Annotated in this window: 53 protein-coding genes and 5 tRNA genes (2 of these 58 running past the window's edge); 24 read left to right on the forward strand and 34 right to left on the reverse strand. The window is 64.9% G+C overall.

Features of this window, described 5'->3' with window-relative positions; translation table 11 throughout:
- Window positions 1-2,179: the 5' portion of a TonB-dependent receptor gene (locus tag ACYVGS_RS00825; protein ID WP_460586730.1), read on the reverse strand. It extends 44 nt beyond the left edge of the window; 2,179 of the gene's 2,223 nt are visible here — the first part of the coding sequence; its start codon is at window positions 2,177-2,179; the stop codon falls past the left edge of the window.
- Window positions 2,180-2,238: 59 nt separating this feature from the next.
- Window positions 2,239-3,099: an LLM class oxidoreductase gene (locus tag ACYVGS_RS00830; RefSeq protein WP_460586731.1), complete on the reverse strand. Its 861-nt coding sequence runs from the start codon at window positions 3,097-3,099 to the stop codon at window positions 2,239-2,241.
- A 275-nt stretch (window positions 3,100-3,374) separates the two neighbouring features.
- Between ACYVGS_RS00830 and ACYVGS_RS00835 the strand changes: the two genes are divergently transcribed.
- Both ACYVGS_RS00835 and ACYVGS_RS00840 read left to right on the forward strand, forming a co-directional pair.
- Window positions 3,375-4,706, forward strand: coding sequence for a cytochrome P450 (locus tag ACYVGS_RS00835; RefSeq protein WP_460586732.1), 1,332 nt, complete (start codon window positions 3,375-3,377; stop codon window positions 4,704-4,706).
- Window positions 4,706-4,933, forward strand: coding sequence for a ferredoxin (locus tag ACYVGS_RS00840; RefSeq protein ID WP_460586733.1), 228 nt, complete (start codon window positions 4,706-4,708; stop codon window positions 4,931-4,933). Before ACYVGS_RS00835 ends, ACYVGS_RS00840 begins: the two co-directional genes overlap by 1 nt.
- A 55-nt stretch (window positions 4,934-4,988) precedes the next feature.
- Here the strand turns inward: ACYVGS_RS00840 and ACYVGS_RS00845 are convergent, their stop codons facing one another.
- From ACYVGS_RS00845 to ACYVGS_RS00855, 3 genes are all read right to left on the reverse strand, one after another.
- The gene (locus ACYVGS_RS00845; protein WP_460586734.1) at window positions 4,989-5,282 is read right to left on the reverse strand and encodes a Dabb family protein; all 294 of its coding nucleotides are present in this window, start codon (window positions 5,280-5,282) and stop codon (window positions 4,989-4,991) included.
- The gene (locus tag ACYVGS_RS00850) at window positions 5,279-6,481 is read right to left on the reverse strand and encodes an LLM class flavin-dependent oxidoreductase (protein WP_460586735.1); all 1,203 of its coding nucleotides are present in this window, start codon (window positions 6,479-6,481) and stop codon (window positions 5,279-5,281) included. Before ACYVGS_RS00850 ends, ACYVGS_RS00845 begins: the two co-directional genes overlap by 4 nt.
- Window positions 6,482-6,573: 92 nt before the next feature.
- Window positions 6,574-8,256: an FAD-dependent oxidoreductase gene (locus ACYVGS_RS00855; RefSeq protein ID WP_460586736.1), complete on the reverse strand. Its 1,683-nt coding sequence runs from the start codon at window positions 8,254-8,256 to the stop codon at window positions 6,574-6,576.
- 100 nt (window positions 8,257-8,356) lie between these two features.
- On the opposite strand from ACYVGS_RS00855, the gene ACYVGS_RS00860 reads away from it, so the two are divergent.
- Window positions 8,357-10,342 carry a pyrroloquinoline quinone-dependent dehydrogenase gene (locus tag ACYVGS_RS00860; protein ID WP_460586737.1) on the forward strand — a complete coding sequence of 662 codons (1,986 nt, stop codon included), beginning with the start codon at window positions 8,357-8,359 and terminating at the stop codon, window positions 10,340-10,342.
- An 83-nt stretch (window positions 10,343-10,425) separates the two neighbouring features.
- Here the strand turns inward: ACYVGS_RS00860 and ACYVGS_RS00865 are convergent, their stop codons facing one another.
- The 4 genes from ACYVGS_RS00865 to ACYVGS_RS00880 all read right to left on the reverse strand — a co-directional run bounded on the left by ACYVGS_RS00865 (window position 10,426) and on the right by ACYVGS_RS00880 (window position 14,349).
- Window positions 10,426-11,172 carry a Rossmann-fold NAD(P)-binding domain-containing protein gene (locus ACYVGS_RS00865; protein ID WP_460586738.1) on the reverse strand — a complete coding sequence of 249 codons (747 nt, stop codon included), beginning with the start codon at window positions 11,170-11,172 and terminating at the stop codon, window positions 10,426-10,428.
- 92 nt (window positions 11,173-11,264) lie between these two features.
- Complete coding sequence (locus ACYVGS_RS00870) at window positions 11,265-12,017, reverse strand: SDR family oxidoreductase (RefSeq protein WP_460586739.1); 753 nt, start codon at window positions 12,015-12,017, stop codon at window positions 11,265-11,267.
- Window positions 12,014-13,483 carry an aldehyde dehydrogenase family protein gene (locus ACYVGS_RS00875; RefSeq protein WP_460586740.1) on the reverse strand — a complete coding sequence of 490 codons (1,470 nt, stop codon included), beginning with the start codon at window positions 13,481-13,483 and terminating at the stop codon, window positions 12,014-12,016. The genes ACYVGS_RS00870 and ACYVGS_RS00875 overlap by 4 nt, the downstream gene beginning before the upstream one ends.
- An 8-nt stretch (window positions 13,484-13,491) precedes the next feature.
- Window positions 13,492-14,349: an NAD(P)-dependent oxidoreductase gene (locus tag ACYVGS_RS00880; protein ID WP_460586741.1), complete on the reverse strand. Its 858-nt coding sequence runs from the start codon at window positions 14,347-14,349 to the stop codon at window positions 13,492-13,494.
- A 136-nt stretch (window positions 14,350-14,485) separates the two neighbouring features.
- Here ACYVGS_RS00880 and ACYVGS_RS00885 point away from each other — a divergent pair, with 136 nt between their 5' ends.
- From ACYVGS_RS00885 to ACYVGS_RS00895, 3 genes are read left to right on the forward strand one after another with little or no spacing between them, the layout of a single operon-like run.
- Window positions 14,486-15,583, forward strand: coding sequence for a MarR family winged helix-turn-helix transcriptional regulator (locus tag ACYVGS_RS00885; protein ID WP_460586742.1), 1,098 nt, complete (start codon window positions 14,486-14,488; stop codon window positions 15,581-15,583).
- Window positions 15,568-16,293: a sterol desaturase family protein gene (locus ACYVGS_RS00890; protein WP_460586743.1), complete on the forward strand. Its 726-nt coding sequence runs from the start codon at window positions 15,568-15,570 to the stop codon at window positions 16,291-16,293. The genes ACYVGS_RS00885 and ACYVGS_RS00890 overlap by 16 nt, the downstream gene beginning before the upstream one ends.
- 18 nt (window positions 16,294-16,311) lie before the next feature.
- Window positions 16,312-16,689 (forward strand): carboxymuconolactone decarboxylase family protein, encoded by a 378-nt coding sequence (locus tag ACYVGS_RS00895; RefSeq protein ID WP_460586744.1) that lies wholly within the window; start codon window positions 16,312-16,314, stop codon window positions 16,687-16,689.
- Between the two features lie 114 nt (window positions 16,690-16,803).
- Here the strand turns inward: ACYVGS_RS00895 and ACYVGS_RS00900 are convergent.
- From ACYVGS_RS00900 to ACYVGS_RS00915, 4 genes are all read right to left on the reverse strand, one after another.
- Window positions 16,804-16,880, reverse strand: a tRNA-Asp gene (locus ACYVGS_RS00900).
- A gap of 17 nt (window positions 16,881-16,897) precedes the next feature.
- Window positions 16,898-16,973, reverse strand: a tRNA-Val gene (locus ACYVGS_RS00905).
- 52 nt (window positions 16,974-17,025) lie between these two features.
- Window positions 17,026-17,102 (reverse strand) — tRNA-Asp (locus ACYVGS_RS00910).
- A 17-nt stretch (window positions 17,103-17,119) separates the two neighbouring features.
- Window positions 17,120-17,195: transfer RNA gene (locus tag ACYVGS_RS00915), tRNA-Val, on the reverse strand.
- Window positions 17,196-17,349: 154 nt separating this feature from the next.
- On the opposite strand from ACYVGS_RS00915, the gene queD reads away from it, so the two are divergent.
- Both queD and ACYVGS_RS00925 read left to right on the forward strand, forming a co-directional pair.
- A complete protein-coding gene (gene queD, locus ACYVGS_RS00920) occupies window positions 17,350-17,706 on the forward strand; it encodes a 6-pyruvoyl trahydropterin synthase family protein (RefSeq protein WP_460586745.1) in 357 nt (118 codons plus the stop codon).
- 336 nt (window positions 17,707-18,042) lie between these two features.
- Window positions 18,043-18,666, forward strand: coding sequence for a LysE family translocator (locus ACYVGS_RS00925; RefSeq protein WP_460586746.1), 624 nt, complete (start codon window positions 18,043-18,045; stop codon window positions 18,664-18,666).
- A gap of 37 nt (window positions 18,667-18,703) precedes the next feature.
- Here the strand turns inward: ACYVGS_RS00925 and ACYVGS_RS00930 are convergent, their stop codons facing one another.
- The gene (locus ACYVGS_RS00930) at window positions 18,704-19,030 is read right to left on the reverse strand and encodes a DUF3301 domain-containing protein (protein ID WP_460586747.1); all 327 of its coding nucleotides are present in this window, start codon (window positions 19,028-19,030) and stop codon (window positions 18,704-18,706) included.
- 30 nt (window positions 19,031-19,060) lie between these two features.
- The gene (locus ACYVGS_RS00935; protein WP_460586748.1) at window positions 19,061-19,831 is read right to left on the reverse strand and encodes an alpha/beta fold hydrolase; all 771 of its coding nucleotides are present in this window, start codon (window positions 19,829-19,831) and stop codon (window positions 19,061-19,063) included.
- A 63-nt stretch (window positions 19,832-19,894) separates the two neighbouring features.
- Between ACYVGS_RS00935 and ACYVGS_RS00940 the strand changes: the two genes are divergently transcribed.
- Window positions 19,895-20,686, forward strand: coding sequence for a hypothetical protein (locus tag ACYVGS_RS00940; protein ID WP_460586749.1), 792 nt, complete (start codon window positions 19,895-19,897; stop codon window positions 20,684-20,686).
- A 45-nt stretch (window positions 20,687-20,731) separates the two neighbouring features.
- Here the strand turns inward: ACYVGS_RS00940 and ACYVGS_RS00945 are convergent, their stop codons facing one another.
- The 4 genes from ACYVGS_RS00945 to ACYVGS_RS00960 all read right to left on the reverse strand — a co-directional run bounded on the left by ACYVGS_RS00945 (window position 20,732) and on the right by ACYVGS_RS00960 (window position 24,147).
- Window positions 20,732-21,742 (reverse strand): HupE/UreJ family protein, encoded by a 1,011-nt coding sequence (locus ACYVGS_RS00945; protein ID WP_460586750.1) that lies wholly within the window; start codon window positions 21,740-21,742, stop codon window positions 20,732-20,734.
- 14 nt (window positions 21,743-21,756) lie between these two features.
- On the reverse strand, window positions 21,757-22,695 hold the full coding sequence (locus ACYVGS_RS00950) for a peptidylprolyl isomerase (RefSeq protein ID WP_460586751.1): 939 nt from the start codon (window positions 22,693-22,695) through the stop codon (window positions 21,757-21,759).
- Window positions 22,696-22,699: 4 nt separating this feature from the next.
- Window positions 22,700-23,515: a Clp protease/crotonase-like domain-containing protein gene (locus tag ACYVGS_RS00955; RefSeq protein WP_460586752.1), complete on the reverse strand. Its 816-nt coding sequence runs from the start codon at window positions 23,513-23,515 to the stop codon at window positions 22,700-22,702.
- A 65-nt stretch (window positions 23,516-23,580) separates the two neighbouring features.
- On the reverse strand, window positions 23,581-24,147 hold the full coding sequence (locus ACYVGS_RS00960) for a nitroreductase family protein (protein WP_460586753.1): 567 nt from the start codon (window positions 24,145-24,147) through the stop codon (window positions 23,581-23,583).
- A gap of 268 nt (window positions 24,148-24,415) precedes the next feature.
- On the opposite strand from ACYVGS_RS00960, the gene ACYVGS_RS00965 reads away from it, so the two are divergent.
- Window positions 24,416-26,734: a TonB-dependent receptor gene (locus ACYVGS_RS00965; protein WP_460586754.1), complete on the forward strand. Its 2,319-nt coding sequence runs from the start codon at window positions 24,416-24,418 to the stop codon at window positions 26,732-26,734.
- A gap of 71 nt (window positions 26,735-26,805) precedes the next feature.
- On the opposite strand, the gene ACYVGS_RS00970 is transcribed toward ACYVGS_RS00965, so the two are convergent.
- Window positions 26,806-28,668: a beta-ketoacyl synthase gene (locus ACYVGS_RS00970; protein WP_460586755.1), complete on the reverse strand. Its 1,863-nt coding sequence runs from the start codon at window positions 28,666-28,668 to the stop codon at window positions 26,806-26,808.
- Window positions 28,669-28,820: 152 nt separating this feature from the next.
- On the opposite strand from ACYVGS_RS00970, the gene ACYVGS_RS00975 reads away from it, so the two are divergent.
- The 3 genes from ACYVGS_RS00975 (at window position 28,821) to ribB (ending at window position 32,226) form a co-directional block, all read left to right on the forward strand.
- The gene (locus ACYVGS_RS00975; protein WP_460586756.1) at window positions 28,821-29,813 is read left to right on the forward strand and encodes a GlxA family transcriptional regulator; all 993 of its coding nucleotides are present in this window, start codon (window positions 28,821-28,823) and stop codon (window positions 29,811-29,813) included.
- Between the two features lie 82 nt (window positions 29,814-29,895).
- A complete protein-coding gene (locus ACYVGS_RS00980; RefSeq protein WP_460586757.1) occupies window positions 29,896-31,077 on the forward strand; it encodes a thiolase family protein in 1,182 nt (393 codons plus the stop codon).
- A 36-nt stretch (window positions 31,078-31,113) separates the two neighbouring features.
- Window positions 31,114-32,226 (forward strand): bifunctional 3,4-dihydroxy-2-butanone-4-phosphate synthase/GTP cyclohydrolase II, encoded by a 1,113-nt coding sequence (gene ribB / locus ACYVGS_RS00985; RefSeq protein WP_460586758.1) that lies wholly within the window; start codon window positions 31,114-31,116, stop codon window positions 32,224-32,226.
- On the opposite strand, the gene ACYVGS_RS00990 is transcribed toward ribB, so the two are convergent.
- The 8 genes from ACYVGS_RS00990 to ACYVGS_RS01025 all read right to left on the reverse strand — a co-directional run bounded on the left by ACYVGS_RS00990 (window position 32,214) and on the right by ACYVGS_RS01025 (window position 39,825).
- The gene (locus ACYVGS_RS00990; RefSeq protein ID WP_460586759.1) at window positions 32,214-32,990 is read right to left on the reverse strand and encodes a Clp protease/crotonase-like domain-containing protein; all 777 of its coding nucleotides are present in this window, start codon (window positions 32,988-32,990) and stop codon (window positions 32,214-32,216) included. The genes ribB and ACYVGS_RS00990 overlap by 13 nt on opposite strands.
- A complete protein-coding gene (locus tag ACYVGS_RS00995) occupies window positions 32,987-33,697 on the reverse strand; it encodes a nitroreductase (RefSeq protein ID WP_460586760.1) in 711 nt (236 codons plus the stop codon). Before ACYVGS_RS00995 ends, ACYVGS_RS00990 begins: the two co-directional genes overlap by 4 nt.
- 55 nt (window positions 33,698-33,752) lie before the next feature.
- Window positions 33,753-34,571: a Clp protease/crotonase-like domain-containing protein gene (locus tag ACYVGS_RS01000; protein WP_460586761.1), complete on the reverse strand. Its 819-nt coding sequence runs from the start codon at window positions 34,569-34,571 to the stop codon at window positions 33,753-33,755.
- 424 nt (window positions 34,572-34,995) lie between these two features.
- A complete protein-coding gene (locus tag ACYVGS_RS01005) occupies window positions 34,996-36,624 on the reverse strand; it encodes an acyl-CoA synthetase (protein WP_460586762.1) in 1,629 nt (542 codons plus the stop codon).
- A 29-nt stretch (window positions 36,625-36,653) separates the two neighbouring features.
- Window positions 36,654-37,814 carry a thiolase domain-containing protein gene (locus ACYVGS_RS01010; RefSeq protein WP_460586763.1) on the reverse strand — a complete coding sequence of 387 codons (1,161 nt, stop codon included), beginning with the start codon at window positions 37,812-37,814 and terminating at the stop codon, window positions 36,654-36,656.
- Window positions 37,814-38,872 (reverse strand): lipid-transfer protein, encoded by a 1,059-nt coding sequence (locus ACYVGS_RS01015; protein WP_460586764.1) that lies wholly within the window; start codon window positions 38,870-38,872, stop codon window positions 37,814-37,816. The genes ACYVGS_RS01010 and ACYVGS_RS01015 overlap by 1 nt, the downstream gene beginning before the upstream one ends.
- 3 nt (window positions 38,873-38,875) lie before the next feature.
- Window positions 38,876-39,382 carry a Zn-ribbon domain-containing OB-fold protein gene (locus ACYVGS_RS01020; RefSeq protein ID WP_460586765.1) on the reverse strand — a complete coding sequence of 169 codons (507 nt, stop codon included), beginning with the start codon at window positions 39,380-39,382 and terminating at the stop codon, window positions 38,876-38,878.
- Complete coding sequence (locus tag ACYVGS_RS01025; protein WP_460587576.1) at window positions 39,379-39,825, reverse strand: Zn-ribbon domain-containing OB-fold protein; 447 nt, start codon at window positions 39,823-39,825, stop codon at window positions 39,379-39,381. The genes ACYVGS_RS01020 and ACYVGS_RS01025 overlap by 4 nt, the downstream gene beginning before the upstream one ends.
- Window positions 39,826-40,063: 238 nt before the next feature.
- Here ACYVGS_RS01025 and ACYVGS_RS01030 point away from each other — a divergent pair, with 238 nt between their 5' ends.
- A complete protein-coding gene (locus ACYVGS_RS01030) occupies window positions 40,064-40,975 on the forward strand; it encodes a VOC family protein (RefSeq protein ID WP_460586766.1) in 912 nt (303 codons plus the stop codon).
- Between the two features lie 10 nt (window positions 40,976-40,985).
- Here ACYVGS_RS01030 and ACYVGS_RS01035 read toward each other — a convergent pair whose 3' ends face one another.
- Entirely contained in the window at window positions 40,986-42,314 is a 1,329-nt protein-coding gene (locus tag ACYVGS_RS01035; RefSeq protein WP_460586767.1) for an MFS transporter, read from the reverse strand.
- A 158-nt stretch (window positions 42,315-42,472) separates the two neighbouring features.
- Here ACYVGS_RS01035 and ACYVGS_RS01040 point away from each other — a divergent pair, with 158 nt between their 5' ends.
- The 10 genes from ACYVGS_RS01040 (at window position 42,473) to ACYVGS_RS01085 (ending at window position 50,487) form a co-directional block, all read left to right on the forward strand.
- Window positions 42,473-42,952: a Na+/H+ antiporter subunit E gene (locus ACYVGS_RS01040; RefSeq protein WP_460586768.1), complete on the forward strand. Its 480-nt coding sequence runs from the start codon at window positions 42,473-42,475 to the stop codon at window positions 42,950-42,952.
- The gene (locus tag ACYVGS_RS01045; RefSeq protein WP_460586769.1) at window positions 42,952-43,371 is read left to right on the forward strand and encodes a monovalent cation/H+ antiporter complex subunit F; all 420 of its coding nucleotides are present in this window, start codon (window positions 42,952-42,954) and stop codon (window positions 43,369-43,371) included. The genes ACYVGS_RS01040 and ACYVGS_RS01045 overlap by 1 nt, the downstream gene beginning before the upstream one ends.
- Window positions 43,368-43,712, forward strand: coding sequence for a cation:proton antiporter (mnhG, locus tag ACYVGS_RS01050; protein WP_460586770.1), 345 nt, complete (start codon window positions 43,368-43,370; stop codon window positions 43,710-43,712). The genes ACYVGS_RS01045 and mnhG overlap by 4 nt, the downstream gene beginning before the upstream one ends.
- Window positions 43,709-44,689, forward strand: coding sequence for a DUF4040 domain-containing protein (locus tag ACYVGS_RS01055; RefSeq protein ID WP_460586771.1), 981 nt, complete (start codon window positions 43,709-43,711; stop codon window positions 44,687-44,689). Before mnhG ends, ACYVGS_RS01055 begins: the two co-directional genes overlap by 4 nt.
- Window positions 44,690-44,695: 6 nt before the next feature.
- On the forward strand, window positions 44,696-45,055 hold the full coding sequence (locus tag ACYVGS_RS01060; RefSeq protein ID WP_460586772.1) for a sodium:proton antiporter: 360 nt from the start codon (window positions 44,696-44,698) through the stop codon (window positions 45,053-45,055).
- On the forward strand, window positions 45,052-46,545 hold the full coding sequence (locus tag ACYVGS_RS01065; protein ID WP_460586773.1) for a monovalent cation/H+ antiporter subunit D family protein: 1,494 nt from the start codon (window positions 45,052-45,054) through the stop codon (window positions 46,543-46,545). The genes ACYVGS_RS01060 and ACYVGS_RS01065 overlap by 4 nt, the downstream gene beginning before the upstream one ends.
- Window positions 46,545-48,023, forward strand: coding sequence for a monovalent cation/H+ antiporter subunit D family protein (locus ACYVGS_RS01070; protein WP_460586774.1), 1,479 nt, complete (start codon window positions 46,545-46,547; stop codon window positions 48,021-48,023). Before ACYVGS_RS01065 ends, ACYVGS_RS01070 begins: the two co-directional genes overlap by 1 nt.
- Window positions 48,020-48,268 (forward strand): hypothetical protein, encoded by a 249-nt coding sequence (locus tag ACYVGS_RS01075; RefSeq protein ID WP_460586775.1) that lies wholly within the window; start codon window positions 48,020-48,022, stop codon window positions 48,266-48,268. The genes ACYVGS_RS01070 and ACYVGS_RS01075 overlap by 4 nt, the downstream gene beginning before the upstream one ends.
- Window positions 48,261-49,949 (forward strand): monovalent cation/H+ antiporter subunit D, encoded by a 1,689-nt coding sequence (locus tag ACYVGS_RS01080; protein ID WP_460586776.1) that lies wholly within the window; start codon window positions 48,261-48,263, stop codon window positions 49,947-49,949. Before ACYVGS_RS01075 ends, ACYVGS_RS01080 begins: the two co-directional genes overlap by 8 nt.
- Before the next feature lie 115 nt (window positions 49,950-50,064).
- On the forward strand, window positions 50,065-50,487 hold the full coding sequence (locus ACYVGS_RS01085; protein ID WP_460586777.1) for a hypothetical protein: 423 nt from the start codon (window positions 50,065-50,067) through the stop codon (window positions 50,485-50,487).
- On the opposite strand, the gene ACYVGS_RS01090 is transcribed toward ACYVGS_RS01085, so the two are convergent.
- From ACYVGS_RS01090 to gltX, 5 genes are all read right to left on the reverse strand, one after another.
- Window positions 50,474-53,371 (reverse strand): M16 family metallopeptidase, encoded by a 2,898-nt coding sequence (locus tag ACYVGS_RS01090; RefSeq protein ID WP_460586778.1) that lies wholly within the window; start codon window positions 53,369-53,371, stop codon window positions 50,474-50,476. The genes ACYVGS_RS01085 and ACYVGS_RS01090 overlap by 14 nt on opposite strands.
- 83 nt (window positions 53,372-53,454) lie before the next feature.
- Window positions 53,455-53,865 carry a diacylglycerol kinase gene (locus ACYVGS_RS01095; RefSeq protein WP_460586779.1) on the reverse strand — a complete coding sequence of 137 codons (411 nt, stop codon included), beginning with the start codon at window positions 53,863-53,865 and terminating at the stop codon, window positions 53,455-53,457.
- Window positions 53,866-53,904: 39 nt separating this feature from the next.
- Window positions 53,905-53,980: transfer RNA gene (locus ACYVGS_RS01100), tRNA-Ala, on the reverse strand.
- 57 nt (window positions 53,981-54,037) lie between these two features.
- Window positions 54,038-54,835: a sulfotransferase family protein gene (locus ACYVGS_RS01105; RefSeq protein WP_460586780.1), complete on the reverse strand. Its 798-nt coding sequence runs from the start codon at window positions 54,833-54,835 to the stop codon at window positions 54,038-54,040.
- A 2-nt stretch (window positions 54,836-54,837) separates the two neighbouring features.
- Window positions 54,838-55,118, reverse strand: the final stretch of a protein-coding gene (gltX, locus tag ACYVGS_RS01110) for a glutamate--tRNA ligase (protein ID WP_460586781.1). 1,213 nt of this gene lie beyond the right edge of the window; only the last 281 of its 1,494 coding nucleotides appear in the window; the start codon falls outside the window, past its right edge — the gene reads right to left on this strand; it ends in the stop codon at window positions 54,838-54,840.

Raw genomic sequence — 55,118 nt, forward strand, 5'->3', positions numbered from 1 at the left:
CGTAGGTACCGGCGATGATCGGACCGAGCACGTTCATGTTGGCGGGCAGGTCGCTGTCGGTGAGATTGCGCCCCCACAGGGCGACGCGGAACTCGGCATCCCCCAGACGCAGGCCCTCGAGGGCGAACTGCGCATTCAGGCGCCAGGTTTCATCATTGACCTCGTCATCGGAATACTCGGCGTCCCGGGTTGCCGCCCACTCCTCGGAGCGATAGGAGGCATCCAGGTGCAGGCGGAGGTTCGCGCCCGCCAGCACTGGCTCGGTCACATAGTCGGCCCGGAACACACCACTCCACTCCGGCCGCAGGTGCGGCGAAGGCGCCACGCCCAAGAGATCCAGGTCGAGGGTATCAAAGCTGAAATCCAGATAGCCCAGATCCATGCCCAGGGTCAGGCCACCCAGTGGCAGCCAGCTGAGTTCCAGCTCCATGCCGTCGGCGCTGGTATCTCCGGCGTTGACGATCACCTGCGAGGTGGGCACTGGAGGGTCCACCAGATTGCCGGCGGTTCCAAACTGCTGGTCTTCGTAATCGGTGGAAAACAGCGAGAGGTTCACTTGCAGGGTGTTGTCCCGCCAGCTGGACTTGAGGCCCGCTTCCAGTGACGTCGCCGTTTCCGGATCGTAGATCAGGCCGGACACGATGCCGCCCGAGATATACCCGGTTGAATACTTGGCATACAACAGCAGATCGGCGCTGGGCTTGTAATTGAAACCCACCAGGTAGGTGGTCTCGTCCTCATCGAAGGATTCTTCCAGAACCTCGCCGGTCATCAGGGTACGGTCGATGTAGTCCTTCTTGTCGTTGGTAAAACGCCCGCCCAGGAGCAGGTCCCACTCCGGCGTGATGTGGTATTCCCACTGCCCGTAGAGTGCGAGGGAATCGGTCTCCACCTCCGACTGGCGCGCCCGCTGGTTGCCGGGGTAGAGAGTCAGGTTGGGCGGCGCCGAGCCAAAGAAACCGTTCGGCGCGCGGTTGTAGCCACCGGCGGACTGGTCGAGACCGTAATAGAGGAAGCCCGTGGTCAGTGTGTAACTGTCTGCGCTCCAGATCAGCTGCAGCTCCTCGCTCAGCTGCTCGGTCTTGCGGCCCCCGTTGGTAACAAAGACCACCACGATGGGCGCGAACTGCCCCAGGCCATCCAGGGTAAACCCCGGGGTATCGATGGAGGATTCACGGTAGGAGAGAATATTGCGCAGCGTGAGCGTATCACTGATCTCGTACTCCGCCGTCAGGTTGTGCCCCCGGCTGAGCTTGTGGGAGTTCAGGTGGAAGGCATTGTTTACCGAATCGGGACGCTCGGTACCGAAAGAGGACCCGATCAGGGGCAGCAGCGAGGCATCGGCATCCAGGATGCCGGTGCCCAGCGGGGAGTTGGTGGTATCGACGTAGTCAAACTTGTAGACCAGCTCCAGGTCCTCGTGCAGGTCGAAGCTCACCCCCAGCAGCATGGCATCGGTCTGTTCGTTGCCCAGCTTTTCCGGGGACACGTAGAAGCCGCCACCCTGATGGCTGAAATCGACCTCGAAACCCGCCCCGCTATTGCGGATCTCGCCATCCCGCTCGCGATAGGTGTAATCCAGGCTGAGACTGATCGGTCCCCACTGGGGGCTGTCGATACGGGTGCGAGACTCGAACAGATCGAGGTTGCCTGAGGTGAGCCGCTGACGTATGCCGAATTCGCCCTCGGGGTCGCGGGTGATGAAATGAATCGCACCGCCCGAGGTATTGCGACCGAACAGGGTGCCCTGTGGCCCCCGCAGCACCTCCACGCGCTCCAGGTCGGCGTAGTTGGACAACACCCCGGACCCGCCCTGGATGTAGACCCCGTCCTGGTAGATGGCGACGCCGCTGTCGGCGCCCAGGGCCGTGCCGGAGGCGTACAGGCCGCGTATCTGGAACAGCACGCTCTGGGTGCCCCCCGCTCCCTCCACCGCAGACAGGTTGGGCACCAGGGTATTCAGGTCGAGCAGGTTGTCGATGCGGTAGGTCTCAATCGCATTGCGGCTGAAAGCGGCTATCGAAATGGGGACATCCTGCAGACTCTGTTCCCGTCGCTGGGCCGACACGATAACCTCTTCCAGCGCGGTCGCGCCGGACTGTGCCTGCACAAGGCCTGGACTGGCCGCGGCCGACACCAGCGCAGCGAGGGCGGTCCTTCTGAATAGGGGTGTGGACATGCTTGCCTCCGAAACCGGACCGATGCCGGATTTTTCATTATTCGAATGGGAATGCGTCTCTAGGTCAGATGGCGGCTCGCAAAGGCCTCCATGTCCCGCAGCTTCTCTTCCAGGGTCATGCGACTGGCCATGCCGTTGGCGTCACAGAATGCTTCGCGGTAGAGCTTGCTAACGCCAAGCGCCTCGCAGCGTGCAATATTCTCGGGACTCGGGTCATACAGCCCCAGGCAGATGTCAAAGGGATCGTCGGCACGGCCCTGCCTTGATCGCTCGGCCAGCAATTGCGGAACCAGTGCCTCCACCTCGGCCATCTCGTGCTGGCCACCAATCCAGCCATCGTGGCGCGCCGCACGCTTAATCGCCGCCTCGGAGAAACCGCCGATATAGATCGGGAGCGGTTCGGCGAGGCCCGGTGACATCTGCAGGCTGGGGAAGCGGTAGAACTCCCCTTGGTGGGACACCGGCTCCCCCGACCAGAGCTTCTGCATGACCTCGAGCATTTCGTCACAGCGACGCCCGCGGGTGTGAAAATCCTGACCCACCAGCTCGAATTCCGACTTCTGCCAGCCAATCCCCGCCCCCAGGATCACCCGCCCCCGGCTGATATTCGCCGCTGTCGAAATCGACTTGGCGACGTCAAAGGGAGTGTGCAGGGGCAGCACGTAAACACTGGTGAGAAACCGCAGCCGCTCGGTGACCTGCGCCAGTGCGGCGATCTGTACCCAGGGGTCGGGCCAGTGGGTCTCGGGGTACCAGCGGATCATGTTGTTCTTGCTGTAGGCGTAGTCTTCGTATTGCTCACTGAATGTGATCAGGTGCTCGCCCAAACTGACACCCTCGAAACCGAGGTCCTCGGCGTGCCGGGCCAGGGTGGGCAACTCATCCATATCCAACATGGCGATGCACTGCCAGTGCTTCATTCGGGACCCCGTCCTGTCTGTCTCTTATTGTGAATGGACCTGAGCGACTCATCGAGGTGCCCTGGCCCAAATGCAGGTCGTGACCCGGGAGAATCTACATTCAAAACAATTTATTCGCAATGCTTTTTTTGGCGAATAGCCAGCCCTCTCTCGCGCCACTCGCGCCTCACTCGGGTCCCCCCCCAGGAAAGACGCTTTTCGCTGCCTTGCTCGCGCCCGTGGCGCAGGCTATAATCACCCAAAAGATTTATTTATAAATGTTTTTGGAGCGCAGCATGAGCAACGGCATTCCCTTCGTGAGCGGTGGCAAATCCCCACAGGAAGGCGGACATTTCGAGGAGTTCAGCCAACATCCTGCCTTTTTCCTGATGCGCGCCTGGCGGGAATGCGGCGAACTGGCTGAGTTCGACATGGGCGGACGCAACACCGTACTGATGGTCGGTCCGGAGGCTCACGAAGCGGTATTCCGGGTGGACGATGAAAAGGTCAGCGCCCGCGAAGCCTATCAGTTCATGGTGCCGATCTTCGGCCAGGGCGTTCAGTACGGTGCACCGCTGGATATCGAACGGCAGCAGCTGCGCATGCACTCCCGCGGCCTGGCCAGTGAAAAGATGAATCACTACGCCCCGGTGATTGCGCAGGAAACCGAGCAGTGGATCGCCGACTGGGGCGAACAGGGAGAAATGGATTTCTACGAGGGCTTCGCCGACCTGACCATCAAGACCTCGACGCACTGCCTGCTCGGGGCCGAGTTCCGCAACTCCCTCACCGGCGAGTTCGCCAGCCTCTACCACACCCTGGGGGCCGCCGCGGACGCCGGCGGCCTGCAGGACCCGCAGGCCCAAAAGGCCGCCTACGAGGCCCGCGATGCCGCGCGCGCTAGGCTCGAGGAACTCATCACCGAGCGGGTCGAGCAACGCCGGGCCAGCGGGGAGGTTCACCCCGATCTGCTCCAGGTCTACATGGACGCCACCTATTCCGATGGCCGGCATCTCAGCACCAGCGAGATCGCCGGCATGATCGTCTGGTTCATGTTCGCCGGCCACCACACCAGTGCCAATACGGCCGCCTGGGTGCTGGTGGAACTGGCACGCCACCCCGAGCTCGCCCGCGAGGTCGTGGCGGAAGTCGACCAGGTAATGGGCTCCGACGATGCACTGGATCTGCGCGTCCTGCGTCGCATGTCGGTACTGGAGGGCTTTATCCGGGAAACCCTGCGTGTCCACCCTCCCCTCAACACCCTGACACGACGGGTTATCGAGGACTTTGAATACAAGGGGCATGTGATCGAAAAAGGCAAGAACGTCATGCTCTGCCCCTATGTCGCCCACCGGCTGGAATCCAGTTTCCCCCAGGCAGAAACCTTCGACCCGCACCGCCCCGCTCCGGACAATCCCTTTGCCCTGATTCCCTTTGGCGGCGGTCAGCGGAAATGTGTTGGCAACGCCTTCGCCATTCTGCAGGTCAAGGTCATCTTTTCGGTGCTCTTGCATCACTACGAATTCGACCTGGCCGGGCCGCCCGGCAGCTATGCGGAGATCATGCCCTCGCTGATTCTTCGGCCTTCCGATCCCTGTGTGCTGCGCTACCGTCGGAGGAAAGCCTGATGACGCGCTACCGAGTCGAAGTCGACCTGCTGCTGTGCCAGGGGCACGGTGTGTGCAAGGAGGAGTGCCCCGGTGTCTTCGAGGTGGAAGATCAGGGCACCGGTTACTCCAAGGTCCGGGTACTGCAGGAGCACCCGGACCCCTCACTCAACGAAGCGCTGGAGGCGGCGGAAACCTACTGCCCCAACCGCACGATACGACTGATTGCGGTCGACACCACGGAGTAAGGCAGCGTCCGCCCGGCGCGCCCGGCTCGCGGCGTTTCAAGACAGTGCGGTCCGATCAGCCCTCGAATTGGGCCGTGCTATAGCCCGCCATGATGTGCCCGCAAACGGGAAAGATCACGCTTTCGTGAGCCTGGTGGGTCGAGTAGGCGAGGAAGTCATCCGTGTTGGCAAAGGTGGCCTGCACCGCGATGCCGGCGTTTCCCTCCAGCAGCCCCAGGTCCAGCCCGGTGTGGAAGTCGACGATACCGGGAATCTGCGCCGGCAGTTTGCGGAAGGCGGCCAGCACCGCCTCCTTCTCTTCCTGCGTGGCATCGTCCTTGAAGTGGATCAGGGTGATGTGTCGAATCATGATGCCTTGGCCCCCTTGGCCTGTTTTTCACGCTGTTCGGCTTCGTGACTGTCGATGGCCTTCTGGATGCCACCCATGTACTCCGCCATGAAGCGATCCGCGTTGGAGGCGGCCCATTCCAGTGAGGGAGTGCGGTTGTCGTTGCAGTGCTGGAAATGCGGCATCACATAGCGCGCCAACAGCTCGTAGGACTTCTTGGTCGCTTCGTAACCGGCGGCGTTGTGGGCCAGTGACAGAAAGGCGCCAAAGCCCCCCGACTGCTCCTGCAGCTTCTGGATGTGCGCAACCAGGTCGTCCGGTGTACCCACCAGGCCGACACCGAAGGCCCCCAGGCCGCCGGTGCACCACACCTCAATGGCCTCGTCGAGGTCCTTGACCTGGGGAAACAGCTCGCCGCCGAACTTGTGGAAATAATTGAACATGTCCATCAGGCCGTACTCGAGATCGCGGCGTGCCTGCTCTCGGGTCTCGGCAATATGGAAAGGTGCAACCACCCGCCAGCTGTCGCGATTGACGCGCTGCCCGTATTCTTCCGCCTTCTGTTCGCAGATGCCCCAGTGGTCAGCCAGCGCCTTGAAGCCCTGGGGACTGGAGGCTGCCACGGAAAGCATCGCGGCGCCGTATTGGCCGGCCAGGCGCGCCCCCGAGGGCGAAATGGCCGAGGCTACCGCAATCTCCAGCTCTGCCTGATAGGGCAGGATATGCATGCGTGCTTCCTGCAGGGTGAACCAGTCGGTTTTCGCGGTCACGGTCTCACCGCGCAACAGCCTGACCAGCACCTCCAGGGATTCCCCCATCCGCTCACGCAGGCGCTGGGGATCGACGCCCATCATGTAGGCGTCGGCGATCAACTGGCCGGGACCCACGCCGAAGATAAGCCGTCCACGAGTCTGGTGATCGAGCTGTGCGATGCGGTCGGCAAGAATCAGCGGCTGGTGATAACTGAGGGAGCTGACCCCGGTGCCAAAGCGAATGTGCCGGGTGCGCTCCGCAGCCGTGGCGATGAACACCTCCGGCGATGCGATGCACTCATAGGCACCGGAGTGGTGCTCACCGATCCAGGCTTCGTCAAAATCCATCTGGTCGAGCCAGCGAATCAGATCGAGATCCCGCTCCAGGGCAAAGGTCGGGCTGGTGCGGTCATTGTGGAAAGGTGCAAAGAAGGCACCAAAGCGCATCCGTCTGGGCGTATAGGTCACGGACAATCCTCTTTCTGATCAAAACATTTCACCAGTAATGTTTTGATGGTAGCCACTGTCCCCGACTTTGACAAGCTGCATAACATTTATTTTTAATGGCTTTTTTCCGCGATATGCTCCGCGGCGACAAAACCGAAGGTCATGGCCGGCCCCAGGGTAGCGCCGGCACCGGGGTAATAGCGCCCCGTGGGCGACGCCGTACAGTTGCCCGTGGCATAAAGACCCGCGATGGGCTCACCCGCAACCGATAGCACCTGCGCATGCGGATTGGTCAGCAGTCCGCCCTTGGTGCCGATATCACCCGGATGGACTTCCACCGCATAGAATGGTGCCTCGACGAGTGGCGCCAGACAGGGATTGGGCGCCAGCCGCTGGTCACCATAGAGCAGGTCGTAGCTGTCCTCACCCCGGTGAAAATCCTCGTCGATGCCACCGCTGCTGAACTGGTTAAAACGCTCCACCGTCTGCCGCAAACCGTCTGCCGACACCCCGATGTCTGTGGCCAGCGCTTCCAGCGTTTCGGCACGACGCAACCAGTCACCGCGAGCGACACCGGGCTGCAACCAGTCGAGATGCATGCCACCGGGCAGCAGCGGGCCGAAGGGGTATTCCCGTCGATAGCGGCTGTCGAAAATGGCATGACAGGGCAGGTTATCTCCCTGGTACATCGCCTGTACCGCCGTGGTATAGGCAACCGACTCATTGACGAAGCGCTCGCCGCGCCGGTTCACCAGGATGCAGCCCGGCATGGAGCGCTCGGTGAACAACATGCGCGCACGATCCTCTCCCTGGAGCTTGATCGTCGGCCCCCACCAGGCCTCGTCCAGCAGGTGTGTCGCCGCCCCGATATCCTGTGCAGCCTGCAGCAGGTCCCCGGTGTTCCCGGGCCAGGCCGCGGACCAATCGCTGCGGGTGGGCCCCGGCAGGTATTGTTCGCGCAATGCCTGGCTGTGTTCAAAGCCCCCCGAGGCAAGGATCACACCACGTCGCGCCCGCACCCGTCGACCGGCGCCTCCCCCACCCTCGCCAATCACCACCCCGCTGACCCGCCCACCTTCGCGTTGCAAAGCGCTTACCGGACTGTTGAGCCACAACGCCACGCCGCGATCATCCAGCGAGCGCCGCAGACGGCCCATCAGGGCGTTGCCCATGACCAGCCGGCGCGAGCGCCGGCCGCGCAATCGCCCGGGAATGTCGCTGACATACTCCGCCAGCAACTTGAGGATTACCCTGAGCCAGCCCGGGGACTTGCTCAGCAGAACAGCCCCCTCCAGGTTGGTGTAGCCCATCATTCCCATGACTCGCGTCTGGATGTGCGAGAGCCCCAGCGTCGCGAAGCTCTCAGCCAGCTCACGCGCATGATAGGGCAAGGGGTCAATGGATCGCCCTCCGGGGCGCGAGCCCGGCAGCGCCTGATAGTAGTCAGCGTAGTGTGTCATCGCCTCGAAGGCCGCCTCGGTATGCGCTTCCAGCCAGGCGAGCATGCGCGGCGACTGTTCGACATAGGCACGCACCAGCGCGGGATCGACGTCCTCGCCCGTGAGTGCCAGCAGATAGGTGAGCGCATCTTCAGGGGAATCCTCAATGCCTGCCTTCCGCATCAGGTGGTTGCAGGGAACCCACAAGCCGCCGCCTGAGCTCGCCGAGGTTCCACCCCAGGTGGCACACTTTTCCAGCACCACGACGCTGAGCCCCAGGTCCGCTGCCCGGCAGGCGGCAGTCAGTGCCCCCGCACCACTTCCCACCACCACCACATCGAATTCACTGTCTGCCATGTCAAACCCCTAGCCAGAGCTCATCTTTTGCGCTGTTGCGACACCTCGCGGCATGCTAGCATAAAAAACATTGCACAAAGTATGTGTTGAGGGAAGGCCGATGAACAGAAAAACGCTCCACTGGCTGATACTTGCGGCCACCTTCCCCCTGTTATTGCCCGGCTGCGACAAGGGACCGGTCAGCCCGGGTGGGCCGGTGGCCGACTGGCCGGTGGTGGGCGGCACGGCTGCCGGGCAGCGCTTCACGCCCCTCGAACAGATCACCGCCGACAACCTGGATCGCCTCGAAGTGGCCTGGACCTACCACATCAAGGACCTGTCTCCCGGGACCGCGACACACGGTGCCACCGCCTTCCAGGCCACGCCCCTGGTGGTCGATGACAGCATGTATCTGTGCACGCCCTTCAGCCGCATCATCGCCCTCGACCCGGAAACCGGCGAGGAGCGCTGGGCCTACGATCCGCGGGCGAACCTGACCGGCGCCTACACCCCCACCTGCCGCGGCGTCGCCTACTGGCGGGGAGAACGGCCGGGACGCGCGTGTAATGCGCGGATTCTCTCCGGCACCATGGATGGTCGCCTGGTGGCCGTGGATGCAGATAACGGCGAGCCCTGCAAAGACTTCGGCAAGGCTGGCAGTGTGGACCTGAAGAAAAACCTGGGCGATGTACAAGTCGGGGAGTACTACCTCACCTCCGCGCCGCTGGTGTTCGAGGACCTGGTGATCACCGGCGCGTTTATCAAGGATGGCCAGCGCCTGGACGCGCCGGGCGGTGTCGTGCGCGCCTTCGACGTGCGATCCGGTGCGCTGCGCTGGGCCTTCGACCCGGTGCCTCCCGGCATGCAGCCCGTCACCGCGCAAGAGGCCCGCGAGGGAGCCACCTTTACCCGCTCCACCCCGAATGCCTGGGGCAACCTGTCGGCCGACGTGGAGCGCGGCATCATCTATCTGCCCACGGGCGGCTCACAACCGGACCACTACCGCGGCATCGAACGCGGTGACATGGACTACTACGGCACGTCGGTGGTGGCCCTCGACGTCCGCAGCGGCGAGCCCCTGTGGCATTTCCAAGCGGTGCACCACGACATCTGGGACTGGGACGTGGCCGCACAACCGGTACTCTTCGAGCAGCACGGGGAGACCCCCGGGGTCATCGCCGCCACCAAGATGGGGCACCTCTTCCTGCTCAACCGAGAAACCGGGGAGCCCCTGTTTCCCGTGGAGGAGCGCCCGGTACCGGCTTCCACGGTTCCGGGTGAAACCGCCTCGCCGACCCAGCCCTTTCCCACCCTGCCCAGACCGGTACATCCGCCGACCCTGAACGAGGACGATATCTGGGGCATCTATCCGGGGGACCGCCAGGCCTGCCTGGAACAGTTCCGCAGCTTCCGCTACGAGGGCATCTTCACCCCGCCGGGCCGCGAGCGACCCGCACTGATCTGGCCGGGCCTGGGTGGCGGCATCAACTGGGGCTCGGTCTCGGTCAACCCGCAGCGCAACATCATGGTGGTGAATTCCATGCGCGTGCCCTACACCGTCCAACTCCTGCCCCGGGAGCAGGTGGAAAACATGGATGGCAGTGATCTGGTCGGTGTCGCCCCCCAGGCCGGCACGCCCTGGGTCGTGGTGCGCAACGGCTTTCTGTCGCCCCACAATACGCCCTGTACGGCACCGCCCTGGGGGGTCCTCACCGGTATTGACCTGGACAGTGGCGAAACCCTGTGGGAAGTCCCTCTGGGCAACCTGGCGGAACTGGCGCCCCTCGGGCTCGGTCGCTTTTTCGACTGGGGGACACCGAACACCGGCGGCAGCTTGCAGACGGCCAGCGGCCTGGTGTTTATCGCTGCCACCCTGGACAAGCGCTTCCGCGCCTTCGACAGTCGCACGGGCGAACTGCTCTGGGAGTCTGTGCTGCCCGCGCCGGCACAGGCGACGCCGATGAGTTACCGTCTGTCCGCCACGGGCAAGCAGTACATCGCGATTGCCGCGGGGGGGCACGGCCCGCTCGCCTACGCGGCCAAGGGGCCCGAGAAACTCGGGGAGCTGCTCGGCGACAGCCTGGTGGTCTACCACCTCAGGGAGTGAGCGAAAGCTAGGCGCATCGCATCACCCCAAAAAAAGCGGGTGGCGCCCCCGTGACGACCACCCGCCCAGCAAAATACCGGCTTTCAGGGGCGCATCAGCTGCCCGCCATCCACATTCAGGACGTGCCCGGTAATCCAGCTGGCCTCGTCGGAAAGCAAGAACAGCGCGGCTTCGGCCAGGTCGGCGGGCTGGCCCAGGCGCTTGATCGGCATGGTGTGCAGCATCTGCTGGGCATACTCCCCCGCCACTTTCTGCAGGGCCCCGGTGTCGGTCGGCCCCGGCGCAATGGCATTGATACGAATGTTTTTCGGGCCCAGCTCGTGGGCCAGGGACTGGGTGATGCCGTTCATGGTCAGCTTTGCGACACCGTAGGGGCCACTGCTCATCCAGGCCGCGGTGGAAGACTGGTTGACAATGGCGCCACCTCCGCGCTGCGCCATGGCGTCCACAACCGCCCGGGTCATCAGCAGACAGCCGTGGGCGTTGACGCGCATGAAGTGCTCGAGGTAATCCATGTCCACCGTCAGGTAACCGTCGACCCGCATGTCGCCAAAGATGGCGGCGTTGTTGATCAGGTAGTCGACCCCGCCGAAAGCCTTGAGGGCCTCTGCGACACAGGCCTTTGCAGAGGCCTCGTCGCCGACATCGGTCAGGACGAAATGCGCCCGGCCACCGGCGGCCTGGATCTCGGAGACCACGCGCTCGCCGCCCTCGGCGTTCAACTCCGCCACCACAACCTGCATGCCGCGTTCAGCTGCCACTTTGGCATAACCTTCACCGATACCGCCGCCGGCGCCCGTGACAATGATGGTCTTGTCGGAAAAATCCATGCTCGCTACTCCTTGTTATCGATGCTTTTGATGAATCACGTCTGCAGAGCCAGAGGCGCTGCCACCTCGCGAACTGCCTTTACGGGTCGGGATCAGGGCTTGGGCGCTTTCATGTTGGGGCGGATTTCCAGCAGATCCACCGCCACGCCCGGTGGCTGGGACAGGGCCCAGGCTACGGCGTCAGCGACATGGTTACTGGTCATACCCACATCCATGCAAGGGCCGCTCTCCCGCCAGCTGGCAAAGGCGATTTCGAGCAGTTCGGGGTCCCAATCTCCGGCAAAGCCGCTCTCGGCAGAACCGGGCCTCAGGCAGGTGACACCGATTCCGTCGTCCTGGAGCTCCTCGCGCAGGTCGCGGGTAAAGCGTTCCACCGCCGCCTTGCTGGCGGCATAAATCGACAGGTGGGCCATCTCGTCGGTGTGCCAGGCACTGGCCGAGGACACCGTGAGGATGCGCGGATTCCCGGCGCCCCGCAGCAGCGGAATGGCCGCCTTGCAACAGAACACCGTGCCCAGAAAGTTGGTATTGACCTGCATGGCGACCTCGGCGGCATCGAGGTTCTCCACCTTGTTGGGTCGGGCGACACCGGCATTGGTAACCAGGCTGTCGATGCTGCCAAAGCGCTCGCGAATCGCGGCGAAGACGGCGTCGACGCTGTCGCTGTCCGCAACATCGCAAACGAAACCCGAGGCCTGCTCGCCAAGGGCCTCAACCGCTGTATCCAGACTCGACTGAGAGCGCCCCAGCAGACACACCCGCCCGCCGTCGGCCAGCAGTCGTTGGCTGATGGCCAGGCCAAACCCCCGGGCACCACCGGTAATCACATGCAGCGGCGCCCTCATGCCGGAACTCCCACGGCGATGGTTTTGGTTTCCAGGTACTCCTCGAAACCCTCGGCCCCCATCTCGCGCCCCAGGCCACTTTGCTTGTAGCCCCCGAAGGGCGCGTCGGCGCCGTAGAAATTGCCGCCGTTGACGTTGACCGTGCCGGTGCGCAGACGCCGCGCCACGGACAGGGCACGCGCTTCATCGGCGGACCAGACGCCAGCGGAGAGGCCGTAATCCGAGTCATTGGCAATACGGATGGCATCCTCCTCACCGTCATAGGCAATCACGGCGAGGACGGGGCCGAAGATCTCTTCCCGGGCAATGGTCATGTCATTGCTCACGTCGACGAACACGGTGGGCTCGACATAGAAGCCCCGCTCCAGGTATTTTGGTTTACCACCACCGACCAGCAGGCGCGCGCCCTCCTCCTTGCCCTTCTCTATGTAGGCGAGCACCCGCTCGCGCTGCCGGGCGTTGATCAGGCTGCCCATGATCTGTGACTCGGACGCCGGGTCGCCGTATTCGATATAGCCGAAATAGGCCGTGAGCAGCGCCTCGACCTCGGCCTGGCGCGCCCGCGGAATCAGCAGGCGGGTCTGCAGGGCACAGCCCTGGCCGGCATGGAAGCACACGCTCAGTGCACTCATCAGGCTCTGCTCGAGATTGGCGTCGTCCAGGATGATGTTGGCCGATTTGCCCCCCAGTTCGAGGAAGACCTTTTTCACGGTCCCCGATGCCGCCGCCATGATGTGCTTGCCCACGGCGGTGGAACCGGTGAAGGACACCATGTCGACGCGCGGATCGCGTACCAGCGCATCGCCGGTGGTCACCGGGTCCTCCGAGGTAATGACATTGAACACCCCGGGGGGAATGTCGGTGTATTTCTCGACGATGTAGCCAAGCGCCGTCGCCGACCAGGGTGTGTCCGGTGCCGGCTTCAGCACCACCGTGCAACCGGCGGCCAGTGCGGGGATGCATTTCGCGAGGTTGATCTGCAGCGGCACGTTCCAGGGGGTGATGCAGGCGACCACGCCAATGGCCTCCTTCTCCACCAGCCGACGGGACTTCATGCCCATCATTTCCGCCACACCGATGTCGCGGCTCCACGGGAAGCGGGGCAGGCTTTCCAGGGTATAGTCGATAAAGCCGATGGGCACATCGCACTGCGGGCCACCCTGACCACAAATGCCCAGCGGCGCGCCGGTCTCGGTGGCAATCTGTTGCTTGAGGCTTTCCCGCTCGGCCAGCAAACCCGCCTTGAGCTGCTGCAGGCAGCGCAGACGAAAAGCGTGATCGGTCGACCAGTCGCTCTCGTCGAAGGCCCGACGGGCGGCGCCGATGGCGCGATCCAGGTCCTCGAGGCCGGCGTCCGCAGCCTCCCCCGCCACCGTCTCAGTGGCCGGATTCAGGTTCGTATAGGTACGGCCCGATGCTGCGGGAAGCAGTTTGCCGTCGATAAACAGACGTGACTCGACTTGCATGGGAACTCCTAAGCCTGGTTGAGAAACAGTGCGAGTACCTGGTCGCGCAGGCGTCGGGTGGCCGGTAGCTCCAGCCCCATCTCCTCGGCGGACTGCAAGGCGCAGTCGAGATCCTTCTCGCCGAGACGACCGAAAGCGCCGAATGCCGCGTCCATCTGCGCCGGCGTACACTGGCTCGCCAGGGCGTTGCGATTGCTAATGAACTGGTACATGGCCTCGTTAATCACGCCGTTGGACTTGCCGACTTCGCGCAGCAGCTCCGGTGCCAGACCGCCCCCCTCTGCCAGCCGAACAGCCTCGGACATGGCCAGGAACTCGGCATAGGTAATCAGGTTGTTGCAGAGCTTCAGCAACATGCCGGTACCCAGGCCACCGGCGTGAATCACATTGTCCGCCGAGGTCTCGAACACCGGCCGGGCCCGCTCCACAATCGCCGCGTCGCCGCCGACCATGTAGCAGAGTTTCGCCGCTTCAGCGCCCTGGGGACCGCCGGAAATGGCGGCGTCAATCAAATGCAGGCCTCGCGCCGTGGCATCCTCCGCCCAGCGCAGCAATCCCGCCCGGGACACCGTGCTGTGCACGCAGATAACGCTACCCGGAGCGGCGCTCTCGAAGATGCCGGAGGGACCGTAAAGCAGTTCCTCGACCTGGGTATCGTCGCGCACGCAGATTCCGATGTGCTGGCACTGATGCGCCAGCTCCGCGACCGACTCGGCGGCTACAGCACCCTCCGCCGCCAGCTCCTCCACGGCGGGCCGAGCCAGATCATAGACATGCGCGCGCCAGCGCTTTCCCAGCAAGTGCCTCGCAGAAGGCTTGCCGATGCTACCGAGGCCGATATAGCCCACATCCGACGGGTGTGACATGCTCGCTTATCCCTGTTATTGCGATGAATCTGTCAACGGCGATGATAGGCAGCCGCCGGCATTTATGTCAACACGCTTTGACTTGTAGTCAACCGGAGCTTACTATTTGTTCAGCGATCAGGACACAACGGAAGCCATGAATCAGGTGCTGCAGCGTTACCAGGACAATTTTCCCCGCCATCTGTTGGCGGTGAATCGCCAACTCGATGCCGGAATCATGGAGCGGCTGGTGGAGCAGCGCGGCCACCGGGGCCTGCGCCTGAGTTTTGAGCCCTACATTTCCCTGGCAGCGGGCGGCGCCACGCGTATCAGCCAGATTGCCGATAGCCTGGGGGTGACCCGCCAGGCCGCCAATGCGGTGGCCAACGAGCTGCAGTCCCTGGGCTATATCCAGCGGGTCTCCGACCCGGAGGACGGCCGCGCCAAGCATCTGGTACTTACCCCTTTCGGCGAGCAACTGCGCGCGGACGGCCTGAAGGTCGCCGCCGCTCTGCAGACCGAGTACCGGCGCACCCTGGGCGACGCCGAATTCACCCACTGCCTCGACGGACTGGAGAGCCTGGTCGCACGCCTGCCCGACACCTCGCCGGAGATCTGGCTGAGTATCGAAAATACGCCTGCAGACGCCCGCTTTGCCGCGCTGCTGCCGCGCCTGGGCGACTACGTCAGTCGCCAGTTAATGCTGCTGACCATAAACCGGGGCCACCCCGGCCTGAAGCTGTCCTACCAGCAGGTGCTGACCCTGATTGGGCGCGACGGCGGCCGCATGCAAACCATGGCCCAGGTGCACAAAGTGAGCAAGCAGGCGATCAACGCCATAGCCACCGAACTACAGCAGCTCGGCTACATCGAGCGGCGCCCGGATCCCCGGGATGCCCGCCAACTGCTGCTGCACTTCACGCCGGCGGGTCTGGATTTGCTGCGGGATTCGGTGAATGCGATCCGCGAGCTGGAAGCGGAGCTGGCGGGCATGATTGGAGACGAGGCCCTGCACGCGCTCAAGGGCTGCCTGCGCGCACTCTACAACGCCCTGCAACCCGAACCGAGACTGAACGCGGGCGATCTCGACGACATGGCCCGGAACCTGCTGTCGCGGCTGGGCCCGGCGCGGGCCAGGGAACTGGCGGAGCTGCTCACGGCGCTGGCGTCGAGCGCCCCGGGCGAACAAGGCAACGCACACCCGGAAACGGCCGGTCGGACAATGCACAGGAGCGAGGAATGGATAACATCATAAACAGCCTGGCCGCACAGTATCACTGGCAGGCGGCGCTACTCACCCTGGCGGGGATTATCCTGCTCACCAAAGCCGCCAAATTCCTGGCTTTCCGCGTGCCGGCACTGGCCGCCACGCGACAGACCAACCTCGACGTCGACCGGGAAAAGCTGGCGAAACCCAAGTACCCGCCCATGGTGCGCGCCTCACAGCGGGTGGGCCTGGCGGTCAATGCCGCCTTCTTTCTGCTGCTGCTTCCCTGGGTTGTCACCTTGCAGCCCCAGCCCCTCTGGAAAGGCGCCCTGGATATCGTTGTCATTCTGATGGTCTACGACTTTTTCTACTACCTGGCGCACCGCTTCTGGTTTCACGGGCAAGGCAGGATGCGGCAGGTCCACGCCGTGCATCATCAGGCGCGCAACCCGAGTCACATCGATGGTTTCTACGTCCATCCGCTGGAGACCCTGGTCGGCCTCGGACTTTTCTGTGCCACGATCGCAGTGCTCGGCGCGCTACTGGGCCCCTTTCACGTGGTCACGCTGGTGCTCACCTACGTCATTTACACCCAACTGAACACCATCAACCACACCCGGGTGGACTTGCCCCGTTTCCCCTACCGCACGCTGAACTGGATCGTGGCCAAACACCATGTGCACCACGAGAACATGCACAAGGGCAATTACGCCACGATCACCCTGCTCTACGACAAGCTGTTCGGCACACTCGACTGACAACAAGGAGAACACCTGATGAGTGACCAGGAACGCCGCGCCCGCGGCGAAGCGATGATCAAGGAGGTCTACGCCGGCGACGTGGTGACCCCGCCCGAGGGCTATGTGTTTACCGACGTCATGCTCGAGCAGCTGTTCGCAGAAGTCTGGACGCGAGACACCCTGTCAATGCGCGACAAGCGCATTCTGCTGCTGGGTATCATCGCCGAAAAGGGCGAACCCGCGACCTTCAAGATCCAGCTCAAGGCCTCCCTGAAGCGCGGCGAGATGACCGCCGAGGAAGCCCGGGAGATGCTGTTGTTTATCGCCCAGTACGCGGGCTATCCCCGCGCAGCGAGCATGCTGGCACCGCTCGAAGAGGCGATTGCCGAGGCGGCGTCGGAGACCGCCGACTGAGGTGTGTGGCCGACGGCAATAAGCGGACCCGCGTCATCGTGCGGGGCTTGCCGGGCCTGTATGCCAGGTAAAAAGAAAAAGCCCGGACCGCTTGGCGATCCGGGCTTTCTTGTATGGCGGAGCGGACGGGACTCGAACCCGCGACCCCCGGCGTGACAGGCCGGTATTCTAACCAACTGAACTACCGCTCCATAGGAACTGTGCCGAATGGTGGGTGGTGACGGGATCGAACCGCCGACCCTCTGCTTGTAAGGCAGATGCTCTCCCAGCTGAGCTAACCACCCGTTTCACGGCTTGAGAAGTGCCTTCGGCAGGACCACTTCCGTGGGCTCATAGTGGCGGAGCGGACGGGACTCGAACCCGCGACCCCCGGCGTGACAGGCCGGTATTCTAACCAACTGAACTACCGCTCCACTAAAAGCTTCCGATTTGGTGGGTGGTGACGGGATCGAACCGCCGACCCTCTGCTTGTAAGGCAGATGCTCTCCCAGCTGAGCTAACCACCCCTGAACCGGAGACGCGCATTATAGAGAGAAATTCTCCCCTGTCAAAAGTCTCGTCAGATTTTTTTCAATTCTCTGCAGGGCTGCAGCGAGCGCCCGTTTACCGCTACAATCTGCACCCCGCCCTCACCCCTCATTCGCCGCCGGGAGATGCCCCATGGAAATCTTCAAGGACTTTCATTTTGAAGCCGCCCACCGGCTGCCCAATGTACCCGAGGGGCACAAGTGCGCCCGACTCCACGGCCACTCTTTCCAACTGCGGGTATGGGTCAGTGGTGAAGTCACGGAGCCGAGTGGCTGGATCATGGATTTTGGCGACCTCAAGGCGGCGGTGAAACCGGTGATCGAGCGCCTCGATCACTACTACCTGAACGAGATCCCCGGCCTGGAAAACCCCACCAGTGAAAACCTGGCGCGCTGGTTGTGGGCGGCACTCAAACCCGCGCTGCCCGAGCTCTCTTGCATCGAGATCCGGGAAACCTGTACCTCAGGCTGCCGCTACCGGGGCGAGTGAATCGGTCGCCCGAAACCACAACTGTTTCATTTATGCACTGAAGGCAAGTTACTTTCCGTAGCACGATAAGAGAATGTTATGCACACTTTGCGTGCACCTGCTGAACGTGCCGCAGTTAGCCCTGTCTTTCCTAGCGCTTTCTCACATGATTTTTGTATCTTGTTGTTTTTATTGAATTTATTGTTTTTGTTGATTTTTTAACCAATCTGTAAAGATGCTGTCACTTACTGGCCTCAGGCTGCGGTTGAACAAAATACCCACGGACTTATCCACAGATTCTGTGGAAAAAAATGATGGACGCGGGCCTAGCATGACGGAGGGCACAAGACAATGCTGATGAGCGCCTGGCTGGGACTCCTGGGCATCTGCCTGGCCGGCGCCATGAGCCCTGGCCCCAGTCTCGCCGTTGTCCTGCGCGAATCCGCCCGCGGCGGACGCCGCGCCGGACTGGCCTGCGCACTGGCCCACGGGCTCGGTGTCGGTCTCTATGCCCTGGCCACGGTCGCCGGTCTTTCGCTGCTGCTGGTGCGCTGGCCCCTGCTTGCCGACCTGCTGCAGGCGGTTGGAGCCGCCTACCTGGTGTGGCTGGGCTGGCGTGCCTGGACCCGGGCAGGATCACCCGGGGGCCCACAGACCCAGGACAGCCGCGCACCGCTGTGGCAGGCTGCCGGCAACGGCCTGCTGGTCGCGGTACTGAACCCGAAACTGGCCCTGTTCATGCTGGCACTGTTCAGCCAGTTCCTGCCCGAGCGGCCCTCAGGCGCTGTCGCTGCCCTGCTGGTCGCCACGGCGGCGTTCACCGATGCCCTCTGGTATGCCCTGGTGGCGGTGCTGGCCGGCTTGCCGGGCTTCAGTGACCGCCTGCGGCGGCGCGGCGCGCTGATCGAGCGGGTATTTGCGGTGCTGCTGACAGCCCTCGGGCTGATGATGTTGGCGAGGCTGATGCTGAGCGGCGCCTGACCCACGCGCCCCGCCCCCTTCGCGGCCGCGCACCGGCTCAGTGCAGCGTGGCACCAGGCTCGCGCACGACCACGGCCTGTAGGCGATTACCCAGCATGATAACGAAACCTTCCAGGCGCTCTACCCCATCCACACTGTAGTCAAAGCGGTACTGTCGCCAGACGCGCCAGCGGCCCTGCCCATCCCGGCTCAGGGACACGCGACACAGCTGGACATTCTGATCAAGCAACTGGAAGTCATCCCGCCGGCTTGCCTGTTTCACCGCCTCGATCGCCAGTTCGCGCACCCGGATGGATGAGAGAAACCAGCTCACCAACAGGCCCAGCAGGAACACCACCAGGAGGTCAGTCAGCGTCAGGCTCACCACGACAGCCCGTCCGCCTTACAAACGCCGTCACCCATCCAGGAACTGCTTGACCAGGGCATTGAAACGGGCGGGCTGTTCCGCGTGCAGCCAGTGACCGGCGCCCGGTAACTCGGAGATCTCCGCCTGCGGGAAGCGCTCCCGAATGGCGGTCTCGTGCTCCGGCAGGATATAGTCCGAGGCGCCACCCTTGATGAACAGTGTGCGGCCAGTAAAGGGCATCTGCGCCGGGACGCCCGCTCGGACCTGGGTGTAACAGTCACGCAGCACCGGGTAATTGAAGCGCCAGCGGAAAACCCCCTCGCTGTCGCGGGACAGGCTGAGGAGCAGGAACTGGATCACCGCATCTTCCTGCAGGTGTTCCGCCATCAGTGCGGCCGCCTCGTTGCGACTGCGGCAGGCGGCTCGATCCACCGCCGCCAGCGCCGCGAAGACAGCATCGTGATGCGGCGGGTAGGTGACCGGCGCGATGTCCGCGACCACCAGCGCGTCGACCCGGTAGGGCTGGTCGAGAGCCAGCTGCATCGCCACCTTGCCGCCCAGGGAGTGGCCGACGAAGTGTGCCATCTCCAGCTTGCGGTGCTCCATCCAGCGGGATACCGCATCCGCGAGCGCGGCGAGATCCATGCTGTCAGTCCAGGCAGATCGCCCGTGATTGGGCAGGTCCAGACTGTGCACCCGGTAGTGCTCCTGCAGGGCACGGGATAGCGCCCCGAGGTTGTTTCCCATGCCGAAAAGCCCGTGCAACAGCACCACATCGGGGCCTTCGCCAGCCACCGAATCAAAGACCTCAGCCCCCATGCCCGCTTTCTCCTCCACGAGATTTTGTTACCATGGCGCCACTATAAACGAAGTGGAGTCCCCATGCGTCATTTCCGCAGTATCCTGGGTGCAGGTGCCTTGTGCGCTGCCTTGGCAGGCCTCTACGCCTGCAGCAGTACCCCGACCTACAACCCCACCGTGGTGCAGTGGGAACTCGACGAGGCTCGGCTGGCGGAGACCCGGATCCGCACCGTCATCATTCCCCATGTCAACCTGGGGCCGCCGTCGCGAAACTACCTGGAGGACGAGGCGCCGCGTGTCGACGGCATGGTGCGCAGTTACCTCAAGGAGAACGGCTACGAAGTTCTGCCCCAGCGCGAATTTACCCAGCACTGGAATACCGCGGTCCGCGCCTTCGGGGACCCGGTCGACCCGACCACCGGGCGGGTCAACATGCGCACTTTCGTGCAGATCATGCAGAACGTGCGCGACCAGCTGCGCGAGACCACCGACGTCGACGCCTTCGTGTTTACCGACCTGATCGAGACAGAGACCGCGTTCAACGGCGGCATGAAGCACGTCGCCCGCTGGGACGGCGTCAGTCGCACGCCCTCCCTGCAGGGGCCGGGTAACAGCGTGTCCGCCGACTTCGACTGGAACCGCCCCGCCGCTGTCGCCTCGCTTCAGATCAGCATCTACGACATGGAACTGCAGCGCCTGTTCGCCAGTCGCGGCGGCCTGGATGCCACCGATGCCATCGACGCGCGCTCCTCCTCGGGGGGCTACGTGCGCCGCCGGGCGATACTCGAAAACGAATCCCACGTGAAGGAGGGCATCGCATTGGCCTTCCACCCCTTCATTGTGATGGAAGACTGGCCCGGCAACCCCGACTGAAACCAGCCGCAGCAGGAGGCCGCCCCGCGGGCGGCCCTTTCCCACTCAGCCGGCTAGCATCTCCAGGCCCCGCTCGATGCACCAGCTGGCCGACAGTACCCCCAGCAGATAGACCGGCAGCGGACGCAGTTGGCGCTGCCACTCCCCCAGGGGCCGGCGCAACAGGGCCCAGAAAAGCCCCACCACGAGAATAAAGGCAATCTGCCCCAGCTCGATACCGACGTTGAAAAACAGCAGCGCCAGGGGCAGATTCGCCTGGGGCAGCCCGGTTTCCACCAGCGCGCCCGCAAAGCCCATCCCGTGCAGCAGTCCGAAACCGCCCGCCAGCCACCAGGGATGGCGGTGAAAGACCCCGCCGCGGTCCGGCTGGGTCAGTACCACTGCCAGCCAGAAAATGCTCACGGCGATGCTGAATTCAACCAGTCCCACCGGGTAACCGATCACCCCCAGGGTCACCAGTGACAGGGTGATGCTGTGGCCCACGGTAAAGGCGGTGATGGTAAAGAGCAGCGAGCGGATATTGCGCACCAGCAGCAGGAGCCCGAAGACGAAGAGCAGGTGGTCCAGGCCGGTCCAGATGTGCTCGATGCCAAGCCGCGAGTAATCGGTCATCACCTGACCCGCCCCCGGCTCCTCCGGCAAGGTAAAGCGCGGCTGCTCGGCGCTCAGCACCTGCTGGTACTCACGCCCGTCGCGCAGGCTCACCAGCAGCATCGCCGAGGTCTGGTTGGCGCCGAGGCCGTCGATGCCCAGGCTGGCCCCGACCAGTCCGACCTCACCGAGCATCTGGCAGTCCAGCCGCCAGCTGACCACCCGTCCGGTCCCTTCGATCTGCGGGGCTCCGGCGCTGGCCGGGCGACAGCCCTCCGGCCAGCGCGGCTCGAGAGGCACCGGGCTGGTGGCCTGCAGGGGCACTTTCCACACCACCTGGTACTGCTGCGAGTCCACCTCGGTGAGCTGCAACAGCACGGGCGCAAAGCGGTGGGCCTGCGCCTGCAGCGACAGCAGCATCAGCAGTGGAGCCAGCCACACAAGACAGAGACGACCGAATAACACGCTGTGACCTCCTTTCACGAGCGCACCTCATAGTGTTCGCGCAAGCGCGACACCGAGGTAGCCAGTGCTTCCCGGCGCGCATCGCGCTCCAGATCCCGGCGCAGCCGCGCCCGCACCTCCTCGAAGGTCGAGGGTCGACCCGGCTGCAGCGACGCCAGCCACACCAGGTGCAGGCCATAGGTGGAGCGCACCGGCCCGATCCAGGACTGCGGCTCGGGAGATAGCGCCTGCAGGTTGCTGACGAAGGCCGCGCCAAACTGGCGGGCCAGCTGCTCCGGGCTCTGCTCGCGAAAGTGGTAGCCTGGCAGGAAGGGCGCACCCAGGGCGACCGCGTCCTCCGGCGACAGATCCTGCTCCCGGATCTGCAGCAGCGCCGGTTCGGCGTCGGCTTCCCGCTCACGGCTGAAATAGACCTGGGTCAGGGTATAGCGGGGAGGCTCCTGGAAGGCCTCGCGTCGCGCCTCAAAGGCCGCGCGCAGGTCCGTCTCATCGACCGCCTCGGGCGGGTTGGCCGCCAGCAGCAACTGTTCCATCACCTGGATCAGGCGGCGCTTGATCACTTCATCACCCACGTGCAGGCGCAGGGCCATGGCCTGCTCGACGCGCGCCGCCTCGTCGCTGTCCTGCCCCAGCTTGAGGAAGTCCATGTTGCGCAGCAGCCGATCCCGCACCACCCGGTCCTGTTCGTGGATACCCAGGCCGAGAGCGTGCTGAAACAGCAGGTCGCGCTCGAGCTCCAGCTCGGTGAGCCGCGCCAGTGTCGCGGTATCCGGCTCGCTGCCTGTCGCCATTCGCCACTGGTCGCGCAGCAGGCCGACGCGCGCTTCCGGCAGCGGGCCAATGACCGGTTTGGGTGGAGGAAACCAGAGTTGCTGGAGCCAGTAGACCAGCGCCCCCAGCAGGACAAAATGCAGCCACGGCCGCCGCAGCCAGCCAGTCAGGGTTGTCAGCATGGGCTCAGTCCGAATAGGTCGGCGTGGTTTTCTCTGCCTGGGCGCGGATACCGCGCTGCAGATCCTCTTCGCTGAGCATTCCGGCATTCCAGGTGGCGATGTAATTCAGGGCATCGCGCACCGGGTGATCGCGGGTGTACAGCAGCATTTCCTTGGTGCCGCGAATCGCCAGGGGCGACTTGCCTGCGATCTCTTTTGCCAGCGCGAGCACACCCTCGAGGAGTGCCTCGCGGCTCTCGAAGACCCGGTTCACGAGGCCGATCTCCCGCGCTTCCGTCGCCTCCAGGCGGCGGCCGGTATAGGCGAGCTCCCGGGCCAGCCCGTCGGCAATCAGTCGCGGCAGGCGCTGCAGGGTGCCGACATCCGCGGTCATGCCGATATCGATCTCGCGTACCGCAAACCAGGCATCGCTACTGACATAGCGCATGTCACAGCAGGTCACCAGGTCCACGCCCCCGCCGATACAGGCGCCGTGAATGGCGGCGAGTACCGGTTTGCGGCAGCGCTCTATCGCAGTCAGGTTGTCCTGCATCGAGAGTATCTGCCGGCGCAGTTGCTCGGCACGGCGGGCGGGATCCGCATGCTCGGCCACTAGACCGGCAAACACGGCCAGGTCGAGGCCCGAGCAGAAGTGCCGCCCCTCCCCCGCCAGGACAACCGCGCGCACGCGGGGCTCGGCGTCCAGCCACTCGAAGCAGGCCTGCAGTTCCGGCCACATGGCCGCGCTCATGGCATTCGCCTGCTCGGGCCGGTTCAGGTTCACCTGCGCCACGGCGCCATCCAGGGTCAGACTCAGGGTGGTAAAACTGGGGGGCGTCATCGTCATGTCCTTGTCATCGCTGTTATTGGGGGGACGTCTGGCGGCAATGCCGCCATCAGACGGCTTCAGGGGGCCGGCCAGTCACTCAGGAAATCGGCGACCGCGAGGTCCGGCAGGGGCTTGGCGTCCCCTTCGCGAGTGCCCAGGTAGAGAAAGGCAACAATTTCCTCGTCCGCAGCAAGCCCCAGGGCCCGGTGAACCACGGGGTCGAAGGCCGGCGCGCCGGTGCGCCAGATGCCCGCGTAGCCCTGGGCTTCGGCCGCCAGCAGCACACCGTGGGCGGCACACCCGGCAGAGAGCCGCTGCTCTACCGCCGGTACCTTGGGGTGCGTCTTCAGTGAGGCCACCACCACCAGCAGCAGTGGTGCCCGCAGGGGCGCCCGGCGCGCCTTGGCCCGGGCGGCCTGATCGGCGCCGGGCTCGCGCTGCAGAAGGCTCTGCTCCAGCACTTCGCCAAAAGCCTCGCGCGCCTCGCCACGCAGGCGAATAAAACGCCAGGGACGCAACCAGGCGTGGTCCGGCGCGCGCAGGGCGGCGCGCAATATCTCCGCCAACTCGGTGTCATCGGGAGCTGGCGCCGCCAGGCGCGCCGCGGAATTGCGCTGCTGCAGAAACTCGAGAATGCTGTTCATGGGAACCCGCTGTAAACCTCAGGCCTGCATGATAACAACCCCGGATGGCCGTTGGGACCCGCGACAGAAGAATTTCACGGCGGCTCCGCTGGCTTGCAAGCTGCGGTAATTTTTCGCGGAGTTTTGACCTGGGTCACACAGCGCCATGTGTGTTGTGCTAACTTTGTCCGGGCATGCTGCAAACAACCACGAGGAAGGTATTGCAGGAAGGGAACCGCCTGCAGGAAGATACTCGGGACAATACCGATAATGATCAAGGAGTAGAGGCATGAACCCAATCAAGCCGCAACGTCAGCGCATGACTCCCCTGGCACGCAGCCTTTCGGCCTTACTTGGGGGCGTGCTCGCGGGCACCCTGCCCCAAGCCATCCAGGCCCAGGAGGCCCGGCGAGGCGTCAGCACCATTCTGGAGGAAGTGATCGTCACGGCGCGCAAGCGCGAGGAGGGCTCCCAGGAAGTCCCGCTGGCTGTGTCCGCGCTCAGTGCTGACCAGCTGGAAACGCTCAAGATCCGCGACCTGACCAATCTCGCCGTGAGACTGCCCAACGTGGCCATGGACGATGTCGGTACCGCCCGCGGCACCGCCAACTTCTCCATCCGGGGTCTCGGCGTCAACAGCTCCATTCCGGGCATCGACCCCACCGTGGGGGTCGTGGTCGACGGCGTCTATGTGGGCCTCAACAACGGTATCCTGTTTGACACCTTCGACTTGCAAAGCGTCGAAGTCCTGCGCGGGCCCCAGGGCACGCTGTTCGGACGCAACGTGACCGGGGGTGCCGTGCTGCTCAACAGCAAGGAGCCGGGTGACGAGTTCGAACTGAGCGTTCGCGCCGCGATCGACCAGGGTCCCGACGGCGGTCCCAGCAGTTACCTGATGGGAAGTGTCGGCGGCCCGGTGAATGACTGGCTCGCGGCCCGTATCACGGCCTACTACAACGATGACGAAGGCTTTATCGAAAACCAGTTTGACGGCGAGGACATCGGCGCCATCGAACAGACGATGGTGCGACCCGTCGTTGTCCTGACTCCCAACGATACCGTGGAACTGGTACTGCGCTACGAATACAGCGACATTACCGGCGACGGCCCGATCGGCCAGAGTCACACCAACGGCTCCGGCATTGACGGCACGCCGGTCAATAACAGTCGCTACGATTTCGGGGTCTCCATCGACGAGCCAGGCTCCCAGGACAGCGAGACCAATGCCTTCACGGCAGAGCTCAACTGGGATGTGGGCTTTGGCGACGGCACCATCACCAACATTTTCGGCTGGCGGGATTACGAGTCCATCGGGCTGGCGGACATCGATTCCCAACCCACCTTCATGTTCCATGCGCCGTCCTGGCTGGAGTACGAGCAGGTCAGCAACGAATTGCGCTACAACGGCCTGTTCAACGAGCGCTTCAACGTCACCGCCGGTGTCTTCTGGTTTACCAGCGAGATCGACTACCACGAGCGCCGCAACATGGCCGGCGAGCTGATCGGCCGCGGCATGCCACTGGTACGTTTCGACGGCGGCGGCGAGCTGGACACCGACAGCTGGGCCGTGTTTACCCAGGTCGACTACGATCTCAATGACAAATGGACGCTGACCTTCGGGGCCCGCTACTCCGAAGAGGACAAGGAAACCGGCATCGCCTCCCTGAGCCAGAACGCCTCCAGCGACCTGCCGGCACTGATTCCGCTGCCCACCGTGCCCCTGGCACAAGCCTGCAATGTGGTATTGCGCGGCGACTGTGTCTACGATTTCGTCGACGAGGACAGCTGGAACAGCTTCTCGCCCAAGGTGGGCTTCACCTACAACATCGACGACAGCTCGCGCATTTACGGCCACTACACCCAGAGCACCCGCTCCGGCGGCTACAACATGCGCAACACCTCCTTCAATCCCGCGGATATCCCCGGGCCCTTTGATCAGGAGACCGTGGACAGCTTCGAGCTGGGCTACAAGTCGAACTTCTTTGGCCGGGGTGTGCTGAACGCGGCCATCTTCCACAACACCATCGACGACATGCAGCGGGAGATCAACCTTCCGGGGCCAATCGGGGTCATCCAGCTGGTCCGCAACACCGCGGAAGCCACGATCTACGGTATCGAGATCGACGCCAGTTTCGCCATTACCGACAATCTGGTGGCCATCGCCTCGGTGGGGGCCATCGACGCCTCCTATGACGAGGTGCAGTTCGACCTCAATGGCGATGGCGTGATCAATGGCGAGGACGAGGATCTCGACCTGCCCCGGGCGGCGGACCTGACCTATATGGTGGGGCTGAACCACGATCTGCAGCTGGGTGACTGGGGCTTCCTCGGTTCGCGCATCAGCTACTCCTTCCGCGACGAGTCAGCCTACACCGACAACAACCTCGGTGTGCTCAACTCCCAGGAACGGGTGGATGCCGGCCTCGACTTCTACAGCAACGACGGCCACTGGGTGTTCTCGATCTACGGCCGCAACCTGCTGGATGATGTCCTCCACGGCAATGACACACAGTTGCCGGCGGACATCTTTGGCTTCCCGGTCGGCGGGACCCTTGCCCCCATGTCCAAGGGGCGTCGCATCGGTCTCGAGGTCACCTACAACCTCTGAGTCGATCTCGCGGCGGGGCCATGGCCTCGCCGCGAGTCCGTTTCAACACAGCACGAGCGCCGGGTCCGGCCTCAGTCCCCGGGTGTCATGTCGTCCCAGGGGTTGCGCAGATCCAGGGCAATCTCATAATCCCCCACGCGCAAAGACGATGCCTTGAGCGCAACGTCCTCGTCACCCAGCACCCCGTGATCAAAACGGTAGACCGGCTTGACCCGACCGGCGGTAACCGCTTCGTCGTAGTCCCGACGCGCCGCCTCGACCTGCTCGTTGCGCGCCTGCCAGGCCTGCCACTCGCGGGCACCGTAGCGCGCCTGCAACATGCGCTGGGTAACCGCGGGACTGAGCAGCGCGGCAGAGGCATTGTTGCCGCCAAAGCCCTTGGAATTGACTACCGCGTACCGCTGGGCCGCCGGGTCCAGGCGGCGATGCGCGAGGGAGAAATCCAGGCGGTCACTCACCACGTCATCAGCCAGTCGGTCGATCGTGGAAATCCCGGGCAAGAGCCCGGTAGCCCAGCTGCTCAAGGTCGCGGTGATCTGGTCGCCCGAGGCGGCCCCCAGAGAGTGGCCCAGGTAGCACTTCAGCGCGGCCACTGGCCAATTTTCCAGGCCGAAGGCCTCGGCAACACTGGAGAGAATCCGCGATTCGGTTACCCGGTTCTGCGGCGTCCCGGTACCGTGGGCCTGCACCTGGCCACCGGCGCGAAGCCCCTCCTCACCCAGGATGCCCCGCAGCGCGGCCAGGGCCTTGGCCATGGTGATGTAGTTGCCGACCCCGGGGCCGGAAATGGACTTCTTGTAACCGTCGGCGTTGACGAACACATCGGCGGCGGCGCCCAGGATACTGGCACCCATCTCCATGGCCAGCGCATCGTCGAAGAGCACCACCATCTGCGCCGACTCGGCGATGGTAAAACCACAGTTCTCCGCAAAGGGCCGACAGGCGCGACGGTGATCCGGCTCCTGGTCCGGAGACAAGCCATCCAGTTCGCGCAGCCCCTTGTCGGTGGCCAGGGCACCCATGGCGGCGTAGCCCTCCATCACCTCGGGCACCACCGGTGCCTCCGCGGCTCCGACGAACACCACCCGGGAACGGCCGCTGCGAATATCGTCGATGCCCAGGCGCAGGTTGTAGAGGAAGGAGGCACAGGCACCGAGACTGGCCCCGGTGGAGCCCATGCTGCCGAGTACATAGGCGTTGACGAAGTCCGCCGGCATCTCCGCCAGGCTGAGCGGGCAGAACTTGGAGGTGACACGCTGGCCGTTGTAGCGGGCCTTGAGCATGCCGCCACCGCCGGCGCTGTCGAGCTGCCCCATGGCACTGCCGGCGTAGACGCTGACCTGATCCACCGAAACATGCCGCTGCAGGGCATCCCAGGAAATGCCCATGTCGCCGAGGGCATCGGAAGCGGCGTAGATCATCATCTGCAGCCCGCGGGGGTGATTCCGCGAGGGGTAAAGCGTTCCCGGGTCAAAACCACTGGGAAGCTGACCGGCGGCCTTCACCTCGAACTCACGAACCACCGGCAGCAGCCAATCCTGGGTTTCCGCGGTGCGCACCTGGAACTCGCCGCTGTCCAGCTCAGTGACCTCCCAGTGATCCGGGACCCGCTGGGGTAAATGGTTGCGACGAAGCCGGAAGGTCAGGGGCGGATCCCCCGCCTGGGTCACCAGACGCTGGTTCCAGGGCACCGCATTGGGATCGAAATGCGCCGCTTCCACCCGGCGAACCAGGGTGTGGGCGAGCACACGGGACTCCTCGGCATCACTGCCTTTCAGCCCCATCAGCTGCGCCAGGGCGGCGCGGGTACCAGCGCGCTCATCGGAGGACAGGGCCTCCCAGGCCATCCGCCGCAGGGCGTGGTAACCCGACACACGGCCGGCGCCATTGATGCCTCCCAGGCCCACGAATACCGGTAGTGGCTGTCTTGCCATAGTCAATCCTTAACTCCTGAGTGATGGCGGTCGCGCCCGCCACGCAAGCACGACGCAGGCGGCACAGTGTAAGGAGTGCCGAGCCACACACATAGGGGGATATGGCCACACATTATGGTATTTTTGTCATTTGACTCCCTGGAACCGCGCCCATGTACACCGCCGCCGCCCTGCTCTATCCCCAGGCCCTGGCCAGCAGCCTGACGCTGCCCATGGAGATACTCGGTGCTGCGGCGCAGCTGGCGGGCAGTCAGCAGCGTCGGCGGCGCCCCCTGCGCTTTCTGCTCGCCGGGCCGTCCCGTGCACCGGTCACCCTGCAGAGCGGCCTGAAGCTGGTACCGGACATCAGTATCTGGGAATTGCCGCGCCTCGACCTGCTCTTGCTGCCCGCCATCTGGCGCAATCCACAGCCCTGCCTGCGCAGCCTCGCGCCCTGGCAAGCGACGCTGCGCGAGATCTGCACCGACGGCACCCGGATCTGCAGCGTGGGCACCGCGAGCCACATCCTCGCCGAGGCCGGCCTGCTCGACGGTCGCGCTGCCACCACACACTGGGGCGACTTCGATCGCTTTCGCACGCACTACCCGCGAGTGTTGCTGAAAACCCGCCACCTGATCACCCAAAGCGACAACCTGTACTGTGCCGGCAGCGTGAACAGCATCGCCGACTTCAGCGTGCACATCGCCGAGCTGTGGTTTGGCAGCGCGATCGCCCGCGCCATCGAGCACCAGTTCTCGCCGGAAATCCGCCGCCCCTTCCGCGCCGCGGCCTGGCAGGACCGTCAGCACACCGCGCACCATGACGAACACATCCTGCAGGCACAGCAGTGGCTGCAGGATCATCTCCAGCAGCCACTGCAGCTGTCGACACTGGCGAAACAGCTCGACCTCAGCACCCGCACCCTGAGTCGCCGCTTTCGCAACGCGACCGGGCTCAGCCCCCAGCAGTACCTCAACAACCTGCGTATCCAGACGGCGCGCGAGCTGCTGCGGCGCAGTAACCTGGGCGTAGCTGAAGTCGCGTGGCAGGTCGGTCTGCAGGATGCCAGCTATTTCTCCGCCCTGTTTCGCCGCGAGGTCGGCATGACGCCGGGGCAGTATCGCGCGGCGGTGCGCGGCAAGCTGTTCCAGCCCCCGCTTTCTTGAGTCCCGACGCGCCCTGTGGCTTAATGGCGCGCTGTTCTCTGGCCCTGCGCCAGCATCTGTTCACCCGCTAAGGGAACTCATCATGCAAGAGGAATCTGTCGTCATCGTCAGCGGTGCCCGCACCCCCATGGGAGGCCTTCAGGGCAGCCTGGCCAGTGTCAGTGCCACCCAGCTGGGCAGCACCGCCATCGCCGCCGCCCTGGAGCGCGCCACCCTCTCCGGCGATGACATCGACGAAGTTTTCATGGGCTGCGTCCTGCCCGCCGGCCTCAAGCAGGGCCCCGCCCGGCAGGCTGCCCGCGGCGCCGGCATCGCCGACAGCACCGGGGCCGTGACCCTCAACAAGCTCTGCGGCAGCGGCATGCAGGCCACCATTTTTGCCCACGACAGCATCCTCGCCGGCACCAACAAGGTGGTCGTGGCCGGCGGCATGGAAAGCATGAGCAATGCCCCGCACCTCCTGCCCGGCGCCCGCGGCGGCGTGCGCACCGGCCACGCGTCTTTTTACGATCACATGTTTCTCGACGGTCTCGAGGACGCCTATACCGGCCGCGCCATGGGCTCTTTCGCCCAGGAAACCGCGGATGCCCGCGGGCTCACCCGCGAGCAGATGGACGCCTTCGCCATCGAGTCCCTGACGCGTGCCAAGCGCGCCATCGAGGACGGCTCGTTGAAGGCGGAGACCGTGCCGGTCACCGTCACCTCGCGCAAGCGCGAAAGCGTGGTCACTGACGACGAGCAGCCCCACAAGGCTTCGATCGACAAGATTCCCAACCTGCGCGCCGCCTTTGCCAAGGACGGCACCATTACCGCCGCCAACAGCAGCTCGATCTCCGACGGCGCCAGTGCCCTGGTGCTGATGTCGGGCAGCGAAGCCGAGCGCCGCGGCCTGCAGCCGATGGCGCGTATTGTCGCCCACAGCCGCCACAGCCGGGCACCGGAAGAATTCACCATCGCCCCCATTGGTGCCATGGAAAAGCTGTTTGCCAAGACCGGCTGGAATGCGGCGGATGTCGACCTGTTCGAGATCAACGAAGCCTTTGCCATGGTCACCATGCTGGCCACCCAGGACCTCGGCCTCGACCCCGCCAAGGTGAACATCCACGGCGGCGCCTGTGCCCAGGGCCACCCGATCGGCTCCACCGGCTCGCGCATCATCGTCAGCCTGATGCACGCCCTCAAGCAATACGGCAAGACCCGCGGTGTCGCTGCGCTGTGCATCGGCGGCGGCGAAGCGACCGCGGTGGCGATCGAACTCATCTGACAGCAGGGGCCGGCCACCGGCCCCGGGGACACGCGCATGGCACTCAGCAGCATTCCTGACATCCTCGACGACATCCGCGCCGGCAAGATGGTCATTCTGATGGATGACGAGGACCGGGAGAACGAAGGCGACCTGATCATTGCCGCCGAGGCAGTGACCCCCGAGGTCATCACCTTCTTCTCCAGTGAAGCCTGCGGTCTGATCTGCATGCCCATCACCGAGGACCGTGCGCGGCGTCTGCAGTTACCCCTGATGGTGCGGGACAACCGCTCCCAGCACGAAACCAATTTCACGGTTTCCATCGATGCCGCGGAACGCAAGGGCCCCGGCATCAGCTCGGTACAGCGCGCCCACACGGTGCGGGTGGCGGTCGCCCCCAATGCCCGCCCCGCGGACATTGCCCAGCCGGGCCACATCTTTCCCCTGGTGGCCAAATCCGGGGGTGTGCTGCGCCGCGCCGGTCACACCGAAGCCGGGGTCGACCTGGCCCGCATGGCCGGTTTTGAGCCGGCGGCCCTGATCGTCGAGATCATGAACGAGGACGGCACCATGGCCCGGCGGCCGCAGCTGGAGGAGTTCGCCGCGCGCCACGGCCTGAAGATGGGCACCATTGCCGACCTGATCGAATATCGCTCGCTGCACGAGCAGTCGGTGGAGCTGCGCGATTCCCGGGCGGTGCAGACCGAGTTCGGTGAATTCCAGCTGCACACCTTTGCCGACCTGATCGACGATACGCTGCACTACGCCCTCACCCGGGGTGAGCTCGAGGAAGCGACGCCGGCCCTGGTGCGGGTGCAAACCCTGAACGTACTGCGGGATGTCCTGGGCACGCTGATCGACAACGAGCCCGGCTGGTCGTGCCGGCGGGCCCTGGAGCAGATCGCCCGGGAGGAACTGGGCGTCCTGGTGCTCATCGGCCAGCCCGACAACAGCGAACTGGCCCTGGCCGAGGTTCTGCAATTCCCCGACGCTCCCAGCGTCGCGGGCAACAGCGCCAACGGGGTCGGCAATTACCGCGTCATCGGCACCGGGGCACAGATACTCAAGCGCCTGGGTGTCGGACAGATGCGCCTGATGTCGGCGCCGGTGCGCTTCAATGCCCTGTCGGGCTTCAACCTGGAAGTCGCGGAGTTCGTTCAGCCCGTCTGATCGTCGGAATGAAACCGCGGTGGCCGTCGCTCCAGCAAGGCGGTGACCGCTTCAATATTGTCCGCTGAACCGACCTGTCGCTGCATCCCCGCTGCCTCGGCACGAAAGGCCGCCTCGATACCTTCACGGTGCGGCAGGCGCATGCAGCGCTTGATTTCCCGCAGTGCCGACACCGGCCACTGCGCCACGCTTTCCGCGCGCTCCCGGGCGTGTGCCACCAGCGCATCATCGGGCAGCACCTCGGCGACGAGCCCGAGTGCCAGTGCGCGCTCTGCGGGCACCCAGTCAGCGGTATACATCAGCTCTGCCGCGCGCTGGGCACCGATATTCGCCTGCAACATGTAGCTGCTGGCCCACTCCGGCACCAGGCCCAGCGCCGCGAAGGGTAGGCGCAGGCGCAGGCTCTCCCCCGCGTAGACCATGTCGGCGTGAAACAGCAGGGTCGCGCCCCCGCCCACCGCCACGCCGTGCGCCGCCGCCACCAGTGGCTTGTCGAAATTGGCCACCGCCCGCGCGGCGCGCTCGAAGGGGTGCTCGCCGCCGCCCTCGGCCTGACCGAAACTGGCGAGGTCGACACCGGCGCTGAAACTGTCCCCGGCACCGCGGATCAGCACGCAACGAACGGCGGGGTTTTCGGCAGCCTCCAGAAAGGCGTCTCCCAGGGCCATCCACAAGGGATTGTCGATGGCATTCTTCTTCGCCGGCCGGTTCAGGGTCAGCTCCAGGACGCCTCGGTTCAGGGACTGCAGCAGCACGTCTGTCATTCGCTGGGGGCCTGGTGAAAGGTAACCAGATCCGTCAGGGGCATGCGCTCCGTTACACAGGCGTTGGCGCTCGCCGCAGGATCGGGGTACCCAAAGGAAATGCCGAACAGCAGTTTCAGGGACGGATCGACACCCAGTATCTCGCGCACCTGGTCGACCTGGAAACTGAGGGCCGTCTGCGGGCAACTGCCCAGACCGCGGGCAGTCATGCCCAACATCAGGGTCTGGGCGAACATGCCCAGGTCACAGGCCTCGCGCAGGCCAAAGGGTTCGGGCAGGAAGAGAAAGGCGACATGGGGGGCGTCGAAGAAGGTCAGGTTGCGCATGAAGGCATCGTGCCGTCCTGCCTTGTCCTCCCGGGCAATGCCCATGGCATCGTAAAGCGCGCGCGCGGCGGCGTGCTGACGCTCCCGGTAGACACCGTCGTACTTGCCGTCATAGGGAAAGTCCATGCGCATTTTGCCGGCCATGAAATCGGCGGGCAGCCGCTGCCGCAGGGCTTCGATCGCCGCGCCGGAGGCCACGTGAACGGCCCAGGGCTGGGTGTTGCAATTGCTCGGCGCCCGCGCCGCCTCGGCAAACACCGCCTGCAGAATCTCCGGCGCCACCGGATCCGGCAGGAAGGCCCGAATGGAGCGCCGGGCCTGTACGATACGGGCGAAGGCGGCGCTGTCGCTCGCCTCAATGTGCGTCTCTGCTGCTGTCATGCTCTGCTTTCTCTCCTGCCAATCGGCTGTGGCACTTGCAAATGGGCTCTGGCGCTCACTCGCCGGTAAAGCGAGCGGGCCGCTTTTCCTTGAAGGCACGCATGCCCTCGCGGGCATCCGCGGAGGCGAAAACCGGCCCCGCCAGGGCATCCGAAGCCTCCATCGCCGCCTCCTCCGCCATGCACTCCTGGTGCTCCCGCAGGGAGCGCGTGACTGCCTGCACTGCCAGCGGCGCATTGGCACAGATGCGCGCCGCGAAGCGTCGGGCCTCGGCCAGGGCTTCCCCCGCGGGCACCACCCGGTTGATCAGCCCCCACTCCAGGGCCTGCTGGGCACTGATGTGCTCCCCACACAGCAGCAGTTCCGCCGCCAGGCAATAGGGAATCTGCCGTCGCAGCCGAACCGTCGAGCCGGCCATGGGGTAGAGCCCCCGGGCCACTTCGGTCACGCCGAACACCGCGTTATCCGCCGCCACGCGAATATCCGTACCCTGCAGGATTTCCGTGCCGCCGGCAAGCGCGTAGCCCTCGACCGCCAGCAGCAGTGGCTTGCTGGGCCGGTTGTCCCGCAGCAGCGCCTGCCAGTGCAGATTCGGCACCTCTGCCATCAGGGCCATGAACGCGTCACTCGCGCCCTGGTCCCCATCGGGACCGGCCTTGAGGTCCATGCCGGCGCAAAAGGTGTCCCCGTTGGCGGTCAGGATGGCACAGCGCAGCGCCGGGTCCTCGTCCAGCCGCCGCCAGGCGCGGTACATGCCCAGCAACATGGCGGGATTGAAGGCATTCTTCGCCTCGGGGCGGTTGAGGGTAACAATAAGCACGCCGTCGTCCTGGTGGACCAGGCAGGTCTCGGTGCTGATATCCAGTTCCTGCATGACATCTCCTGTTCTAGGCCTGAGGTGACTGCGCTCCCGGCTACCGAACTGGGACACGCTGTGAGTACGTTCGGACGCCCTTACCGCAGCATTGCTTGGCGACGGAGGGGCGTCGGGGTACGGCCGCGGTCTGCAGGGCCGTTCCGGGACACGCCGTGGATACGTCCCTGTAGGCTTCTGGGCGACATCCATGTCGCCCAGAGTCCCGGAACGGCCCTGCAGACCGCTGCCTCCCACTCCGTAGCCGATATCGGAGCGGATGCCAGCGTGCCCATACTTGAGGCGCTGCGTGCCAGGGCGCCAACCCGGGACCTTCGGCCGCATGGACGCGGCCGAAGAGCTACAGGGACGTATTCACCGCGTGTCCCGGGTTGGCGCCCTGGTGCGCAGTGCCCCCTCAGGGTTGGGCAGCCTGCAGTGGTGGTCACGCCTGCCGGTACTGCCCACTGCTGACCAGCTCCAGCGCCTTCGGATACAGCGGCTTGCCACTGGGCGCCCGGGGAATCTCGGGGACCAGGTGCAGCTCCCGGGGCAGCTTGTAGCCGGCGATATGCTCCCGCGCCACTTGCTTCAGGCTGTCCAGGTCGATGGGCTGGCCGTCCCGGGCCGTGACCACCGCCGTGACCTTGCTGCCAAAGCGCTCGTCGGGTGTACCCACCACCAGGCAGTCAAAGACCGCGGGGTGGTGCTTGAGGGCCTGCTCGACCTCCTCCGGGTAGATTTTCTCGCCGCCACTGTTGATGCAATTGGAGCCGCGCCCGTAGACGGTGATGCTGTCGTCCTCCTCCAGCACCGCTTCATCGCCCAGCACCGACCAGGTCTTGCCCTCGGCCTGGACGAAGGTTTTGGCGGTCTTTTCCGGGTCGTTGTAATAGCCGACGGGAATGTGGCCGCTGCGGGCAAAGATGCCCTTCTCACCCGGGCGCGCCTCACGGTAACTGCCATCGGCCTCCTCCACCAGCACCGACATGAAGGGGCTGCGCTGGACGTTGCCCAGACCCTGGCCGCGCTTGCCGCCGCCGTCCATGCCCATGGCGCCGCCCTCGGAGGAACCGAAGCTGTTGGTGATGAATACGTTGGGAAAGTGTTTCTTGAAGGCATCCTGCTTGGCCGGGGAGAACACCGCACCACCGGAGCCGACGTTGAATACCGCGCCCAGGTCCCAGCGACCGGGGTTGGCCTCAAGCGCGTCCAGCAGGGGAATCGCCATGGCGTCACCGACAATGGTCAGGGAGTTCACCTTCTCGCGCTCGACGATGTCCCAGACCTGCTCCCCGTCCAGGTGGTGGTTGGGATTGAGCACCACGGTGTGCCCCGCCAGCAACTGGATGCAGGCGAACCACCAGCAGGCGCCGTGCATCAGGGGCGCCAGGGCCATGCCAACCATCACGAAATCACCCACCCGCTCGGCAATCTGCTCCGGTCGCTCGATGGGGCCGTCCGGGTGAAAGAAGCCGCCACCGCCGAGGGCCGCGTAGAACACATTCTTGTGGGGCCACATGACGCCCTTGGGCATGCCAGTGGTGCCACCGGTATACAAAATGAAGAGGTCGTCGTCGGAACGCTCGCCGAAATCCCGCTCGGCGCTCTGGCCGGCCAGCGCTGCCTCATACTCGAGACTGTCGATGATGGCGGGGTCGGCGCCGCTGTCGTCATCCACATGCACCAGGGTGTGCAGGCCCGTCAGCTGGTCGCGCACCGCGTGGATGTGCGGCGAGAATTCCTTGTGATGTATCGCCGCCACCAGATCGGCGTTGTCGAAGATGTAGACCAGCTCCTCCTCGACGTAGCGGTAGTTGATATTGATCGGCACCGCGCGAATCTTGAAGCAGGCGAGCATGCCCTCGAGATACTCGTTGCAGTTGTAGAGGTACAACCCGACGTGATCCCCCGCCCCTACACCGCGACTGGCCAGGTAGTGCGCCAGGCGATTGGCCCGGGCATCCAGCTCGGCGTAGTTGTCCCGCTGATCACCGCAGACCAGGGCCGTGCGTTCCGGCACCCGGTCGACCACCAGCTCGAACAGATCCGCGATATTGAAATGCCGTGTCATTCATCTACTCCTGTCACAATGATGCGGGCTCAGGGCCTGTCTGCCCCGACCACCCACATGGCAAAAAACTGGGCGCCGCCGCCGTAGGCATGACCGAGGGCCTTGCGGGCACCGGGCACCTGGTGGTCACCGGCATCGCCGCGTACCTGGCGCGCCGCCTCGGCGAAGCGGATCATGCCGGAGGCGCCGATGGGGTTGGACGAGAGCACGCCGCCGGAGCAGTTCCAGGGAATGTCGCCCCCGTCGTCCAGGGAGGTCGCACCCGAGAGTGTCAGCTTCCAGCCTTCACCCTCCTCGGCGAAGCCGAGATTCTCCAGCCACATCGGTTCGTACCAGCTGAAGGGGACATAGATCTCGGCGCAGTCGAGCTCGCGCCGCGGATCGCGAATCCCCGCCTGGACATAGACATCCGCCGCGCAATCGCGCCCGGCGCGCGGATTGACCTCCTCGCGACCGGCGTACATGGTCGGCTCCGAACGCATGGCAACCCCCTGAATCCACGCCGGCGGCTTGTCGCCGCTGAGTGCATCCTCGGCAGCTATCACCATCGCACAGGCACCGTCCGAGGAGGGGCAGGCTTCGAGGAAACGAATGGGATCCCAGAGCATCGGCGAGTCCGCGACTTCCTGCTCGGTGATGTCGGGCAACTGCAAATGCGCCAGGGGGTTGCGAGCCCCGTGGCGGCGATCCTTGACCGCCACCCGGATGCCGGTATTCGGGTCGGCGCCGGAGCGGCGCATGTACTCGCGAATAATCGGCGCGAAATAGCCCCCGGCCCCCGCATTCAGGTGCACGGCGAAGGGCTGGGGGGTGGACAGGGCCCACATGGCGTTGGATTCCGACTGCTTTTCCCAGGTCACCGCCAGCACACGCCGGAAGCTGCCGCTCTGCACATGGGACGCAGCGACAATGGCCGTCGACCCGCCCACGGACCCGGCGGTGTGCACCCGGAGCATCGGCTTGCCGACGGCCCCCAGGGCATCCGCGAGATAACTCTCGGGCATTACCACACCCTCGAACATGTCCGGCGCCTTGCCCATGATGACCGCGTCGATGTCGTCGAAGCTCACGCCGGCATCCGCCAGGGCGCGATCCACCGCCTCGCGCAGGAGGCCCGCCATGGAGACGTCCTGCCGCTTGCTCTTGTAGCGTGTCTGGCCGATCCCGACCACTGCTGCCCGCTCTGCCATCACGCGCCCTCCACGATTGCCACCAGATTGTGTTGCAGACAGGGCCCGCTGGTGGCGTGGGCCACCCCGCGCCGTGCCTCGCCCGCGACCACGCGACGGAACACCTCGCCCACGCGGGCCAGCCCCGACGCCATCATCAGGTTCCCCGCCAGCACCCCGCCGCTGGGGTTGACCGGCGTCTCCTGGCCGAGCCCGAGGGCCTCACAGAGCAGGATTTCCTGGTGACTGAAAGGCGCATAGATTTCGGCCACATCCACCGGAGCGTCCGACACACCCAGGGCCTCTGCTGCCTGGCGCGTCGACACCGAGCGGGTCAGATCGCGCAGGCAGGGGTTGTGGTTTTCCATGCGATGATCGATGCCAGTGAGGCGGGCGTAGGGCACGCCCCAGGCCCTGGCCTGCTCGACGGTGGCGATGATCATGGCCGCGGCGCCATCGGAAACCGGCGCGCAGTCGCTGCGGCGCAGGGGCGCCACGAAAGGTTCTTCCGCCAGCAAGTCATCGAGGCTCGGGTCGCCGGCCAGCTGGGCCAGGGGATTGTCCCTGGCGTTGCGACGGGAGCGCTGCACCACCTCTGCCATCTGGCGCTCGCTGACCCGGCCCTGCTCGAGCAGCAGGCGCGCCTGCAGGGCCGCCAGGGAGACCGTATCCAGCCACAATGGCGCCAGGTAATAGGGATCCAGGCGCTGGGACAGCACGGTGGGGAGCTCCCCGGGTGAGGACTTTCCGAAGCCGTAGATCAGCGCGGAATCGGCATGCCCCATGCGGATCTTCAGCACTGACTCGTAGAGCGCCCAGGCCGCATCCATCTCGACATGGGATTCCTTGATCGGCGGCACCGCACCCAGGGCATCCACCCCGGCGACAAAGGCAAAGGCCGCACCCTGCAGGTAGTCACAGCTGCCGGAGCAGACAAAATCCACCGCCTGGGCGTTGTCGATTCCCACCTGGGCGTAGACCGCCTGCAGCTGCGGCATGATCAGTTCGACTTCGTTGGCGGCACCCGCATCCGCCACGCAGGGCGACTGGCTGTAGGCAACAATGGCAATATCCCGCATACGTCAGCCCTCCAGCCCGGTGACCGGCAAGGTGCCGATGCGTTCCACCGCCACATCCGGCTCGTCCAGGGGGCGGAAATAGAGAATGTTTTCCATCGCCCAGGTCCACTCTTCCCGGGGACGCCAGACGGCTTCCACCCGCTGGCCGATGCGGACCTCGCGGTTGTCGCACTCGCTGAGCAGATGAATGAAGGAGATATTGGCGCCGTCGGGAACAATGTTCGCCACCACATAGGGTGGATCGATCGGATTTCCCGGAATCGGAATATGCACGATGGTAAAGGACTGCACGGTGCCCTTGTCGGAGAGAATGACCTCCTCTTCCGTGGCCACCCCGCAGGCGGGGCAGGAGCCCCGCGGGGGAATATAGACCTGGCTGCAGCGCGGGCAGCGCTGGCCGCTGAGGACACCCTCCTTCAAGCGGCGCAGGAAACGCGTCGGCGCGCGCCCGGCGGTAAAGTGATACTGCAGGTAGACCGGCGCCTGCATCACCGTGACATCCTCGCTCATGCCTTGCCCCCCTCGACCAGTTCAAAGCAGCACAGATCGGTAATCCGCCCAACCGGCTCGGCGACCCAGCAGGCGCGCACCCGCGCGCCGCTGCGCAGCGCCGACATAGCCGGTGCCCGCAGACAGTGAATCATCGGCACATCGGCCCCATCCAACTGCACCATGATCCAGGCAAAGGCCTCCTGCAGGGGGTGGGAGGCGCGCGGCTGTGCCACCCAGCACCAACTCAGGACCACCCCCTCGGTGCCCAGTTCGACCCACTCGTCCAGCGGCGCCGCGGTCACCGGGTCAAACTCCGGTGGCGGCACCAGAACGCGGCCGTCGCTGCCCCGTACGCCGAGAATGCGGTGTTCGGCCAAGGCCCCCAGAAAGCGCCCGATCACCGGCCCGGTGGAACGGGTATAGGTGAAACCGAGTTCGAAGGGTTTTTCCAGTGTATCCATCGTCGTCACCAGCGCGATCTCCGCGGTTTGTTGGAATTATCGGAGCAGTATCGACCAGCCCCGCCACCCCCTCAATGACGGCTCGCTGCCGACCGGGCTGACATTTCCGATCAGCGCACGGGGCCGGGCTAAGGTTCTGTTACTTGTACCAGCCGAGACAGGCAAGCACCGTGACGCTGTCCGCGACTGTCAAAGCCCCGTACCATAGACGACAGAGGCAACAGACAAGGAGACCCTCATGAGCATTGCAGCAATCGGCTATCTGCGTATCGGCACGACCGATGCCGAGGCCTGGATGACCTTCGGTACCGAGGTACTCGGCCTGATGACCGCCGCGCGGGACGATGCCCAGGGCGCGCGCTTCCTGCGCATGGACGAGCACCCCTTCCGCTTCATGCTCGAGCCCACCGATACCGACCGCCTGCTGGCCGCGGGCCTGGAGTGCCGCACCCGCAGCGACTGGCTGGCCCTGTGCGAAAAACTGCGCAATGCGGATGTCGCCCTGGAAGCCGGGGACCCGGCGGAAGCCGCCCGCCGCTGCGTGACCGAGTTCGTCACCCTGCAGGACCCCAGTGGCAACACCCTGGAGCTCTACTACGGCCGGCGCCTGGATTACCAGCCCCTGATATCGCCAACCGGGGTCAGCGGCTTCGTGACCCGCGACGACTACGGCACGGATCTCGGCTTTGGCCACGCGGTCCTTCCCACCCCGGACATGGAATCAGCCATCACCTTCTATACCGAGCTGCTGGGTTTCGGCGTCAGCGACGACCTCTACCCGCCGATGCCCGAGGGCGCCCCGGAGGCGAGGGTCTATTTCATGCACGCCGACAACCCCCGCCAGCACAGCCTTGCGCTTTACAACAACCCGCACCCGGGCGACATCGTGCACATGATGGTGGAGGTCCAGACTCTGGACGAAGTGGGCCGCGCTCTGGACCGCGCCAAGCGGGCGGGCCACCCGATCCTGGCCAGCCTGGGCCGGCATGTGAACGACAACATGTGTTCCTTCTACGTCCTGGCTCCCGGCGGCATCGCCGTGGAGTACGGCTACGACGGCCTGCTGGTCGACTGGAGCACCTTCACGCCCACGGTCAGCACCGAGGGCGACTACTGGGGCCACGAGTACCAGTTCCCCGGCGCGGAGTAATCCCGCCGCCCTAGCCCGAGACGGCGGGCAGCGCCAGCGCCCGCCAGATCGCCAACACCGCCACCGCCGAGAGCAGCAGCAACACGGCCGCAGTGCCGTAGACGGCGTCGAGCACCCCGAGGCCGGCACCGGCGAACAGAAACACCCCGATGACGGTATTGCTGACAGCGGTGTAACTGGCCCGCTTGCCGCTTCCGGCCATGTCCACCAGGTAGGTCTTGCGACCCACGCGAACCCCGTGGTGGGATACCGAGGCAAGAAACAGCAGCCCCGCCGCCACCGGCGCGAGGCCCAGCCATTCCCCGCCCGCGCTGTACAGCGCCAGGGTCGCCAGCATGGCCAACAGGGACAGGCCCGCCGCCGCGGCCATCACCCCGTGTGCGCGGCTGTCGGACCAGCGCCCCCAGAGTGGCCCCGACAGCAGGCCCGCCAGCCCCTCCGCCAGCATCAGGGCGGCAAAACTGACCACCGCACCGCTTGCCGACTGTTGAATCATCACCACCAGATAGGGGATGGCAAAGGCGGTACTCACCAGCAGAGCGCGGGCAATCACGAAATCGCGAAAATGGCGATCGGTGACCAGCAGCGACAGACTGTGCAGGGCCTCGACAATGGCGTTGCCGCCTCCCTCGGTGGCTCCCGGCACCTCGGGCACTCCGGCGTAGGTGCCGGCCGCCAGCCACCACAGCAGCGCCGCGGCGCCGAGGATGCCGGCGAACAGCAGCGCCGGCGCCTCGCCATTGCCGCTTCCCGCCGCAGGCCCCCAGGCGAGCCAGAGGGCGACCAGCAGGGTCACGCCACCGGCGATCGACGCCGACAAGCCGGTCACCCGCCCGCGGCGGGTCTTGGAGATGGTCTTGCCCAGGACATCCTTGGCCGCCACGGAGCACACGCCGCGCGCCAGGCTGAAGACCGCCAGTAGCGACACGATCACCACACCCAGCAGCGTGCCTTGCAGCAACAGCACCGCCGGCACCATCGCCGCCAGTGCCAGGCCCTGGACCACCGAGCCCCCGACCCAGAAGAACTTGCGCCGGGCGTGACGGCGCACGGCGCTGGCCACAAACAGCTGCGGCAACAGCGCCAGGGACTCCCGCACGGGCACCAGCAAAGAGGTAAAAAAGGCGGGCGCACCCAGGGATGACAACATCCAGGCCAGCACTAGGCGACTGCTGGCGAGGGCGTCGCCAAGCTTGGTCAGACTCTGGGCAAGCAGCTGCAGGGTGAAGGCCCGCGGCTGCTCGTGGCAGGCTGCCTCCGGAATATCCCGGCAGACACGCGAATCCTCGTCTTCGACCAGCAGCGTATAGATGTGATCCGGCAGCTCTCTTTCCCGCACGCGGCACCTCTTCGATGATTGTCGAGGGCCGGAGTCTAGCACGCTGGAAACGCGCGGGCCGACTGGCTGAACCACAGCATCAGGGTGCTTGGCAAGCGGTGGCGTGAGGCGAAAGGCTTGGGGTATGATCGGGACTTTTCGGCGAGAGTATACGAGTAATGCAAGCGGTTCGCCTGGTGGCAGCCATCGCCATGCTGTATCTGGTCTGGGTGCTCTGGGGTGCCCTGATGAAAACGCCCGTCTGGCAACTGGGCCTGGTGTCCTGCGTGCTGGTCCTGTGGCTGACGCTGCGTATGGGGCTCGCGCGCAATGACCTGCTGGGCGTTCACCTGCTGCATCGCATGCCCCGCTACTGGGTCTGGCTGGTCTGGCAGATGGTGCTGTCCAACCTGCAGGTGCTGAAACTGGTGCTTGGCCCCCGCTCCGCCCTGCAACCGCGTGTGGTGGAATTCGAGGCGGAGGCCGGCAGCCCCTTCGCACTGGCCCTGCTGGGCAATTCCATCACCATCACCCCCGGGACACTCACCATCGACATCGATCAACGGAAGGTTACTGTGCACTGTCTGACCCGGGAAACCGCCGACGAACTGCTGGAGGGCAGCATGAACCGCCGTATTGCCCAGGTGGACCCAGACTGATGTTGCTGGTTACCGCTGTCGCCATCCTTGCCACCATGGCCCTGGCCCTCGCCCGCGCCATCCTCGGGCCGAGTGTCTACGACCGGGTGCTCGCGGTGAACATGTTCGGCACCAAGACCGTGCTGCTGTTGGCGGTCATGGCCTTCGCCGTCGGCCGCACCGACTTCCTCGACCTGGCCCTGGCCTATGCGCTGATCAACTTTATCGGTGTGCTCGCGGTACTCTGGTTCGTCAAGGACAACCAGCAGCACCAGCAGCAGCATCAACAGCGCCGCCGTGCGCGACTGGATGCCGCAGCCTCAGCCGCCGGTGATCCGGTGCCTGCCGGTCCCAGCCACCCACCCGCCGTGCAGCAGGACCACCTGCCCGCGGTAGCCGAGGGCGGGTCCTCCGTGAGCAAGGACGCAGACAAGTCATGAACGGAATCCTGGACATCTTCTCCGGGCTGCTGATGGTCAGCGGCGCCCTCTTCGTCCTGGCCGGGGGCATCGGTGCCCTGCGCATGCCGGATTTCTACACCCGCATCCACGGTGCCAGCCTGACCGACTCCCTGGGGCCGGTGCTGGTCCTCGGCGGGCTGATGCTGCAGTCGGGCCTGTCACTGGTGACACTCAAGCTGGCCGCGGTATTGCTCTTCCTGATGATCACCTCCCCCACCGCCAGCTACGCCCTGGCCAATGCCGCCCTGCTGAGTGGGCTGCGTCCGGCAGGCTACGCGGGGACCCCCGGCGAACAGCTTGAAAAGGGGGAAAGGTCGTGATCACCTCCCTGTTGATTGGCATCTTCCTGCTCAGCCTGCTGGTGGTCACCGCGCTGGCCATCGTGCGTGCCAGCGATCTGTTTTCCGCGGTCATGCTCAGCGGCATCTACAGCCTGCTCATGGCCCTGAATTTCTTCCTGCTCGACGCGGCGGATGTCGCCCTCACCGAGGCGGCCGTGGGCGCCGGGGTGGCCACCGTGCTGCAGCTCGCCGCCCTGCGCATGGCGCCGGCTACCGAAGCCAGGCACCGCCGCGCCCGCGGGCTGGCGGTGGCCGTGGTCGTGGTTTCCACACTGCTGATGATCTATGCCTCCTTCGGTCAGCCCACCCTGGGCGACCCCCAGGCACCACCGCAACAGCATGTGGCGCCCTGGTACATCGAGAAAACCCCGGAGCTGGTGGATATCCCCAATATCGTATCCGCTGTACTGGCGAGCTTCCGGGGCTACGACACCCTGGGCGAGGTCTTCGTGGTGCTGACGGCAGGCATCGGGGTGATGTTCCTGCTGGGCGGCGGTCGCGGTAAGCCCTTCCGCGGCCTCGACAGCCAGGGCGAAGACGGGCTGCAGGAGCACCTGATTCTGAAGGTGGTGGCGCGCATCCTGATCCCCTTCATCCTGTTGTTCGGCTTTTTCATCCAGTTCCACGGGGAATACTCGCCCGGTGGCGGCTTCCAGGCGGGGGCCCTGCTGGTGGCCGGCCTGATTCTCTACGCGCTGATCCGCGGTGAGCGGCGCGCCCTGGCGGTGATTCCACCGCGGGTGCTGCTCTGGCTCAGCGCCGGCGGTGCCTTCCTCTACGGCTCCGTGGGCGTCGCCGGCATGCTGTTGGGCGGGGAATTCCTCAACTACTCCGTGCTGGCCAGCGACAGCATCGCCGGCCAGCATCTCGGCATACTGGTCATTGAACTGGGCGTTGGCATGACCGTGACCGGGGTCCTGCTGTCCATCTTCCACGCATTTGCCGCCAGGGATTGAAATCGCATGAAGCTCTTGGGCCTGTTCAATTACTGGGTGTTCGCCGTCTTGTTGATGATTGGCCTCTACACCCTGATCAGCAAGCAGAACCTGGTGAAGAAGATGCTGGCCCTGGCCATCTTCCAGTCCGCGGTGTTCCTGTTCTTCATCACCATGAGCAAGATCGAGGGCGGTACCGCACCCATTTTTCGTGCCGGCGCGGGGGAGCAGATTTTCTCCAACCCCCTGCCCCAGGTACTCATCCTGACCGCCATTGTCGTGGGCATTTCCACCATGGCGCTGGGGCTCGCCATCGTGGTGCGCCTCTACGAGGAGTACGGCACCATCGAGGACGATGAAATTCTGGCCATGGATCGCAACGCGTGACGCTCTCCGACCACTTACCGGTACTCCAGGTCATCGTGCCGCTGCTGGCGGCGCCCCTGGTCATTCTCCTGCGCAACGGCTTCCTCGCCTGGCTGGCGACCCTGCTGACCAGCCTGTGCGCCCTGGGTCTGGGGAGCCAGCTCACGGCGACCGTACTGGCCCACGGCCCGCAGCACTATCACGTCGGTGGCTGGGCACCGCCCTTCGGTATCTCCCTGAGTGTGGACGCCTTCAGCGCCCTGCTGGTCCTGTTGATCAGCGGTGCCTCCTGTCTCGCCCTTGCCGGGGGGCGCCTCTCCCTGCGCCGCGATATCGACAATCGCCGGGCCCCCATGTTCTACGGCGCCTGGCTGATCGCGGTTGCCGGACTGAGCGGCATCGCCGTGGCCGGGGATGCCTTCAACGTTTTCGTGTTCATGGAGATCTCCTCCCTCGCCACCTATATCCTGATTGCCGGCGGTCGCGACCGGCGCGCACTCTCCGCGGTGTTCAAGTACCTGATCATCGGCACCATTGGCGCCACCTTCTACCTGATCGGCGTGGGTTTCATCTACATGATGACCGGCACCCTGAATTTCGACGACATGGCCGTGCGCCTGGAAGGCGTGATCGAAACCCGCCCCGTGGTGATTGCCGCCGGCTTCATCACCATCGGCCTGGCCCTGAAGGCCGCGATCTTTCCCCTGCACGTGTGGCTGCCGCGGGCCTATACCTATGCCCCGAACGCCGTCACCGTGTTTATTGCCGCCTGCTCGACCAAAGTGGCGCTGTATGTGCTGCTGCGCTTCAACTTCGCGGTTTTCCACGGCAACCTGCTGGGGCACTCCGAGCTGTTCAGCGCCTTTGTGATTCCCCTGGCACTCTCGGGGATCCTGATTGCCTCGTTGGTCGCCGTGTACCAGACCAACCTGAAAAAGCTGCTGGCATTCTCCTCGGTGGCACAGGTGGGCTATATCGCCCTGGCGGCGGGCCTGACCTCCGCTTCCGGCCTGCTGGCGGCGATGCTGCACATGTTCAACCACGCCCTGGCCAAGGGCAGCCTGTTTCTCTGCGTCGCGGCCTTTGCCCTGGTCTCCGGCGACACCTCACTCAAACGTCTGCAGGGAATCGGGCGGCGCATGCCCTGGACCATGGGCGCCTTCGTGATCGCCGGCCTCAGCCTGATCGGCGTTCCGGGGACGGCGGGCTTCATCAGCAAGTGGTACCTGATCGTCGCCGCACTGGAATTCGGCCAGGTTGGCTTCCTGCTGGTGGCCGCGATTGTCGTCAGCTCCCTGATGGCCGTCGCCTACCTGTGGCACTTTGTCGAGGGCGCCTACTACGGCACACCGCCGGCGGGTGAAAGCAGCCCAATGGAGGTGAGCCTGCCCCTGCGCTGCCTGATCTGGGTGGCGGCCCTGAGCAACATCTTCTTCGGACTGTTCCCGCAACTGCCCCTGGCGCTGGCGCGCAGTGGCACCAGTGCCCTGCTGCAGGGAGGGCTCTACTGATGTCCGCCGAGATGCTGCCCTGGATTCTCGTTCTGCCCCTGCTGGGTGCGCTGGCGATCGCTTTCTGCGGCCGCTGGCCCAATCTGCGCGAGGGCATCAGCCTGCTGACTGCCGTCACGCTCGCGGTGCTGGTGTTCAGCCAGGCCGGCGGCGTCATGGATGGCGCCCGCCCCTACATCCTGTTGACCGAACCGCTGCCGGGACTGCCCATTGCCCTGTCCCTGGAGCCCCTGGGGATGATGTTCGCCTGCCTGGCATCCTTCCTGTGGATCATCAATACCATCTACTCCATCGGCTACATGCGCGGCAACCGGGAAAAACACCAGACCCGCTTCTACGTCTGCTTCGCCCTGGCCATCGCCGCGGCCATGGGCGTGGCGCTGGCAGACAACCTGTTCACGCTGTTCCTGTTCTACGAATGCCTGACGCTGTCCACCTACCCCCTGGTCGCGCACAAGGGTGACCAGAAAACCCTGGCCTCGGCCCGGGTCTACCTGGGGCTGCTGCTGACCACCTCGATCGGCTTGCTGCTGCCGGCGATCATTTGGACCTACGTCACGGCGGGAACCACCCGCTTTACCCTCGGCGGCATCATCGATGGCAACCTCGACGGGCCCGCCATCGGCTTGTTGCTGGGCCTGTTTGTGTTCGGTATCGGCAAGGCCGCGGTGATGCCCGTGCACCGCTGGCTGCCGGCTGCCATGGTGGCACCTACCCCGGTCAGCGCCCTGCTCCACGCTGTGGCCGTGGTCAAGGCCGGTGTGTTCGCCGTGACCAAGATCATCATCTACATCTTTGGGGTGGACTTCCTGTTCGCCCAGCCCAGCGCCCAGTGGCTGCAGTATGCCGCGGCCTTCACCATCATCGCCGCCAGTGTGGTCGCGCTCTACCAGACCAACCTGAAACGCATGCTGGCCTACTCCACCATCGCCCAGCTGTCCTATGTGGTACTTGCCACCGTGGTGCTGAAGCCGTTGTCGGAGGTGGGAGCCGCCCTGCATATCGCCGGTCACGCCTTCGGCAAGATCACCCTGTTTTTCGCCGCCGGCGCCATCTACACGGCTGCCCACAAGACCGAGCTGAGCCAGCTGGCGGCCATTGGCCGGCGCATGCCGATCACCACCGCGGCCTTTACCATCGGGGCCCTGAGCATGATCGGGGTGCCGCCGACCGTGGGCTTTGTGTCCAAGTGGTTCATCCTCGCCGGGTCCTTCCAGGCGGAAAACTACCTGGCGATCTTCACCATCATTGCCAGTACCGCCCTGAATGCCATGTACTTCCTGCCGGTGGTCTATTTCGCCTGGCTGGCTCCGCCCTCGCCGGATGTCGACATGAATCACGGTGAGGCGCCCTGGCCGATACTGCTGGCCCTGTCGGTGACTGCCACGCTCACCATCGTGTTCTTCTTCTTCAACCAGCCGCTGATCGACCTCGAACAGCAGCTGGTGCAGAGTCTGCCCCTGGAGAGTCGCCCATGAGCACCCGAGACGACCACTGGCTGACCCGGCCGGGCACCATTCGCTGGCTGTGGATTATCGGCTGCAGCGTACTGGCCATCACGGTCCTGCTGCAGGCAGTGATTCACATCAAGGGCTATTTTGGCGTCGATGGCTGGTTCGGCTTCGGCGCCCTGTTCGGCTTTTTCAGCTGTGTGGCCATGGTCGTGGTGGCCAAGCTGGTCGGTGTGCTGCTCAAACGACCGGATACCTACTACGATGCCTGATTTTCTGCCCCCTGCCCTGGCGCTGATTGCCGGCGCGCTGCTCACCGCGGTTGCCTCGTCGCGGCAATGGCGCGCCGCGATCACCATACTCGCCCCCCTGGTCTGCCTGTATATGATCTGGCAGCTGCCAGACGGCGTGCAGCTGCGCGGCAGCTTCCTCGGCTACCCCCTGGAACTGGTGGAAGCCAGCCCGGTGCGGCGACTGTTCGCCACCATTTTTGCCATCATGGCCGCCACCGGGGCGGTTTTCGCCCTGAATCACGCCCGGCGAACCGAGCTGGTGGCCGCGCAGTTCTACGCGGCCGGCGCGATCGGGGTTTCCTTCGCGGGTGACCTGCTGACGCTGTTCATCTTCTGGGAGCTGATGGCCCTGTTCTCGACCCTGGTGGTCTGGTGTGGCGGCACCGAAGCGTCGCGCGCCGCCGGGATTCGCTACGCCATCATGCACCTGCTGGGCGGGGTCGTGCTCAAGGTAGGCATCGAGGGCATCCTGGTCAGCACCGGTTCCCTGGACGTGCGTCCCTTCCTGGCCACCGACTTCAACACCTGGATGCTGCTGATCGGCATCCTGATCAATGCGGCCGCACCGCCGCTGTCGGTCTGGCTGTCGGACGCCTACCCCAACGCCAGCCCCACCGGCTCCGTGTTCCTCTCCGCCTTCACCACCAAGACGGCGGTACTCGCACTGATCCTGCTGTTCCCCGGCGAGCCGATCCTGATCGCCGTGGGGCTGTACATGGTCTTCTACGGCATCCTCTACGCCCTGCTGGAAAACGATGTCCGCCGCATACTGGCCTACTCCATCGTCAACCAGGTCGGCTTCATGGTCTGCGCCGTGGGCATCGGCACCCAGATGGCCCTGAACGGTGCCGCGGCCCACGCCTTTGCCCACATCATCTACAAGGCCTTGCTGTTCATGAGTGCCGGTGTGGTGGTCATGCGCACCGGCAAGAACCTCTGTACCGATGTCGGCGGTCTCTTCCGCACCATGCCGGTCACCATGTGGTGCGGCGTGGTCGGTGCCCTGGCGATCTCCTCCTTTCCCCTCACCTCGGGCTTCACCACCAAGACCCTGATTTCCCAGGCCGCCGTGGACCAGGGCCTGGTGGCGGTGTACTTCCTCCTCGCAGCGGCCTCCGCGGGGGTCTTCCTGCACGCGGGCATCAAGTTCCCCTGGTTTGTATTCTTCCAGAAGGATTCCGGCCTGCGGCCCAAGGACGCGCCCTGGAACATGAAGCTGGCCATGCTGTTCTTCGCCTTCCTCTGTATCCTGCTGGGAGTGTACCCCGAGCTGCTCTACCCCCTGCTGCCCTATCCGGTCGACTACGTGCCCTACAAGGCCGGCAAGGTCCTGTTCTACCTGCAGCTGCTGCTGTTCTCCGGGCTCGCCTTCTTCCTCATGCTGCCCTGGATGCAGCGTACGCTGACGGTGTCACTGGATGTCGACTGGCTCTGGCGCCGCGGCCTGCCGCGTCTGGCCCTGTGGACTGCCCAGGTCTTCGGGCCTGGACTGCAGTCCCTGCGCAAGGGTGCCCAGTCACTGTGGCAGCGCGTCGATCGCTCCTCGGACTACACCATGGGGCACACCGGTCCCCTGGGGCGCTCCTGGGAAATCGGCACCACGGCACTGTGGATCGTGCTGCTGCTGATGATCTACGTCGTGCTCTACTACCTGTTCTGAGCGACGGCCCGCCGCTCGAGCGATACATTTGCATTGTGGAGACTGGAGTCTAGTCTTGAAGGACCGTCGCCTGTCGCGGCGCGTAGCCCTCAGCCATCCCCGGAGGATGCCCATAATGAAAAAAATCATCGCCATTCTGCTGCTAAGCCCCCTGATCGCCTTTGCCGAAGCCCCCTTCGAGCAGGGCAGCTACTGGGAAGTCACCTCGGTCGACGTACATCCCGGGCATTTCGACGACTACATCAGCAACCTCAACAGCCTCTGGCGCAAACAGATGGACCAGCTGATCAAGGACGGCAAGGTGGTCAGCTACAAGCTGCTGAACAATGTGCACGGCCGGGACGGCGAGCCCGACCTCTGGCTCATGGTGGAGTGGCAATCAGCGGCCGCCATGCTGGACTTGCCCGACAGCTACTGGGACAACATGATGAGCAATATGGTCGGCTCGCGGGAGGAAGGCGCCAAGCGCAACATCGCCCGGGAGGAACTGCGCCGCATCATGAGTACCACGCTGACGCGGGAAATCAGCTTCCGCTAGCGCTATCGGGCCCCGCCGCCTGGCGGGGCATCTTCCGGTGGAAGTCGGCCGGCGAGTGGACCGGCCTGCCATCGGGCAACTCCGCCAGGGGCGCCTCGCGGAAACGTTCGCCCCGAAGCTGCAGCAGTATCCGGCTGGCTTCCCTCGACAACACAGTCTGCGCGTAGAACTGCTGCAGGTCAGCCAGAGTCAGCTCGCGGACCGCCTCGATCAAACGCTGGCGGCTATCGAAGGCATAGCGCTCGCGCTGCCAGTCACGCAGGAACGGCGCGACCTCTTCGGACTGGGTTTTCGGCGGCTGGGTCAAGGCCGTCAGCACCCCGGCACGCAACTGCTGGAAGGCCTCCTCGTCGAGCGCATCCAGGGTCCCGGCGTAGCTCTCGGCAAAGCGCCCGAGCCGCTGCAGCATGTCCACCGGCGCTTTGACCGGGGTCTGGATATACAGCGCCAGGAAAGCGTGATCGCCCATTTCCCGACCCACGGCGCCCGCCGCATAGCCGAGCTGCTCCTGGGTGCGCAACTCGGTGAAGACGCGGTTGGCGAGGTGGACTTCGAGCACCCTGGCACGGGCGAGGCCGTCCACGCCGGGCTCGGGAGCCGCATAGAGGGACAGCATGCCGAGGTCCTCTACCGGCAACTCCAGGTGCCTCTGCAGGGCCTGCCCGCGCACTGGAGCCAGGATATCACTGCGCTGGTAGGCCAGCGCCTCCCGCCCGGGGAGGACGCTCTCCAGCGTCGCCAGAAGGCCCCGGGCATCCGCCTCGTTGTAGTTGCCAAACAGGTAGAGGCGCAGATGATTGCGCCCCAGCTGCCGGGCCAGGAAGTCGCGAAAACCCGCCACACGAACCTCCCCGGCCGCCTGAAGCAGTGCCTCGTCCGCGTAGTTGCCGGACTCCACCAGGGTGGTCAGGGCCGGAAACAGCTGGCGAACGGGAAAGGCGTGACGGGCATTGCGAATGCCGCGGGTGTAGCGGTCCAGTGCCTGTGCCAGGCTCGCCTCGTCAACCGATACGCGCAAGCCTTCCAGCAATCGCGCCAGCAACTCCGGCTGCTTGTCCGTGAAGCCCTCGAGCGAGAGCATTAGCCCGTTGTCGACCTCCAGGGCAACCTGGATGCCGGCAATCTGCGCCTCGGTCAGCAGCGCGGCCTGCTGCTGTCGGTACAGGTCGGCCCACAGGGACAGCATCACGCTGCCAGCGGGACTTTCCAGACGGGCATCGGTATTCAGGTACAGGTGCAGCTCGCCGCGGGGCTGATCGGGGAAATACCGGCTCCCCTGGAGCCACAGGTCCAGGCCCTCCTTCGCCACCAGCCGGCGCGGCTCCGGGTCGGTCTCGCGCAGGGCAAAGCTTTCCGGCAGCAGGGTATTGCGCGCCGGCCAGTGCAGCCCTGCCGCACGTGCACTCGCCAGGCGCTGCTCCCTATCCGGCAGCGCGAGCGGCGCTACCGAGTAGCGCCCGGCATAGTGCGGCACCTGCAGCGTGGCAGGTTCCCCGGGGGAGACATACCAGAGCTGCAGTCGCTCGGGCACCAGTTGCGCCAGCACCGCCTCGGTAGCCGCGCGATCAAAGCTCTCGAAACGATAGGGCGCATCGATGATGTGTCGCAGCGGATAGTCCTGCATCGCCGCCGCCAGTTCGCTGGCATAGCTGAAATCATCGGTTTTCTCGAGAAAGCGGAAGCGGTTGGCCAGGGAGGTGCGGAACTCCCCGGCATAGCGCCCGGAGAGCCCGTCTGCACGCAGCATGTCGAGATACCCGAGCACCAGCTCGACCATCTCGTCGCGGTGCGCCATACCCTCCGGCGTCACCTCCAGGGAAAGGGTAAAACTGCCGTAGTTGCCAAACTGGGCCGGGTCCGCGTACACGGACAGCCCACTCACCCAGCCGCGCTCCTTGAGCAGCGCAGCCGGCGTGCCGGGCATCTCGGAACCGATGATGTAGGCGAGGTATTCATTCGGCTTGTGGCGAAAGCGCTCCTGGTTGTTATCGATAATAAAATCGAACTGAAGCTCGCGCCGATCCTGCTGGGGTACGTAGTGGATTCGCTGCCCGCCCACCTGCTCGAAGTCCAGCGCTACCTCCACCGCGGGCGCTTCCACCGCGCGCTCGGGAATGCCGGAAAAGTGTGTCCGCGCCAGGGCGGCCATGTCGTCCAGTGGCAGCGGACTGATCATCGCCAGCTTCATCAGTCCGGCGGCGTAATAACGCTGGTAGAAGGCCACCGTCGCCCGGTGGAGGCCGCCGGGGGTTTTATCGGCAAGCGAGTCGAGGTTGCCGATCAGGAAGCGGTTGGCGGGGTGCTCGCCGAGCAGGGAGCGGCCGATCCGGAACATCGCGAACTCGTCCATCTCCCGCCGCATGGACCACTCGGCGTTGACCGCGTTCTTTTCCTTCTCGATATACTCCGGCGACAGCAGCGGCGCCTGGAAAAAATCACTGAAGCGGGCCAGCGCCTCGGCGTAGGCCGCATTGTCGATGCGGAACATGTAGTTGGTGATATCCAGCCAGGTGTAGGCGTTGTTGGTACCACCATTGCGACTCATGAACGCCATATAGCCGTCGGGGTCCGGGTAACGCTCGGTCCCCAGGAACAGCATGTGCTCGAGGAAGTGCGCCATGCCCTGGTAGGCCATCGGGTCCTGCAGCAGGCCGACGCCGACACTCAGGGCAGCGGCGGACTTCTCCACCGTGGGGTCCGAGACCAGCACCACCGACAGGCCGTTCTCCAGCTGCAGGCTGCGGTAGCTGCGTTCGTCATTCGGGCTGGTTAGCGGGTGCACTGGCTGATCCGAGGTCTGCACCGGCTGGCAGGCAAGCAGCAGAGCCGCGATCAGGAGACCGATGAAATGCCGGCCAGAGAGCCGGAGACACGTCAGCAACATGGGGCAACCCGAAGTCAAAACACCGGATCAAGCTACACCGGGCGCCGGGGGAAGTCGAGCCAGTGGCGCTATTGGATGCCGTCTCAGCCCAGCCGCACCCACAGGGCCGCGCCCCAGACGCCGCCACAGAACAGCAGCGTCAGCAGCACCGCCGCGCTGCCCAGGTCCTTGGCCTGCCCCGAGAGCACATGCCATTCATCGCCGATGCGGTCGACCACGGCCTCAACTGCGGTATTCAGCAGTTCTGCCACCAGCACCAGGACGACACTGCCGAGCAGGACGGCGACCTGCACCCAGTCCCGCCCCAGCCAGAAAGCCGCAGGCAGCATGCACAGGGCCAGCAGTGCCTCGAGAAAGAAAGCCGGCTCGCCCCAGGCAACACGCAGGCCACGCCAGGAGTAACGCAGCGCCCAGGGGAGCCTGCGCCAGCCGCGACGCCTTGGGGGAAGCTGTCCGGGTTGCTCCGAGGTCTTCATGGCAATCACCGTGGGCATAAAAAAAACCCCGAGGAGCGCTGCCCTCGGGGTTTGATTTGGTGGAGCTACGCGGGATCGAACCGCGGACCTCTTGCATGCCATGCAAGCGCTCTCCCAGCTGAGCTATAGCCCCGTAAACGGTTGAATCAGCAGCCTTTGTTGGCCGCCTCAATCACTGAGGACGCGAATTCTAGAGAGGCCGTCCTGGGCTGTCAAGCGCCTGGCGGAAAACTTTTTCATCGTCGTCGGCCGGAAGGTAGCCACAGCGCCTCAAGGCTGCCCCGATCCTCGGCAGGGCCGGATGGTCGGCCGCCGGGGCCGCCGCGCGATCCGCCTCGATACCCGCGCGTCGATAGGCCGCGGGCATGGAGGGGTGCGCGGTGCCCTGCTCCGACAACTGCGCCGACTCGAAAGTCAGGCCGAGAAAATCCAGAACCCGTGTGAGCTCCCCCCGCGGATTGGCGACCAGATCCTCGAAGCGCAGGAACAGCGTCTTGTCCCGCCCGCGCAGAAAATCGTGAACCTCCACGGCGTACAGCCAGTTGTCGCAGGCCTGGGCCAGATCCTGACCGGCGCGGCGCATCTTGGAATCCACACAGGCGCGACCGTCCCGCATCAGGTAGATCACCGGGACCCGGGCCAGCGCCCGGTTGAAGAAAGTGTCCAGAATGGCCTCGGCGGGCTCCCCGCGCAGGGCCTGGTGCAGATTGTGGCGATTGAGCCCGGCGAGCTGCTCCGTGGTGATCTTGTTGCCCCAGCGGGGTGTGGGTGCCGCCGCAGCGGCCGCCGAGCAGGCGTGGAGAAAGGCCTCGATACGGTCCTCGAGCACCCGCCCCGAGCGCTCGGGAATACTGCGCCCGCGCAGTCCCCCGGTCCCGCCCACCTCGAAGCCGACGGTCAGCGCCGAATGCTGGTCGAGCAGCGCTGTCAGCAGGCTGGTACCGGAGCGCCCGGCACCGACCAGCAGAAAATCCAGGGCCGGCGTCACGCTCAGCCCTCCGCGGTCAGCGCCGCGTATTCCTTTTCCAGACGCTTTGCCGCTTTCTTGGACACGCCGCCGAGCACCCCAATGGCGTGGCGCAGTCGGGCGCGGCTCATGTCGGGGCCGAGAATCGCCATGGAGTCGACCACTGAGAAGGAGGCACTGGTTCCGGCCACGGCGATGAACAGCGGTGCGAGGAAGTCGCGGATCTTCACGCCCCGGGCATCCGCCAGCGTCTTCAGGGCCGACCACACCTGGTCGCGATCCCATTCACGCAGGGCTTCCAGGC

It is taken from the genome of Haliea atlantica (genome assembly GCF_054779855.1).

Excerpts from the sequence above, each read along its gene's own strand:
- ACYVGS_RS00830 (WP_460586731.1), bottom strand. The coding sequence starts at position 3,099 with ATGAAGCACTGGCAGTGCATCGCCATGTTGGATATGGATGAGTTGCCC.
- ACYVGS_RS00835 (WP_460586732.1), top strand. The coding sequence starts at position 3,375 with ATGAGCAACGGCATTCCCTTCGTGAGCGGTGGCAAATCCCCACAGGAA.
- ACYVGS_RS00840 (WP_460586733.1), top strand. The coding sequence starts at position 4,706 with ATGACGCGCTACCGAGTCGAAGTCGACCTGCTGCTGTGCCAGGGGCAC.
- ACYVGS_RS00845 (WP_460586734.1), bottom strand. The coding sequence starts at position 5,282 with ATGATTCGACACATCACCCTGATCCACTTCAAGGACGATGCCACGCAG.
- ACYVGS_RS00855 (WP_460586736.1), bottom strand. The coding sequence starts at position 8,256 with ATGGCAGACAGTGAATTCGATGTGGTGGTGGTGGGAAGTGGTGCGGGG.
- ACYVGS_RS00860 (WP_460586737.1), top strand. The coding sequence starts at position 8,357 with ATGAACAGAAAAACGCTCCACTGGCTGATACTTGCGGCCACCTTCCCC.
- ACYVGS_RS00865 (WP_460586738.1), bottom strand. The coding sequence starts at position 11,172 with ATGGATTTTTCCGACAAGACCATCATTGTCACGGGCGCCGGCGGCGGT.
- ACYVGS_RS00870 (WP_460586739.1), bottom strand. The coding sequence starts at position 12,017 with ATGAGGGCGCCGCTGCATGTGATTACCGGTGGTGCCCGGGGGTTTGGC.
- ACYVGS_RS00875 (WP_460586740.1), bottom strand. The coding sequence starts at position 13,483 with ATGCAAGTCGAGTCACGTCTGTTTATCGACGGCAAACTGCTTCCCGCA.
- ACYVGS_RS00880 (WP_460586741.1), bottom strand. The coding sequence starts at position 14,349 with ATGTCACACCCGTCGGATGTGGGCTATATCGGCCTCGGTAGCATCGGC.
- ACYVGS_RS00885 (WP_460586742.1), top strand. The coding sequence starts at position 14,486 with ATGAATCAGGTGCTGCAGCGTTACCAGGACAATTTTCCCCGCCATCTG.
- ACYVGS_RS00890 (WP_460586743.1), top strand. The coding sequence starts at position 15,568 with ATGGATAACATCATAAACAGCCTGGCCGCACAGTATCACTGGCAGGCG.
- ACYVGS_RS00895 (WP_460586744.1), top strand. The coding sequence starts at position 16,312 with ATGAGTGACCAGGAACGCCGCGCCCGCGGCGAAGCGATGATCAAGGAG.
- queD (WP_460586745.1), top strand. The coding sequence starts at position 17,350 with ATGGAAATCTTCAAGGACTTTCATTTTGAAGCCGCCCACCGGCTGCCC.
- ACYVGS_RS00925 (WP_460586746.1), top strand. The coding sequence starts at position 18,043 with ATGAGCGCCTGGCTGGGACTCCTGGGCATCTGCCTGGCCGGCGCCATG.
- ACYVGS_RS00935 (WP_460586748.1), bottom strand. The coding sequence starts at position 19,831 with ATGGGGGCTGAGGTCTTTGATTCGGTGGCTGGCGAAGGCCCCGATGTG.
- ACYVGS_RS00940 (WP_460586749.1), top strand. The coding sequence starts at position 19,895 with ATGCGTCATTTCCGCAGTATCCTGGGTGCAGGTGCCTTGTGCGCTGCC.
- ACYVGS_RS00950 (WP_460586751.1), bottom strand. The coding sequence starts at position 22,695 with ATGCTGACAACCCTGACTGGCTGGCTGCGGCGGCCGTGGCTGCATTTT.
- ACYVGS_RS00955 (WP_460586752.1), bottom strand. The coding sequence starts at position 23,515 with ATGACGCCCCCCAGTTTTACCACCCTGAGTCTGACCCTGGATGGCGCC.
- ACYVGS_RS00960 (WP_460586753.1), bottom strand. The coding sequence starts at position 24,147 with ATGAACAGCATTCTCGAGTTTCTGCAGCAGCGCAATTCCGCGGCGCGC.
- ACYVGS_RS00965 (WP_460586754.1), top strand. The coding sequence starts at position 24,416 with ATGAACCCAATCAAGCCGCAACGTCAGCGCATGACTCCCCTGGCACGC.
- ACYVGS_RS00970 (WP_460586755.1), bottom strand. The coding sequence starts at position 28,668 with ATGGCAAGACAGCCACTACCGGTATTCGTGGGCCTGGGAGGCATCAAT.
- ACYVGS_RS00975 (WP_460586756.1), top strand. The coding sequence starts at position 28,821 with ATGTACACCGCCGCCGCCCTGCTCTATCCCCAGGCCCTGGCCAGCAGC.
- ACYVGS_RS00980 (WP_460586757.1), top strand. The coding sequence starts at position 29,896 with ATGCAAGAGGAATCTGTCGTCATCGTCAGCGGTGCCCGCACCCCCATG.
- ribB (WP_460586758.1), top strand. The coding sequence starts at position 31,114 with ATGGCACTCAGCAGCATTCCTGACATCCTCGACGACATCCGCGCCGGC.
- ACYVGS_RS00990 (WP_460586759.1), bottom strand. The coding sequence starts at position 32,990 with ATGACAGACGTGCTGCTGCAGTCCCTGAACCGAGGCGTCCTGGAGCTG.
- ACYVGS_RS00995 (WP_460586760.1), bottom strand. The coding sequence starts at position 33,697 with ATGACAGCAGCAGAGACGCACATTGAGGCGAGCGACAGCGCCGCCTTC.
- ACYVGS_RS01000 (WP_460586761.1), bottom strand. The coding sequence starts at position 34,571 with ATGCAGGAACTGGATATCAGCACCGAGACCTGCCTGGTCCACCAGGAC.
- ACYVGS_RS01005 (WP_460586762.1), bottom strand. The coding sequence starts at position 36,624 with ATGACACGGCATTTCAATATCGCGGATCTGTTCGAGCTGGTGGTCGAC.
- ACYVGS_RS01010 (WP_460586763.1), bottom strand. The coding sequence starts at position 37,814 with ATGGCAGAGCGGGCAGCAGTGGTCGGGATCGGCCAGACACGCTACAAG.
- ACYVGS_RS01015 (WP_460586764.1), bottom strand. The coding sequence starts at position 38,872 with ATGCGGGATATTGCCATTGTTGCCTACAGCCAGTCGCCCTGCGTGGCG.
- ACYVGS_RS01020 (WP_460586765.1), bottom strand. The coding sequence starts at position 39,382 with ATGAGCGAGGATGTCACGGTGATGCAGGCGCCGGTCTACCTGCAGTAT.
- ACYVGS_RS01025 (WP_460587576.1), bottom strand. The coding sequence starts at position 39,825 with ATGGATACACTGGAAAAACCCTTCGAACTCGGTTTCACCTATACCCGT.
- ACYVGS_RS01030 (WP_460586766.1), top strand. The coding sequence starts at position 40,064 with ATGAGCATTGCAGCAATCGGCTATCTGCGTATCGGCACGACCGATGCC.
- ACYVGS_RS01040 (WP_460586768.1), top strand. The coding sequence starts at position 42,473 with ATGCAAGCGGTTCGCCTGGTGGCAGCCATCGCCATGCTGTATCTGGTC.
- ACYVGS_RS01045 (WP_460586769.1), top strand. The coding sequence starts at position 42,952 with ATGTTGCTGGTTACCGCTGTCGCCATCCTTGCCACCATGGCCCTGGCC.
- mnhG (WP_460586770.1), top strand. The coding sequence starts at position 43,368 with ATGAACGGAATCCTGGACATCTTCTCCGGGCTGCTGATGGTCAGCGGC.
- ACYVGS_RS01060 (WP_460586772.1), top strand. The coding sequence starts at position 44,696 with ATGAAGCTCTTGGGCCTGTTCAATTACTGGGTGTTCGCCGTCTTGTTG.
- ACYVGS_RS01070 (WP_460586774.1), top strand. The coding sequence starts at position 46,545 with ATGTCCGCCGAGATGCTGCCCTGGATTCTCGTTCTGCCCCTGCTGGGT.
- ACYVGS_RS01075 (WP_460586775.1), top strand. The coding sequence starts at position 48,020 with ATGAGCACCCGAGACGACCACTGGCTGACCCGGCCGGGCACCATTCGC.
- ACYVGS_RS01080 (WP_460586776.1), top strand. The coding sequence starts at position 48,261 with ATGCCTGATTTTCTGCCCCCTGCCCTGGCGCTGATTGCCGGCGCGCTG.
- ACYVGS_RS01085 (WP_460586777.1), top strand. The coding sequence starts at position 50,065 with ATGAAAAAAATCATCGCCATTCTGCTGCTAAGCCCCCTGATCGCCTTT.
- ACYVGS_RS01090 (WP_460586778.1), bottom strand. The coding sequence starts at position 53,371 with ATGTTGCTGACGTGTCTCCGGCTCTCTGGCCGGCATTTCATCGGTCTC.
- ACYVGS_RS01095 (WP_460586779.1), bottom strand. The coding sequence starts at position 53,865 with ATGCCCACGGTGATTGCCATGAAGACCTCGGAGCAACCCGGACAGCTT.